At 59.7% G+C, this 57225-nt stretch carries 52 protein-coding genes and 1 other RNA gene (2 of these 53 only partly in view); 36 read left to right on the top strand and 17 right to left on the bottom strand.

The features are described 5' to 3' along the window. The 3 genes in view from RDA78_RS04200 to RDA78_RS04190 are tightly spaced (at most 32 nt apart) and all read right to left on the bottom strand, a layout consistent with a single transcriptional unit that may run on beyond the window. Positions 1–489: the beginning of an adenosine kinase gene (locus RDA78_RS04200; protein WP_434054104.1), read on the bottom strand. The gene continues 513 nt to the left of window position 1, outside the view; the window shows 489 of its 1002 coding nt (coding positions 1–489); it begins with the start codon at positions 487–489; the stop codon falls past the left edge of the window. 32 nt (positions 490–521) lie between these two features. After that, positions 522–1412: a prephenate dehydratase gene (locus RDA78_RS04195; RefSeq protein ID WP_434054103.1), complete on the bottom strand. Its 891-nt coding sequence runs from the start codon at positions 1410–1412 to the stop codon at positions 522–524. Positions 1413–1439: 27 nt separating this feature from the next. After that, positions 1440–2186 (bottom strand): 3-deoxy-manno-octulosonate cytidylyltransferase, encoded by a 747-nt coding sequence (locus tag RDA78_RS04190; RefSeq protein ID WP_434054102.1) that lies wholly within the window; start codon positions 2184–2186, stop codon positions 1440–1442. Between the two features lie 184 nt (positions 2187–2370). Here RDA78_RS04190 and RDA78_RS04185 point away from each other — a divergent pair, with 184 nt between their 5' ends. The 7 genes from RDA78_RS04185 to RDA78_RS04155 all read left to right on the top strand — a co-directional run bounded on the left by RDA78_RS04185 (position 2371) and on the right by RDA78_RS04155 (position 12393). Next, positions 2371–2922, top strand: coding sequence for a c-type cytochrome (locus RDA78_RS04185; protein ID WP_434054101.1), 552 nt, complete (start codon positions 2371–2373; stop codon positions 2920–2922). 137 nt (positions 2923–3059) lie between these two features. Continuing rightward, positions 3060–4496, top strand: a complete 1437-nt coding sequence (locus RDA78_RS04180; RefSeq protein ID WP_434054100.1) for a diguanylate cyclase domain-containing protein — start codon at positions 3060–3062, stop codon at positions 4494–4496. Positions 4497–4610: 114 nt separating this feature from the next. Then, positions 4611–6491, top strand: coding sequence for an extracellular solute-binding protein (locus RDA78_RS04175; protein ID WP_434056098.1), 1881 nt, complete (start codon positions 4611–4613; stop codon positions 6489–6491). After that, positions 6488–8368 carry an extracellular solute-binding protein gene (locus tag RDA78_RS04170; protein ID WP_434054099.1) on the top strand — a complete coding sequence of 627 codons (1881 nt, stop codon included), beginning with the start codon at positions 6488–6490 and terminating at the stop codon, positions 8366–8368. The genes RDA78_RS04175 and RDA78_RS04170 overlap by 4 nt, the downstream gene beginning before the upstream one ends. Before the next feature lie 64 nt (positions 8369–8432). Further along, positions 8433–9554 carry a microcin C ABC transporter permease YejB gene (locus tag RDA78_RS04165; protein WP_434054098.1) on the top strand — a complete coding sequence of 374 codons (1122 nt, stop codon included), beginning with the start codon at positions 8433–8435 and terminating at the stop codon, positions 9552–9554. 3 nt (positions 9555–9557) lie between these two features. Further along, positions 9558–10769: an ABC transporter permease gene (locus tag RDA78_RS04160; protein ID WP_434054097.1), complete on the top strand. Its 1212-nt coding sequence runs from the start codon at positions 9558–9560 to the stop codon at positions 10767–10769. Beyond that, complete coding sequence (locus tag RDA78_RS04155) at positions 10762–12393, top strand: ABC transporter ATP-binding protein (protein ID WP_434054096.1); 1632 nt, start codon at positions 10762–10764, stop codon at positions 12391–12393. Before RDA78_RS04160 ends, RDA78_RS04155 begins: the two co-directional genes overlap by 8 nt. A gap of 39 nt (positions 12394–12432) precedes the next feature. Here RDA78_RS04155 and RDA78_RS04150 read toward each other — a convergent pair whose 3' ends face one another. From RDA78_RS04150 to RDA78_RS04130, 5 genes are all read right to left on the bottom strand, one after another. Next, positions 12433–14460, bottom strand: a complete 2028-nt coding sequence (locus RDA78_RS04150; RefSeq protein ID WP_434054095.1) for a putative bifunctional diguanylate cyclase/phosphodiesterase — start codon at positions 14458–14460, stop codon at positions 12433–12435. Positions 14461–14580: 120 nt separating this feature from the next. Beyond that, positions 14581–15792: a lytic murein transglycosylase gene (locus RDA78_RS04145; protein WP_434056097.1), complete on the bottom strand. Its 1212-nt coding sequence runs from the start codon at positions 15790–15792 to the stop codon at positions 14581–14583. 69 nt (positions 15793–15861) lie between these two features. Continuing rightward, entirely contained in the window at positions 15862–16440 is a 579-nt protein-coding gene (locus tag RDA78_RS04140) for a histidine phosphatase family protein (RefSeq protein ID WP_434054094.1), read from the bottom strand. Next, on the bottom strand, positions 16440–17384 hold the full coding sequence (gene nudC / locus RDA78_RS04135; RefSeq protein ID WP_434054093.1) for an NAD(+) diphosphatase: 945 nt from the start codon (positions 17382–17384) through the stop codon (positions 16440–16442). Before nudC ends, RDA78_RS04140 begins: the two co-directional genes overlap by 1 nt. A 79-nt stretch (positions 17385–17463) precedes the next feature. Then, positions 17464–17880: an HIT domain-containing protein gene (locus RDA78_RS04130; RefSeq protein WP_434054092.1), complete on the bottom strand. Its 417-nt coding sequence runs from the start codon at positions 17878–17880 to the stop codon at positions 17464–17466. Between the two features lie 147 nt (positions 17881–18027). Here RDA78_RS04130 and RDA78_RS04125 point away from each other — a divergent pair, with 147 nt between their 5' ends. The 7 genes from RDA78_RS04125 to RDA78_RS04095 all read left to right on the top strand — a co-directional run bounded on the left by RDA78_RS04125 (position 18028) and on the right by RDA78_RS04095 (position 23981). After that, positions 18028–18663, top strand: coding sequence for a LysE family translocator (locus RDA78_RS04125; protein ID WP_434054091.1), 636 nt, complete (start codon positions 18028–18030; stop codon positions 18661–18663). An 80-nt stretch (positions 18664–18743) separates the two neighbouring features. Then, positions 18744–18841, top strand: an RNA gene (gene ffs / locus RDA78_RS04120) — signal recognition particle sRNA small type. Between the two features lie 166 nt (positions 18842–19007). After that, complete coding sequence (locus RDA78_RS04115) at positions 19008–20945, top strand: DNA polymerase III subunit gamma/tau (protein ID WP_434056096.1); 1938 nt, start codon at positions 19008–19010, stop codon at positions 20943–20945. A gap of 86 nt (positions 20946–21031) precedes the next feature. After that, positions 21032–21352 (top strand): YbaB/EbfC family nucleoid-associated protein, encoded by a 321-nt coding sequence (locus RDA78_RS04110; protein WP_434054090.1) that lies wholly within the window; start codon positions 21032–21034, stop codon positions 21350–21352. A gap of 246 nt (positions 21353–21598) precedes the next feature. Continuing rightward, positions 21599–22207, top strand: coding sequence for a recombination mediator RecR (recR, locus tag RDA78_RS04105; protein ID WP_434054089.1), 609 nt, complete (start codon positions 21599–21601; stop codon positions 22205–22207). Between the two features lie 114 nt (positions 22208–22321). Continuing rightward, positions 22322–23020 carry a sulfate transporter family protein gene (locus RDA78_RS04100; protein ID WP_434054088.1) on the top strand — a complete coding sequence of 233 codons (699 nt, stop codon included), beginning with the start codon at positions 22322–22324 and terminating at the stop codon, positions 23018–23020. A 55-nt stretch (positions 23021–23075) separates the two neighbouring features. Further along, positions 23076–23981: a glutaminase gene (locus RDA78_RS04095; RefSeq protein WP_434054087.1), complete on the top strand. Its 906-nt coding sequence runs from the start codon at positions 23076–23078 to the stop codon at positions 23979–23981. 65 nt (positions 23982–24046) lie between these two features. Here the strand turns inward: RDA78_RS04095 and RDA78_RS04090 are convergent, their stop codons facing one another. After that, positions 24047–24754, bottom strand: a complete 708-nt coding sequence (locus RDA78_RS04090) for an MIP family channel protein (RefSeq protein WP_434054086.1) — start codon at positions 24752–24754, stop codon at positions 24047–24049. A 294-nt stretch (positions 24755–25048) separates the two neighbouring features. Here RDA78_RS04090 and sdhC point away from each other — a divergent pair, with 294 nt between their 5' ends. From sdhC to msrA, 8 genes are all read left to right on the top strand, one after another. Continuing rightward, positions 25049–25447, top strand: coding sequence for a succinate dehydrogenase, cytochrome b556 subunit (gene sdhC / locus RDA78_RS04085; protein WP_434054085.1), 399 nt, complete (start codon positions 25049–25051; stop codon positions 25445–25447). Positions 25448–25457: 10 nt separating this feature from the next. Continuing rightward, positions 25458–25841, top strand: coding sequence for a succinate dehydrogenase, hydrophobic membrane anchor protein (sdhD, locus tag RDA78_RS04080; RefSeq protein WP_434054084.1), 384 nt, complete (start codon positions 25458–25460; stop codon positions 25839–25841). A gap of 5 nt (positions 25842–25846) precedes the next feature. Continuing rightward, positions 25847–27673, top strand: a complete 1827-nt coding sequence (gene sdhA, locus RDA78_RS04075) for a succinate dehydrogenase flavoprotein subunit (RefSeq protein ID WP_434054083.1) — start codon at positions 25847–25849, stop codon at positions 27671–27673. A gap of 12 nt (positions 27674–27685) precedes the next feature. Further along, positions 27686–28531 (top strand): FkbM family methyltransferase, encoded by an 846-nt coding sequence (locus RDA78_RS04070; RefSeq protein WP_434054082.1) that lies wholly within the window; start codon positions 27686–27688, stop codon positions 28529–28531. A gap of 68 nt (positions 28532–28599) precedes the next feature. Further along, positions 28600–29382 carry a succinate dehydrogenase iron-sulfur subunit gene (locus RDA78_RS04065; RefSeq protein ID WP_306142528.1) on the top strand — a complete coding sequence of 261 codons (783 nt, stop codon included), beginning with the start codon at positions 28600–28602 and terminating at the stop codon, positions 29380–29382. A gap of 248 nt (positions 29383–29630) precedes the next feature. After that, positions 29631–31073, top strand: coding sequence for a cell envelope integrity protein CreD (creD, locus tag RDA78_RS04060; RefSeq protein WP_434054081.1), 1443 nt, complete (start codon positions 29631–29633; stop codon positions 31071–31073). A gap of 466 nt (positions 31074–31539) precedes the next feature. Then, positions 31540–31917: a VOC family protein gene (locus RDA78_RS04055; RefSeq protein WP_434054080.1), complete on the top strand. Its 378-nt coding sequence runs from the start codon at positions 31540–31542 to the stop codon at positions 31915–31917. 114 nt (positions 31918–32031) lie between these two features. After that, positions 32032–32676: a peptide-methionine (S)-S-oxide reductase MsrA gene (gene msrA, locus RDA78_RS04050; protein ID WP_434054079.1), complete on the top strand. Its 645-nt coding sequence runs from the start codon at positions 32032–32034 to the stop codon at positions 32674–32676. Positions 32677–32719: 43 nt separating this feature from the next. Here msrA and recQ read toward each other — a convergent pair whose 3' ends face one another. The 3 genes from recQ to RDA78_RS04035 form a co-directional block, all read right to left on the bottom strand. After that, positions 32720–34606 (bottom strand): DNA helicase RecQ, encoded by a 1887-nt coding sequence (recQ, locus tag RDA78_RS04045; protein ID WP_434054078.1) that lies wholly within the window; start codon positions 34604–34606, stop codon positions 32720–32722. A gap of 97 nt (positions 34607–34703) precedes the next feature. After that, positions 34704–35597, bottom strand: a complete 894-nt coding sequence (locus RDA78_RS04040; protein WP_434054077.1) for a GNAT family N-acetyltransferase — start codon at positions 35595–35597, stop codon at positions 34704–34706. Positions 35598–35704: 107 nt separating this feature from the next. After that, a complete protein-coding gene (locus RDA78_RS04035) occupies positions 35705–36082 on the bottom strand; it encodes an MAPEG family protein (protein WP_434054076.1) in 378 nt (125 codons plus the stop codon). Between the two features lie 437 nt (positions 36083–36519). Between RDA78_RS04035 and RDA78_RS04030 the strand changes: the two genes are divergently transcribed. From RDA78_RS04030 to RDA78_RS03970, 13 genes are all read left to right on the top strand, one after another. After that, the gene (locus RDA78_RS04030; RefSeq protein WP_434054075.1) at positions 36520–37047 is read left to right on the top strand and encodes a protease inhibitor Inh/omp19 family protein; all 528 of its coding nucleotides are present in this window, start codon (positions 36520–36522) and stop codon (positions 37045–37047) included. Positions 37048–37120: 73 nt separating this feature from the next. Further along, on the top strand, positions 37121–37906 hold the full coding sequence (locus RDA78_RS04025) for a DUF7662 domain-containing protein (RefSeq protein WP_434054074.1): 786 nt from the start codon (positions 37121–37123) through the stop codon (positions 37904–37906). Between the two features lie 380 nt (positions 37907–38286). Continuing rightward, positions 38287–39468 carry a cell division protein ZapE gene (gene zapE, locus RDA78_RS04020; RefSeq protein ID WP_434054073.1) on the top strand — a complete coding sequence of 394 codons (1182 nt, stop codon included), beginning with the start codon at positions 38287–38289 and terminating at the stop codon, positions 39466–39468. 173 nt (positions 39469–39641) lie between these two features. Continuing rightward, positions 39642–40604, top strand: a complete 963-nt coding sequence (gene mdh / locus RDA78_RS04015; RefSeq protein ID WP_434054072.1) for a malate dehydrogenase — start codon at positions 39642–39644, stop codon at positions 40602–40604. A 77-nt stretch (positions 40605–40681) separates the two neighbouring features. Further along, positions 40682–41875 (top strand): ADP-forming succinate--CoA ligase subunit beta, encoded by a 1194-nt coding sequence (gene sucC, locus RDA78_RS04010; RefSeq protein ID WP_434054071.1) that lies wholly within the window; start codon positions 40682–40684, stop codon positions 41873–41875. Continuing rightward, positions 41875–42399 (top strand): hypothetical protein, encoded by a 525-nt coding sequence (locus RDA78_RS04005; protein ID WP_434054070.1) that lies wholly within the window; start codon positions 41875–41877, stop codon positions 42397–42399. The genes sucC and RDA78_RS04005 overlap by 1 nt, the downstream gene beginning before the upstream one ends. After that, positions 42400–43305: a succinate--CoA ligase subunit alpha gene (sucD, locus tag RDA78_RS04000; RefSeq protein WP_434054069.1), complete on the top strand. Its 906-nt coding sequence runs from the start codon at positions 42400–42402 to the stop codon at positions 43303–43305. 199 nt (positions 43306–43504) lie between these two features. Continuing rightward, a complete protein-coding gene (locus RDA78_RS03995; protein WP_434054068.1) occupies positions 43505–46492 on the top strand; it encodes a 2-oxoglutarate dehydrogenase E1 component in 2988 nt (995 codons plus the stop codon). 64 nt (positions 46493–46556) lie between these two features. Continuing rightward, positions 46557–48071: a 2-oxoglutarate dehydrogenase complex dihydrolipoyllysine-residue succinyltransferase gene (gene odhB / locus RDA78_RS03990; RefSeq protein ID WP_434054067.1), complete on the top strand. Its 1515-nt coding sequence runs from the start codon at positions 46557–46559 to the stop codon at positions 48069–48071. 40 nt (positions 48072–48111) lie between these two features. Beyond that, positions 48112–48726, top strand: coding sequence for a LysE family translocator (locus RDA78_RS03985; protein WP_434054066.1), 615 nt, complete (start codon positions 48112–48114; stop codon positions 48724–48726). A 48-nt stretch (positions 48727–48774) separates the two neighbouring features. After that, positions 48775–49533, top strand: a complete 759-nt coding sequence (locus RDA78_RS03980) for an SDR family oxidoreductase (RefSeq protein WP_434054065.1) — start codon at positions 48775–48777, stop codon at positions 49531–49533. Between the two features lie 42 nt (positions 49534–49575). Then, positions 49576–50979, top strand: a complete 1404-nt coding sequence (gene lpdA, locus RDA78_RS03975; protein WP_434054064.1) for a dihydrolipoyl dehydrogenase — start codon at positions 49576–49578, stop codon at positions 50977–50979. A 138-nt stretch (positions 50980–51117) separates the two neighbouring features. Continuing rightward, positions 51118–52620, top strand: a complete 1503-nt coding sequence (locus RDA78_RS03970; protein ID WP_434054063.1) for a hypothetical protein — start codon at positions 51118–51120, stop codon at positions 52618–52620. 6 nt (positions 52621–52626) lie between these two features. Here RDA78_RS03970 and RDA78_RS03965 read toward each other — a convergent pair whose 3' ends face one another. The 5 genes from RDA78_RS03965 to RDA78_RS03945 all read right to left on the bottom strand — a co-directional run bounded on the left by RDA78_RS03965 (position 52627) and on the right by RDA78_RS03945 (position 56502). Continuing rightward, positions 52627–53406: a methyltransferase domain-containing protein gene (locus tag RDA78_RS03965; RefSeq protein ID WP_434054062.1), complete on the bottom strand. Its 780-nt coding sequence runs from the start codon at positions 53404–53406 to the stop codon at positions 52627–52629. 193 nt (positions 53407–53599) lie between these two features. Next, positions 53600–54565, bottom strand: coding sequence for a metallophosphoesterase (locus tag RDA78_RS03960; RefSeq protein WP_434054061.1), 966 nt, complete (start codon positions 54563–54565; stop codon positions 53600–53602). A gap of 169 nt (positions 54566–54734) precedes the next feature. Beyond that, complete coding sequence (locus RDA78_RS03955) at positions 54735–54971, bottom strand: hypothetical protein (protein ID WP_434054060.1); 237 nt, start codon at positions 54969–54971, stop codon at positions 54735–54737. A gap of 119 nt (positions 54972–55090) precedes the next feature. Then, the gene (locus RDA78_RS03950) at positions 55091–55498 is read right to left on the bottom strand and encodes a serine/threonine protein kinase (protein ID WP_434054059.1); all 408 of its coding nucleotides are present in this window, start codon (positions 55496–55498) and stop codon (positions 55091–55093) included. A gap of 35 nt (positions 55499–55533) precedes the next feature. After that, entirely contained in the window at positions 55534–56502 is a 969-nt protein-coding gene (locus tag RDA78_RS03945; protein ID WP_434054058.1) for a tyrosine recombinase XerC, read from the bottom strand. A gap of 123 nt (positions 56503–56625) precedes the next feature. Between RDA78_RS03945 and RDA78_RS03940 the strand changes: the two genes are divergently transcribed. Next, positions 56626–57225: the 5' portion of a sterol desaturase family protein gene (locus RDA78_RS03940; protein WP_434054057.1), read on the top strand. 306 nt of this gene lie beyond the right edge of the window; only the first 600 of its 906 coding nucleotides appear in the window; the start codon lies at positions 56626–56628; the stop codon falls past the right edge of the window.

The following is a 57225-nucleotide window of genomic DNA, read 5'->3' as shown; positions in this document are numbered from 1 at the left end:
ATCCCAGAGATACCCCTCCATGTAGGTGACCGCAGAGGCCGCCACGACGTCCTCGTCAACGTCGCCCGTACCAAACTCGACGCAGGCGCCGAGATAGGTGTTCATCGTCCTCTCGCCGTCGGGCGTGATCAGGATCATGGAGCGCGCCGTCGGGTTGCCGTCCACGAGGCGCGGGGTGTTGAAATAGACGCCCGTGCCATTCATGTCGTGGTAGTAGCTGTCGCCGAGTTCGTCTTCGGCCACTTTGCCGAAATAGGCAGGATTGCCGCCGAGTGAGGCGATGCCTGCCGCCGTGTTGCCTGCGCTGCCGCCCGAAATGCGAACGGTCTGCCCCATCTTGTCGAAAAGCCGGACGGCCTCGTCCGTATCAATCAGCCGCATGGAACCTTTGACAAGGTTCTCACGGACCAGGAAATCTTCCTCGACATGCGCAAAGACGTCGCAAATCGCGTTGCCGATGCAAAGCGCATCAAATCTTGTTTCGGTCATGAATTCCTCTGAATATGAAAGCTGCTGGAGTGTCAGGAATGCGGATTCGGGCGCAACGCGCGGTTGGCTTCCGGTTCCTTGATCTTGTCGCGGAACGGGCTCGCCCTGTAAACGCCCAGGATGTTCAGTTCCGCGCAGAAGAAAGCAAGCTCTTCCAGCGCGAGTCCAACGGCAGGGTCGTCCGGGTGGCCTTCGACGTCGGCATAGAACATAGAGGCAAAGAACTGGCCTTCCAGCTGATAGGATTCCAGCTTGGTCATGTTGACGCCGTTGGTGGCAAATCCGCCGAGCGCCTTGTAGAGAGCTGCCGGTACGTTCCGGACGCGGAAGATGAAAGTCGAGATCACGGGTTGGCCGTTATGGGCCGCCTCCATCTTCTCCCGGGACAGGATCACGAAACGGGTTGTGTTGTGCGCGGCGTCTTCCACGTCTCTGCGCAGGATGTCGAGACCATAGATTTCCGCCGCCATCTCCGGGGCGAATGCGGCGACGGTCGGGTCATTGAGATCGGCGACCTGGCGAGCCGATCCGGCGGTATCTCCGCCAACCACTGCCGTCAGGCCGAGTTCGCGGATGATGTTGCGGCATTGCCCAAGCGCGTGGATATGGCTTTGCACTTTCTTGAGATTATCGATGGACGCGCCTTTGGGCGCCATGAGCTGAAACCGGATCGGCATGAAATACTCGCCGATGATATGCAGGTCCGATTTGGGCAGCAGATGGTGAATGTCGGCCACGCGTCCGGCCACGGAATTTTCGATCGGGATCATGGCAAGATCCGCCGATCCGTCCGCCATCGCAGAAAAACAGTCCTCGAATGTCGCGCAGGGAATGGCCTCGTAGTCCGGGTAGACACTTCTGCAGGCCATATGGGAATTCGCCCCATTTTCACCCTGGAATACAATTCTCTTTCTATCGGTCATGGATCTTTCGCGTTCTGGCGGTTGGGGTCACTGGGTCCGGAGCGCGGCGCGCGCTCTTTCAAGGTCTTCAGGTGTGTTCACGTCCATCGGGGCGCTGTCAATGATCGAAACGTCGATTCGCATGCCTGCTTCGAGCGCGCGCAGCTGTTCCAGCTTCTCGCGCTGCTCCAGCGGCGACGGCGGCATCCCGACAAAACGTTCAAGCGCTTCCCTGCGATAGGCATAGATGCCGATATGCTGGTAAATCGGCCCGTCACCGGTCGGTGCGGTCGCTCGCGTGAAGTAGAGCGCCCGGTGATGCCCATGGCCATTCGGCGTCGTGACAGCCTTCACGAAGCTCGGATCATCGCGAAACTCCGGACGGGTGATCTCCGTCATGATCGTGCCGATCGAGACATCCGGGATCTCAAGCGGTGAGAAGGCAGCACGGATGGCGTCAGGCTCAATCTGGGGCACATCACCCTGGACATTCAGGACGACGTCGCAGCGGCCGTCCGGGTCGAGACTTCTGGCGGCTTCATGGATGCGGTCGGACCCGGAAACATGGTCCTTGCTCGTCAGAACCGCCTGACCGCCGTGATCTTTGACCGCTTCGGCAATGGAGACATCGTCACAGGCAACGGCAACGGGCCCGATATCGGCTTGTTGCGCCTGTTCCATGACCCGGACGATCATCGGCTTTCCACATATGTCCGCAAGCACCTTGTTCGGCAGGCGCGTTGCTGCAAGGCGGGCGGGAATTATGACCAGTGCTGCTGTCAATCGGGTCTCCATTTGGATGGTCTGCGCATTTTTCTTGAAAAAAATGCCTGCCGCGTCCGTTTGTCATATCAATTGCCCTTTTAAAGCTATGGACAGCAAGGTCAAAAAATTTGTAGGTTCCGGCGAAATTACATAAAGCTGATAAGGGTCCCGTTTTTCGGGAGCCTGGGCGCATATGAGCTTGGAGCCGGAGAGAATGGATTCCTTCACACTGAACAAGGCCGCCGGTGCGGTTCTGATGGTTCTGATTCTGACCATGGGTGTTGGAATTGTTTCCGACGTCATTTTCCATCCGACGATCCCCGGCAAGCCGGGTTACGAAATCGTGGTGGAATCTGCCGAGGACGCAACGTCGACCGTACAGGCAGAGCCGGATGTCGTGCCGATCTCCGAGCGCTTGCTCGCAGCCTCCGCCTCCGATGGTGCCAACGTTGCGAAGAAATGCGCGGCCTGCCACTCCTTCGACGAAGGCGGTGCAAACAAGTCCGGCCCGGCGCTCTGGGACGTCGTCGGCCGCAAGCCAGGCGGCCATGACGGCTTCCGCTATTCGTCGGCGATGGCGTCTTACGGCGAAGAAAATCCGGAGTGGACCTATGAGTCGCTCGACAACTTCCTGGCCGCTCCGAAAAACTATATCAGCGGAACGTCCATGGGCTTTGCCGGCCTGCGCCGTCCCGAGGAGCGCGCGAACATGATCGCCTACATGCGCGAACAGTCCGGAGCGCCGAAACCGCTTCCGGCCGAGTGATCGCATTGGTCTGAGAGAGCAAATCATTGGTAAAAGAGCCGGGTTGTCCAGCCCGGCTTTTTTGTTGCTATATGAAAAATTAACGAAGGTTGGGTTCCGTTGTAGGAAGACGTGGGTTGACGTCTGACAGGATCCGCATGGGAAGACGACCGAATCTAAAACTGTTTTTCAAGCCAAGTGGGACCTGGGCGGCTTCCATTGCGGCCATCTTTTGCTTTCTGATCGGTATCGTCCTGACGGGTTACGTCGGATTTCTGGTGCGCAGCGAGCTTGTCTATCATCACAAGAGCGACGTTCTGGCGGAAGTGAGCGAAGTCCGTATGCGGCTCGAGCTCGAGATCGGCCGCACGATCGCGCACGGGCTCGGTTTTCGTGACTATCTTGCGGAGTTCGACGACCGCGTGTTCGAGCCGGACGTTTTCCGCAACATCGCGACGGAGCTGCTCAACGCCAACGCCAGCATCCGCTCCATAGGAATTGCGCCAGACAACATCCTGCGGGCCGTGTATCCGCTTGAACCGAACGAAGGCGCCATCGGATTGGACTACCGCTCCAACGCGGCCCAGTGGCCTGCGGTCGAGCAGGCAATGCTGTCGCGGGAAATCGTTGTCTCGGGTCCGGTAGATCTTGTTCAGGGCGGGCGCGCCCTTCTGATCCGCATTCCCGTATTTCCGGCGCGAAACACCAGTCAGCCGCTTTCCGAGCGCAGCTATTGGGGCGTTGCCACACTGGTCCTTGACGAAACGAACCTGCTGGCGTCTTCCGGTGTCCTGCCTGCGCCCGAGGGCATGCAGATCTCGGTAGTGTCGAAAGCGGACGAAGAGGCTGGGCGGAAGCTGCTCTTCGGAGACGCGATCCCTGGCGACGTGGAACCGGTCGGGGTCACGATGCTTTTGCCCGGCGGCATCGAATGGGAACTGTTGGGTTACCCGGAAGAGGGGTGGCGGAGCGCCGGCAAGGAAGTGTGGATCACGCAGTTTGTCGGCAGTGTTCTCGCTCTGGTCTTCAGCGTCATGACGTTCCTGCTCATAAGTGAAATCTACCGGGCGAGGTCGATTGCGCTGCACGATCCTTTGACCGGTCTTGCCAACAGACGGCTTCTGGAAGAACGCATGAACCAGTTGGCGGCCATGTGCGAACGGTCCGGCGTTGGTTTCGAAATCTTCTACCTGGATATTGATGCCTTCAAACCGGTCAACGACAATTACGGACACTCGGTCGGCGACCAGCTTCTCATCGAGATCGGGCAGCGGCTCCAGAGCCAGACACGCGATTACGATACGGTCGCGCGAGTCGGGGGTGACGAGTTCATTGTGCTGACGCCGGGAAACATGCGGCAGGCCGAAAAGGAAACCTTTGTCACCCGTTTGATGGAACGCGTAAATGCCGCGTTCGAGTTCTCCGGCACGCAAATCGGCATCAGGTCGAGCATCGGCAGCGCCAGCTACCCGATGGACGCTGCAACCATGAGCGACCTCCTGCGTGTCGCGGACGCGCGCATGTATGCGCAAAAGGCCAGATCGAAGCCTCAAGCGTCAAATCTGCCGGAGGGCGGCGTTCCTCAAGCCGGTTAAATTTCTGTCATAATGGCATCCAGCAGGTGACGTTTGGTCGGCTGATCCCTACACTGTTTCACAAGTAACCCTATAAATCTGGGTCTGAGGAACAGAAACGGGACGGAGAAACCGATAGTGTTTTCACGGCGTCAATTTAATAACGCAGCCGCGGCGGTCGGGTTTGCAAGCGTGGTGTCCATTGCAGCGGTGCCTGCCAGTCTTGCCGAAGCAGCGGAGCCTGAATGGCAGCACGCGTCGGCATTGAACGGAACACCCGGCTACGGCGCCGCCGCCGTCCATTTCGATTATGTGAACCCCGATGCTCCCAAGGGAGGGACGGTACGTCTCGCAACGAGCGGCGGTTTCGATACGTTCAACTTCATCTTGACCAAGGGCAACCCGGCCCCGGGTATCTTCAACATCTATGAAAGCCTGATGGAGCCTTCGCTGGACGAGTACGACATCAGTGCCCAGTATGGCGCACTTGCAGACGCTGTCCGGTTTCCAGATGATTATTCCTGGGTCGAGTACCGTCTCAACCCGAACGCCAAGTGGCACGATGGCGAGCCGGTTACGGTTGACGATGTTGTCTGGTCCTTCGAAAAGTCGATAGAACACAATCCGCAACGCAAATTCTACTATCAGAACGTCACGGACGTTGAAGCGGTCGGGGAGAACGCCGTCCGGTTCACATTTGATTCCGTCGGCAACCGTGAATTGCCCAAGATCATGGGCCAGCTGTACATCATGCCCAAACACTGGTGGGAAGGAACAAACGAGAAGGGTGAAAAACGTGACATTTCACGAGGCACCCTGGAACCGCCGCTCGGTTCCGGCCAGTACCGGATCAAGGACTTCTCCCCGAACAGAAATGTGACCTATGAAAGGGTCGACGATTATTGGGGCAAGGATCTGCCGATCCGGGTCGGCACCGGTAACTTTGACGAAATCCGGTACATCTCGTTCCTGGACGACGCCGTTCAGTTTGAAGCCTTCAAGGGTGATCAATACGATTATCACGTGGAGCGCAGTTCCAGCCAGTGGGCGAAACGCTACAATTTCCCCGCCATTGAGGATGGCCGCGTGGTCAAGGAAATTTTCCCCGACAAGTCATCGGGCGTCATGCAGGGGTTCTTTTTGAACCTGCGCCGGGACAAGTTTCAGAACCCGGACCTTCGCAGGGCCTTGAACTATGCCTTCGATTTCGAGACAACGAACGAAATCGTCTCCGCCAATCTGTTGAAGCGGGTCAATTCCTATTTCGCCGGAACCGAACTCGCGTCGTCGGGCCTGCCGGAAGGCAAGGAACTTGAAATCCTCGAGGAGGTCAGGGACATGGTCCCGCCGCAGGTCTTTACCGAAGAATTCAGGAACCCGGTTGGCGGCGATACGCGCAAGGTTCGCGAAAATTTGCGCGAAGCGGTGAAGCTGCTGCGCGATGCCGGCTACGAACTCAAGGATCGCAAGATGATAAACGCTGCGACCGGCGAGCAACTTGAGATCGAGTTCATCTATCGGGACAAGGCAAGTGAACGCACGCTTTTGCCTTACGCCAAGAATCTGGAAACCATCGGCATAAAGCCCGTCCTTCGCCTGATTGATGCGTCGCAATTCATCAATCGCATTCGAAGCCGCGACTTCGACGCGGTGACATTGGCGATAGGACAGTCCCTCTCGCCCGGTAACGAGCAGCGCGAATACTGGGGATCCGAGGCTGCGGACAATGCGAGTTCCGCCAACTACATGGGCATCAAAAATCCGGCTGTCGACAAACTGATCGACAAGATCATTTTTGCGGAGGACCGCGAAACGCTCGTGGCGGCCACCCATGCGCTCGACAGGGTCCTGCTGTGGAACCATTACGTTGTCCCGCAGTTCTATACCGATGAAACAAGAACGGCGCGCTGGAACCGTTTTGGCCATCCGGAGGAGATGCCGGAGTTCAGCACCGGGTTTCCGGACATCTGGTGGTACGACGAAAAACTTGCGCAAGAAACAAAGGCAATTCAATGAGCGTGTTCACGACCCCTTCGCGCAGGCAATTGCTCAAGCTGACCGGAGCAGCGGCCGTGACGGCCTCGCTGCCCCTGGTCCGGAGTGCCGCGCATGCGTCTGCCGGAGGGCCACGTCACGGACTTTCGGTCTTCGGCGACCTCAAATACGGGCCGGACTTCACGCATTTCGAATACGCCAACCCTGACGCTCCCAAGGGTGGAACCTTCATCTTTCAGGCGCCCTACTGGTACTACAACCAGAACACCCTGACCTACAACACGTTCAATTCCTTCATATTGAAGGGCGATGCGCCTCCGCGCATGGAGCTGTGCTTCGACACGCTGATGGTGCGCGCCTATGACGAACCTGATGCCATGTACGGCCTGATCGCGGAGACGGTGGAGATCTCCGAAGACGGCAACACCTACACGTTCAACCTGCGGCCGGAAGCCCGTTTCCACGACGGTTCCAAGCTGACCGCGGAAGATGTCGCCTTTTCGCTGATGCTGCTCAAGGGGGAGGGGCATCCGCAAATCAGCCAGAACATCCAGGAGCTTGAGGACGCGGAAATTCTGGACGAGTATCGCGTTGCGCTGCACTTTTCCGGAAATCAGTCGCGGCAGTTGCCGCTGCTTGTTGCCGACCTGCCGATTTTTTCCAAGCGCTACTACACCGCCTATGATTTCAAGCAGAGCACCCTGACCTCACCGCTTTCTTCCGGCCCCTTCAAGGTTGGCAGGCACGCCGTCGGGCGTTTTGTGGAATATCACAAGGTGGAGGATTACTGGGGCAAAGACCTGCCGGTCCTTAAGGGACAGAAGAACTTCGACGTTGTGCGCGTGGAGTTCTTTCGAGAACGTCAGATCGGTTTTGAGGCCTTCAAGAAAGGCGACATGACCTATCGCGAGGAATTCTCGTCCAAAATCTGGGCGACGGAATACAACTTCCCTGCGGTGCAGGACAAGCGCGTGGTCAAGAAGGAGTTTCCGGACGGGCGTCCCTCCGGCGCACAAGGCTGGTTCATCAACACGCGGCGCGAAAAATTCAAGGACCCCCGCGTCCGCCGTGCGCTCAGCTACGCTTTCGACTTCGAGTGGTCGAACAAGAACCTCTTCTACAATCTCTACCAGAGGACCGAGTCCTTTTTTGAGAACTCCGACATGAAGGCGGAAGGAATGCCGAGCGGTGAAGAGCTGGCATTGCTTGAGCCCTATCGCGGTCAGCTTCCCGAAGAGGTTTTTGAAACGGCCTACCTGCAACCGGTCAGCGACGGCTCGGGAGCGGACCGGTCGCTTTTGCGTCAGGCGAGCGCGCTGCTGCAGGACGCAGGCTTTACGCGAAATGGCGGAAAGTTGCTCGGGCCGGACGGCAAGCCCTTTGCGATTGAATTCCTGAACAATACCAAGGCGTTTGAACGCATCATCAATCCCTACCTCAAGAACCTTCAGAGGCTGGGGATCGATGCGAGTTTCAGGCTGGTCGACGCGGCTCAGTACCAGTCGCGGCTGAATGACTATGACTTCGACATTTGCTCGCGGCGCTATTCGCTGAACGCCACCCTCTCCGAGGCGATCCGCACGTCCTGGGGGTCCGAGGCCGCGGCGACACCGGGGACCTACAACATCGCCGGCATTTCCGACCCCGTTGTCGATGCTCTGATCGACAAGGCCCTGGAAGCGGATACACGCAGTGAGATGGTCGTGGCGGCTCGGGCGCTTGATCGGGTTCTCAGATCCGGTCACTACTGGGTGCCGCAATGGTTTAAACCTGTGCATAACGTTGCGGTATGGGACATGTTCGGGCATCCGGACGTTACGCCACGCTATTTCTTTCCGGTGGAAGATCTCTGGTGGATAGACCAGGAAAAAGCGGAAAAGATCGGCAAAGCCGGGTAAAACCTGAAAGTGGCAGTTTCAGTGCGCTTCATAAGTCCAAAGAAAAAGGGAACGAAGTAACCCCATGGGCGCCTATATCCTACGCCGTTTGCTGCTGATGATACCGACCCTTGTCGGGATCATGGCCATCAACTTCGTCATTATTCAGTTTGCGCCCGGTGGTCCGGTTGAAAGGGTTATCGCCCAGCTTCAGGGAACGGATGTTTCGGCGACTTCGCGCATCAGCGGGGGTGGTGGCGATTTCGCCGGGGCCGGCAACGACGCCTCGGGCGGCAGCGGTTCTGCGGCGGATGGTGTTACCTCGAAGTATCGCGGAGCCCAGGGCCTCGACCCTGAGTTCATCAAGGAGCTTGAGGCGCAGTTCGGTTTCGACAAGCCGCCGATCGAGAGGTTCCTGACGATGCTCTGGAACTACGCCCGGTTTGATTTCGGCGAAAGTTATTTCCGGGATATCCGCATTATTGATCTCATCAAGGAAAAGCTACCGGTTTCGATCTCGCTCGGGCTCTGGATGACCCTGATCTCCTACCTGATTTCGATTCCCCTCGGCATCCAAAAGGCGGTCAAGGACGGCAGCAGGTTCGACATCTGGACGTCCGGCATCATCATCGTCGCCTACGCAATTCCCGGTTTCCTGTTCGCGGTATTGCTCATCGTCCTGTTTGCAGGCGGGTCCTTCTGGGATTTGTTCCCGTTGCGCGGGCTGACATCCGACAACTGGGCGGAGCTGTCCTGGCCGGCACGGATCGCCGATTATTTCTGGCACCTGGCTCTTCCTCTGACGGCAATGGTGCTCTCGGCCTTCGCAACGACGACCCTGCTGACAAAGAACTCGTTCCTCGACGAGATCCGAAAGCAATATGTCGTGACCGCCAAGTCCAAGGGACTTACCGAAAGGCAGGTCCTTTACGGTCACGTTTTCCGGAACGCGATGCTGATCGTGGTGGCGGGTTTTCCGGGTGCTTTCATCTCGTCCTTCTTCGCAGGGTCCCTGCTGATCGAGACGATTTTCTCACTGGACGGTCTGGGTCTGCTCGGTTTCGAATCCGTCATCAATCGTGACTACGCCGTTGTTTTTGCCACACTCTACATCTTCTCGCTCATGGGCCTGCTGGTGAACCTGATTTCGGACCTGACCTACACCTGGATCGATCCACGGATCGATTTCGAAAGCCGGGAGGTCTGAGACATGGATTCACGCCTCGACAACGAATTGGAACGGGCCGGCTATGACGTCTACAATCCGCTGCCGGAGGAAACAGCTCCGCCGCCAAGGAAACTGCGCCTCACCCCGATCAACCGGAGGCGTCTGGAAAATTTCAAGGCCAACCGGCGCGGCTACTGGTCCTTCTGGATTTTTCTGGTCCTGTTCATCCTGGCCCTGATGGCCGAATTCCTCACCAATGACCGTCCGATCCTCGTCTCCTTCAAGGGCGACCTGCTTGTTCCCGCATTGGTCGATTATCCTGAAGACAGGTTCAATGACGACCCGCTTGCGTTTCCGGTGACGGATTATCGCGATCCGTACATTCAGGACCTGATCAACGAGCACGGCTGGATGCTTTGGCCGCCGTTGCGCTATTCCTACAGGACCGTGAACCGGGAACTGCCGGTGACGGCGCCGTCGCCGCCCTCCTGGACGTTGGACAAGGAAACCCGTTGTGCCCGCTACCCGCTCGGGGCGGACGACCCGAATTGTGTGATCGGCAACTGGAACTGGCTTGGAACTGATGACCAGGGCCGCGACGTCCTGGCCAGAACCGTCTATGGGTTCCGCATATCGGTGCTGTTCGGCCTGGCGCTGACACTGGCCTCTTCCGTAATCGGCATTGCGGCGGGTGCGGTGCAGGGATATTACGGCGGCTGGGTCGATCTGTTGTTCCAGCGGTTCATCGAAATCTGGACGGCGGTGCCGACGCTTTACCTCATCCTGATCGTATCCTCGTTCCTGGTGCCCGGCTTCTGGACCTTATTCGGGATCCTGCTGGCGTTTTCCTGGGTTGCCCTTGTCGGGGTGGTGCGAGCCGAGTTTCTGCGGGGCCGGAACTTTGAATACATCTCCGCGGCGCGCGCGCTTGGCGTCTCGAACCCGGTGATCATGTGGCGGCATCTTTTGCCCAATGCGATGGTGGCGACACTGACCTTCATGCCTTTCATCCTGAATGGTTCGATTTCAACGCTCACGGCGCTCGATTTCCTTGGCTTCGGACTTCCACCGGGGTCCGCCTCGCTCGGCGAGCTTCTCGCCCAGGGCAAGAACAATCTTCAGGCGCCCTGGCTCGGCCTTACCGGCTTCTTCGTTCTGTCGATCATGCTGAGCCTGTTGATCTTTGTCGGCGAAGCTGTGCGTGACGCCTTTGATCCGCGCAAGAGCCTGGTGCAGGGAGGCGCCAATGGCTAGCCGCACGCTCATCTCCGTCAAGGACCTTTCGGTCGCCTTCGCCCAGGGCAAAGGCCAGTCGCTTGCCGTCGACAGGATATCCTTCGACATCGACAAGGGCGAGACGATCGCCCTCGTCGGCGAAAGCGGCTCCGGAAAATCCGTATCCGCGCTCTCGATCCTGAAGCTTCTGCCCTATCCAGCGGCGTCTCATCCGTCCGGCGAAATCCTGATGAACGGAGAGGATCTTCTGAAGGCGAGCGACAAGGAGTTGCGCAAGATCCGCGGCAACGCGGTGTCGATGATCTTTCAGGAACCCATGACGTCGCTCAACCCGTTGCATACGGTTGAAAAGCAGATTTCGGAGGTCCTGCGTATCCACCGGGGCATGGGCGAAACCCAGGCGCGCCAGCGGGTGCTGGAATTGCTCAATCAGGTCGGCATCCGCGAGGCGGAAACAAGGCTGAAATCCTATCCGCACCAGCTCTCCGGCGGCCAGCGCCAGCGCGTCATGATCGCAATGGCGCTGGCCAACGAGCCCGATCTCCTCGTCGCCGACGAACCGACGACCGCTCTTGACGTGACCGTGCAGGCGCAGATCCTGGAGCTCTTGAAGAAATTGCAGCGCCAGCAGGGAATGGCGATGCTTTTCATCACCCACGATCTCGGCATCGTGCGAAAATTCGCAGACCGGGTGTGCGTGATGACAGACGGCAAGATCGTCGAGCAGGGGCCGGTTGCGGAGATCTTCGACAATCCGCAGCATAACTACACCAAGCATCTGCTGGCAGCCGAACCCAAGGGCGAACCGCCTCAAACGGACAAGTCCAAGCCAATCGTGGTGCAGGCGGAGGATCTGAAAGTGTGGTTCCCGGTGAAGCGTGGCCTGCTGCGCAAGACCGTCGATCACATCAAGGCCGTCGACGGCATCGACATCGAGGTGAGGCAGGGTCAGACACTGGGCATTGTCGGTGAAAGCGGCTCCGGCAAGACAACGCTCGGTCTTGCGATCCTGCGCATGATCTCGTCGACGGGACGGATTTCGTTCGACGGAACCGAGATACAGCAGAACTCGTGGAAGCAGATGAAGCCTCTGCGCCGGGATATGCAGATCGTTTTCCAGGACCCGTTCGGCGCCTTGTCGCCGCGCATGTCGGTCGCCGATATCGTCGGCGAGGGGCTGCAGGTCCATTTCCCGGAAATGTCGTACGAGGACAGGGATCGGAAAGTTGCCCAGGCCCTCGTCGAGGTCGGACTGGAGGCGGGCATGCGGCACCGGTATCCGCACGAATTTTCGGGTGGCCAGCGGCAACGGATCTCGATCGCCCGTGCGATGGTTCTGGAGCCCAAGTTCGTCATGCTCGACGAGCCGACCTCCGCGCTCGACATGAGCGTCCAGGCGCAGGTTGTCGATCTCCTGCGCGATCTGCAAAAGGCGCATGGCCTCGCGTACCTGTTCATTTCGCACGATCTGAAAGTTGTGCGGGCGCTCGCGAACGAAGTCATTGTGATGCGGCAGGGCAAGGTGGTTGAGGCCGGGCCCTCGGAGCAGATATTCGACGCACCGAAAACGGACTACACCCGTGCGCTCATGGCCGCCGCATTCCGCATGGAAACGGCTCCGGAAGGTGTCGTGAGCATCTGATGCGGCTTTGACGCGCGACGTCTTGACCGCATCGCGAGATCAGCCCGCTGCCGAACCGGCCCGATTGCCGATGAGACGCCGGGCGTAGTCAAGAGCAGCCGTTTCGTCCAGGGGTTCGGAGAAGAAATAGCCCTGGCCGAGGTTCGCGCCGGTTGAAATGGCGAGGTCCAGTTGGGTCTGATCTTCGATGCCTTCGACGACCACTTCCTTGTTCAGCCCCTTTGCCATTTCGACGATTTTCACGAACAGGAAGTGTTTTTCGTCGTCTCGGGCGATGTCCTGAAGAAAAGAGCGGTCGATCTTGATTTCATCGAAGACCAATTGCTGCAGGTAGCGAAGAGACGAATAGCCAGTGCCGAAATCGTCCAGGGCAACGCGGATACCGTTGGCACGCAACCTGCTCAAACTCTCGTTCGCCGTTTCGATGTTCTCAACAAGCACGCTTTCGGTGACTTCGATCGTGACACTGTCGGGCGCAAGGCTGGCTTGCCTCAGACAGGTGACGATCTTTTCGGCGATGTTGGGCGTTCTGAAGCCGAGCGCGGAAATGTTTGAACTGATTCTCACGGGCACACCCGTCCGGGACGATGCCGTGACAGCGAAGCGTGCACCGTTCATGAGCGTCGCAAGATCCAGGTCGAGAATGGTGCCGGTTTCTTCCGCGATCCTGACAAATTCGCTCGGGCAGACGGATTTCGAGTTGAGGTCCCAACGCGCCAGCGTCTCGAACTCGACGGGCCTTCCGCTCGAAAGACAGACTTTGGGCTGAAACACGACGTTCAGTTCGTCACGCTTGATGGCCTGGGGAAGTGCCGAGGTGATGAGCGATCGGCGTTTCAGGTCCTGAAGAATGTTTTCGTTGAATTGGCAGAACTGGTTCTTGCCGCCATTCTTTGCTGCATAAAGCGCCGCGTCGGTGTGTTTCAACAGTCCTGAAATGTCATGGTGGCGTCCCGGCACGCAGACACATAAACCGATGGATGAGCTTGGCTGAATCGCGCAGCCATTGTGAGTCACCTGGCAGCCGATGAATTCTACCAGCCGCGATCCGAGCGCATGCATCGACGGGTACGTCGCCGACTGCGGAATGATCATGGCAAATTCATCGCCGCCCAGACGGGCTGCCAGCCCGCCGCCTTCGACGGCAATCTGTTTGAGCCTGGTTCCGACTGCGACAAGCAACGCATCACCGGCATCGTGCCCCATGGTGTCGTTGACTGACTTGAATTCATCAAGATCGATCAGGGCGATAAAGAAAGCCGCTTCAAGACCCTCGCCACACAGATCCTTCAGCCTGTCCATGAACACGGAGCGTCTGGCAAGACCGGTCAGGGAATCGTGTGACAGGACGAAATTGGAGTGGGCCTCAGCCTCTCTTTGCTGCCGCTCGAGCTTGACCTGTCCTTCGAGTTCGACAATCGCTCTTGTCCGCCGGTGTTCCCGGTTTGCCAGCAGTTGGTAACCGAACAGCAAAAGCCCAAACGCGACCCCGGCGTAGCCAAGCCCCCTTACGACGTAAGCAGTCAGATCCGATTCCACGACGAAGGCACCCATTACGTCTCCAACAGCGTAACGGTCGGTGCCGAGTTCCCGGTTGTGACAGGAGACGCAGACCTCCGATCTCGCAAATGTCGGAAAGATCGAGCGACCGATCACGCGCCAGTTTTCGACGCGCAGTTCTTCATGAATGCCTGCATCCCTGGTCCCGGCGATGCGATCGATTTCCTCGGCAACATGCACAAGAGGCTCCGTGAAGCCGAGTTCGGCTCCCGGTGGGCCCGGAACCCTGACCGTTACGGGCGCATGGCTGGTATTGCCGAGCCGGGCCTGGAGAAACGTTTCCAGACCCATGCGCCTGAATGCAGCCGGTAGCGGCATGCCTTCAGTGTGCTCTTCCGCGTACTGTCCGACGAAAGCCTCGGCAAGTTGAACAATCCGCGCCCTGTCATCCGCTTCCGTACGGCTGAATTCCCAAAGGGAAACCGAAAAAAAGGACAGTGCGAGTACCAGTGCGCCGGTGAAAACCAGAGACGCAGATCCAAGAGACTGGTGTCGAAAAGGTCCCATGCTAGCCAATATTACCAATATAATCAGTATTTCGGCTAATTTTACATGAGTCTCATTACTGAATCATTTAGCGATGGTCGGATATTATTTGCGTTTGTAAAAGCTTACTTAAGGCTAATTTCACCCAACCCAACAGGTCGCAAAGAAACCGTTCTTCTCCTGGTCCTTGCCGATTGACCGGCGTGTCTTGAAGCCGATCAGACCGTCGGCGCCGCCGACATCATGGCCGAGACCTTCAAGGCGGACCTGGAGGTTGCGCACAGCTCCGCGCGTTGTGTCCTTCATCGGTTTCCAGCCGGCGACAAATGGTTTGTTGCTGCCATAGCGGTCCGCAAGGTGGCCGACGAAAAGCGCGTAGGTGTCGCTTTCGTTGTACTCCTTGAGGACATAGAAATTTTCCGTGGCGATGAATGCCGGGCCGTAGCGGCCGGCAGGCAGCAGAATGTTGCCCGGACGGTTGATCTCGTGGTCCGGGAAGGGTTTTCCGCTGACGCGCTTGACGCCCTCGCCGACAAACCTGGAGATTTCCTGACGATTGTCAGGGCCCTCGCGGGTACACGAAACGGTTTCCGGGAGGACAACTTCGTAGCCCCAGTCGCGTCCCTTCTGCCACCCGTGCGCAGCCAGGTAGTTGGCGATCGACGCCATGGTGTCGACTTGGGACATCCAGATGTTGCGTTTGCCATCGCCGTCGAAGTCGACGGCATATTTCAGGTAGGAAGACGGCAGGAATTGCGGTTGCCCCATGGCCCCGCCCCAGGAACTGCGCATCGCACCGCGCGACACGTCGCCATTCTGCAGAATTTTGAGGGCAGCGATCAGTTCGTCTTTGAAGAAGTCGGCACGCTGGCCCATAAACGCCTGCGTTGCCAGCACCCGCAGGGCGTCATGCGGGATCTTGGCGCCGCCATAGCCCGATTCACGGGCCCAGATCGCCAGGATGATGCGCTTGGGTACACCGTACTTTGCTTCGATCCTTTGAAGCGGCGCGGCGTGCTTCTGCATCAGGCGTCGCCCGCCGGGAACGAGCGAGTTGAACTGGCTGTCCCGGAAATACCGCTGCGGCGAGCGGAATTCGGCCTGGAAATTGACCTTGGGCGGAGCGCCCTTGCCGCCAGGTCCGACAAGGCCGGGCAGCGACGTATCCGGCGTGAGCCCGGCCAGTTCCCTATCGAGGGTCGATTGGGAAATGCCTGCTCGTCTGGCCTCCGGGATGACGGTGTCGTTCAGAAACTGGCGAAACTGGGCATCATATTTTCCGGCATATGCCGTGCCTGTCAGGGCAACATGTGAAATCAACAGCGCGGCAAGGGCAAGTGTCAGACCTCGGATCACGGCAGGCTCCAGCAATTGAATCTCGGCGGCGAGCTTACCACGATGCGCGCCGAAGTCCGACCGGCTTCAAACCTCAATCCAGCCCAAATCATCAGCCGCCTGTGTCATGAGCCAGTCTTTTTCGAACCGGTACCAGCTGCCGCCGCGCTTTTGATCGTGTGATCTCGATATCGCCGAACCCATGAGATGGCACATCAGCAGTGTGCCCGCCGCGCCGTGACCGGCAAAGAGAACCGGCATCTCGGGTGCGATGCCTGAAAGCACGTCCCGGACACCGTCCACAATACGCGCCTGCGCGTCGACCGCGCGTTCCCAGCCGCGGACGGAGATAGTGGGCTCGGCGAAGAACTGATCGGCAACCGCCTCGAATTCGGCAGGAGGCAGAAAGCCGGTTGCCGATCTGTCGTTCTCATGCAGGTCCTCACGCACGAGCGGCGTGATGTTGCGGTGTGCGGCAAAAAACGCAGCGGTCTCGATGGCCTTTTTTTCGCCGCTGGAAACGACCGCTCCGATCCCGGAAGCAAAGGCAAGCTCGGCCGCCTTTTGTGCGCGCACTCGGCCAATCTCCGAAAGCCCCCAGTCAGGAACCGGGACCGCCGGGTCGATGGCGACTTCAGGATGAGTCAGGTAAATGCACCAGGTCATCAGATACGGTCCTCGAGCCAGCCGACGATCAGCTCGTAGGCGATCGAGATCGATGGCGGTATCCGGTGTTCCTCCGGATGCGTGCCGTCGATCATCTGGCGCACTTCGTCCCGGTCGCACCATTTGCAGGCCTCAAGTTCGTCATCGGCAATCTCGATTTCGAAAGAGGTGGCGGTGCCGATGCAGCCAAGCATGAGATTGGCCGGGAAAGGCCAGGGTTGGTTGGAGACAAGAGAAACGTCGCCGACCCGGATCCTGCTTTCCTCGAACACTTCGCGCCTGACAGCCGCCTCGATGGTTTCCCCCGGTTCCATGAAACCGGCCAGAGTGGTGTAAACACCTTCCGGCAAACGTGCGGGCCGCCCGAGCAAAGCCCGGTTTTCGTGTGTGATCAACATGATCACACACGGGTCTGTGCGCGGGAAATGAGGCGCGCCGCAGGACGGGCAGTCGCGCCGGTATCCGCCTTCGGCCATGTGGGTCTTGGCACCGCAGCGCGAGCAGTGCTGGTGGGTCCTGTGCCAGTGTATGAGCGCGCGTGCCTGGGCCAGGACACTGAGGTCCTCTGCCGAAAAGGCATTCTGGAGAGCAAGATTGCGCAGGTCCTGAACGAGCAGGTCTTCCCTTGCCTCCAGATCGTCGTCACCATGGGGCAATGTTGTTGCGAACAGCGGCTGTCCGCTTTCCGGTCGAAGGCCGAGGAACACCATCTCGTCCGCGCTTGCACCGAGCGCCAGCGCCGCATTGAACGCGTGCCCTATGCCTTTGTCCGCTCCACCCTGAAACACCAGCGTCTTGTCCGTTGACAGCACGATCCGCGTTTCGGGTCGTTCGAGCAGGCCCTTCAGGTAGCTGCTTTCTCCGCGCCGTTCCGACTGCCTGTCGAGGGTATTGTCGATAAAGCTCATCTCCATTGCCTGGAGACTGGCGGCGGCTGGTCGCATAGTGGTGTCCCTGAAAATTTTTGGGCAGGAAATAGTTCGCGCGGACTGTAGAGCCGCGCGGATGGTGTGTCCAGCGGGCCTATTGCGTGACGGTGAGAGCGTCCCTGAGCTCCTCGATCAGCCTGTCGGCATGCTCCGGCTCATAGTCCCGTGGCGGAACGACGCCCCAGACAGGACCTGGCCAGGCACTGTCATCGCGAAACCGGGCGATGACATGCACATGAAGCTGCGGCACCTGGTTGCCGAGTGCGCCGACATTCAGCTTTTCGCATTCCGTTACCTTTCGCAGAGCTGTGCTGGCAAGCGAAATTTCCCGCATCAGCTGCATCTGGTCGCTGTTGTCGAGATCGATGATTTCAACCAGGTCGGATTTGCGCGGCACGAGCAGCAGCCACGGGTAGTTGGCATCCTTCATCAGCCGCACCGCCGACAATGGCAGATCGGCGACGAAAAGGCTGTCGCCTTCAAGGCGCGGATTAATGGCAAAGGAAGTCATGGTCGGATATCCGGTCGCTTCGGTCGACGGACGCACGAAGTTCACGGGCCCGCCAAATTGCTTTCGCCCAGCATATGGGTAGATTGCTTGCGAAGCGAACCAGTTTTCGCAAAAAATTCCGCTGCCGCGCCAATTCCGGATTTTGCCATGCCACTTGAAACGCTTCTCAGTTTTGCCCTTGTTGCCGCACTCCTGGTCATGTCGCCCGGGCCAAATGGTGTTCTCATCGCGAAAACCGTGCCGACATCCGGAAAAAGCGCGGCCGCCTTCAACATTGCCGGTTTCGTCGGCGCGTTTTTCCTGCATGGAACGCTGTCGATCCTGGGCATCTCTGTCATCCTGGTGCATTCCGCGGAGGCGTTCTTCGTCGTCAAGATGCTGGGGGCGGTGTATCTGGTGTGGATCGGCTTGAAAGCGCTGCGCGATGCCCTGACGGGGCGCGTGCTTGCAACCGGTCCCGTTGCCCCGGCCCGGCGCCGGCGTACCATGGTCCGGGCCCTTGGCGAGGGGTTTTTGACCAACGCGCTGAACCCGAAGGTTTCCATGTTCTATCTCGCCGCCTTTCCGCAGTTTATTCCCGAAGGCGCGGGCGCTGTTGCGGCTGCGTTCTCACTGGTTGCCGCCCACGCGCTTATCAACGTCCTATGGTTCGGCGCAATGGTGCTGCTGCTCTCCCGTGTCACGAAGGCTGCGGGAAGCCCGGCCTTTCAGCGCTGGCTGAAAGGCATAACCGGTCTGGTGTTCATGGGATTTGGCCTGAAACTGGCGACGCTGCGCCCCTGACGCAGCCATTTCCCCGGCGAACAAAAAACCTCTGGTGGCCTCTTGCCAAACCCCAGGGGGCATCTGATATAAGGCGCTCGGGAGGTTGGTGGTGGACGAGCCACTCGCCAACCGGGTCAGGTCCGGAAGGAAGCAGCCCTAACGAGCCTCGGCACGGGTCGCCGTGCCAGCCTCCCACCCGCTCGCATGATGCATTCATGCGCAGCCGCCGCCTTCGGGCGGCGTGTTTGTTTGTGCCGGCCAAAATGGCACCTGCGACGGTGGTTGCACACGCCGATCCGCATTTCACAGAAAAACGCAATCTTGCCGTCCCCATTCTCGAAAAAGACGGTATGGTGCCGCTCATGGACGAGTCAGGTTTTCCGCAGGAAGGTGCACCCGCACCGGCGACCAACAGCAATTCTGAGTCTGGCACTCACGGCCAGGACGGTGCGTACCGTGTTCTGGCCCGTAAGTATCGCCCGAAGAACTTCGAGGATCTGGTTGGTCAGGAGCCGATGGTGCAGACGCTGGAAAACGCGTTTGAAACCGGACGGATTGCCCAGGCCTGGATGCTGACCGGTGTGCGTGGTGTCGGCAAGACGACCACCGCGCGGATCCTGGCGCGGGGGCTCAATTATGAAGTGCCTGGAGAAGCGGAAAAACCGACCGTTAAACTTGAGCGGGAAGGCACTCATTGCAAGGCGATCATGGAAGGTCGTCATGTCGACGTGATCGAAATGGATGCGGCCTCCCACACGGGCATCAACGACATCCGCGAGATCATCGACGCCGCGCGCTACCGTCCGGCGACTGCGCGTTACAAGGTCTACATCATCGACGAAGTCCACATGCTGTCCAACGCTGCCTTCAACGGGTTGCTGAAGACGCTCGAGGAACCGCCCGAGCATGTGAAGTTCATTTTCGCGACGACCGAGATCCGCAAGGTGCCGATCACGGTCCTGTCGCGGTGTCAGCGGTTTGATCTCAGACGCATCGACCAGTCCAAGATGATCGGCCTGCTGCGCCGGATCTCCGACGCAGAGAACAACCGGATTTCCGATGAGGCGCTGCTGCTGATCGCCCGGGCCGGAGAGGGGTCTGCGCGCGATTCGCTATCCCTGCTCGATCAGGCCATGGCGCATGGAACCGGTGCGATCGAGGCAGATGATCTGCGTCAGATGCTGGGCCTTGCCGACAGGGCGCGTGTCATTGACCTTTTCGGACATCTCATGTCGGGCAGCATCGAGGAGGCACTGGCCGAACTTCAGGCCCAGTATGAGGTCGGTGCCGACCCGGCGATCGTCCTGACGGATCTGGCGGACTTTACCCATCTGGTCACCCGCATGAAAGTGGCACCCAAATCGGCGGACGAGGCCACGGTGACGGAAGCCGAACGGGCGCGCGGCAAGGAGTTTGCCGAAAAGATTTCCGTGCGCCTGCTGTCACGCGCCTGGCAGATCCTGTTGAAAGGCGTTCAGGAAGTCCAGACCGCGTCCAAGCCCCTTCAGGCTGCCGACATGGTGCTGGTGCGGCTTGCCTATGCAATCGACCTGCCGGATCCGGGCGAACTGCTGTCTCAGGTCAAGAACGGGCAAAATCCGCTGGCGCCAGCATCTGGTCCCGCTGGGCAGGCCGGTCATGGGTCAGGACCTTCCGGCGGCGGCGCTCAGGCAATGGCGGTTGGCATGCCGCCGCCAGCCAGCGACCCCGGCCCGGGCAATGGCGGAGGTGCGCCGTCGATGCAGGCGGCAGGAAGGCCGCAGCTTTCAGCGATAAGCGGGGGCCTGCCGAAACAGGCACCGGCTACAGGCAAGGCCGAGACGCAGCCGCAACAAGTGCCGGAATCGGCGCAGTCCGCGCTGAAGAACCTTCACGATTGCGCCGCCCTGGCCTCGGAAAAGCGCGACATCCCGATGAAGGTTGCCATTCAGCGGCAGATGCGCCTGGTGAAATTCCAAGCGGGCAAGATCGAAATCCAGCCAACGGACGACGCGCCTGCCGATATTGCCGGCGAATTCGGGCGCAAGCTCACCGAATGGACAGGGCAGCGATGGTTCGTTGTGGTTTCCCGCGAGCACGGCCGGCCGACGATTCATGAGGAACAGGAAGCCAATCAGCAGCAACTCCTTTCCGACGCCAAGTCGCACCCGACGGTCTCCGCCCTGCTCAGCCAGTTTCCGGGGGCAAAGGTTGTCGACGTGAAGGTGCAGGTCACCGAGGAAGACGAAGCAGCCCTTGCCGATCCCATGGTGAGCGACCCGTTGCTCAACGAGGCCCTCGGCGACGATGAAGACGATTGATCGAACGCGGTTGTTCTTCTAAATGCTGACCCCAGATTAACAGACAAAGGGCGAACCCCGCCTGAGTGATTGCAAGGAGAGATCCCATGGACTTCCTCAAGATGATGAAGCAGGCCAAGGAAATGCAGGAGCAGATGGGCTCTCTGCAGGAGCAGATCATCGATATCGAGGTCGAGGGCGTTGCGGGCGCCGGGCTCGTGAAAGTAACCCTCAACGGCAAGAGCGATCTGAAAGGACTCAAGATCGACCCCTCGCTTTTGAAGGAAGATGAAGGCGAGATTCTGGAAGACCTGATCATGGCCGCCCACACTGATGCCCGGGTGAAGGTCGAAATGGCCATTCAGGAAAAGACCCAGGAACTCATGGGCGGTCTCGGACTTCCGGCCGGGATGAAACTGCCGTTTTGAGGTTCGCCCTCCGGCAGCGAGGCTCGTGAAGGCAACCTGGGCATCTGCCCCTCATCCGGCCGTTCAGCCCGCCTCTTTCCCGAGTGAGAAGGGGCCGCTTCTGGAATTGTCAGAATCAGAAGGATAACCTCTCCCGTCGGGGGAGGTCGGGTCCAAGATCCGGGTGAGGAGGCAAGCGTTTCCGTGTCTCTATGGTAAGGCCTCACTTATGGGTCCGTACCCTATCCCCTCAAAGAAGACGAGCACATGGCACAAAAGAGCGTAGCGGGACCGGAAATCGAGCGGCTGATCCAGCTCTTGGCAAAGCTGCCGGGTCTCGGGCCGCGATCGGCTCGCCGTGCCGCGCTGCATCTCATCAAGAAAAAGGACCAGTTGCTGGTTCCGCTTTCCGAGGCGATGGGTGTCGCGGTCAACGAGATCGGCATCTGTTCGATCTGCGGGACTGTCGACACCACCGATCCCTGCACCATCTGCTCCGATCCCAAACGTGACGAGACTGTTCTCGTTGTCGTTGAGGATGTCGCCGACCTCTGGGCATTGGAGCGGGCGGGTGCCGTCAAGGCACGCTATCATGTTCTTGGCGGTACCTTGTCGCCTCTCGACGGCGTCGGCCCGGAGGACCTGAACCTTGCCTCACTGATCGATCGCTGCGGGTCCGAAAGCTTCAATGAAGTCATTCTGGCCATCAGCGCGACGGTGGAGGGACAGACCACGGCACACTACATCATGGATCAGCTCGCGCCGCTCGGCGTTAACGTCACCAAGCTGGCCCATGGCGTGCCTGTCGGCGGCGAACTCGATTATCTCGACGAGGGAACGCTGGCCCAAGCGTTGAAGGCGCGGACGCAGTTCTAGGTGATGGACTCATAAATGAGACCATCACCTAGGGTCGCGAACCTCCCGGTCTCTTGCACGCTTCCATCCCCGCACCTATGTCGGTGCTGTCGCTCACAAAGACTTGAAGGTTTCATGTTCCAAGCAGCTTCCCGCGCCATGTCGCAGGTATTCGAGCAGCCGTTTCGCAAAATTTTCTGGAAAATGCTGGGGTTCACGCTGGCGATCCTGATCGTGATATGGCTCGCCCTGCAGGGCATCGTCAGCCATCTTCTGGGCGTTGCCGCCACCGAATGGGGCGACGGCAGTGCCTGGATCAACTGGACGGAATGGTCGATTTCGATCCTGACCGGGATCGGTGCGGTCTTCGTGCTCGGATTTCTGATCGCGCCTATATCGGCGCTTCTCGCAGGTCTGTTCCAGGACGACATCGCCGATATCGTCGATGCGCGGGATTACCCCGCAGATCGTCCCGGCAGCGCCCTGCCGCTCTCCAAATCCCTGGTCCAGACCATCAAATTCACCGGTGTCGTGATCATCGGCAACCTCTTTGCGCTGCTGCTTCTGCTGGTGCCTGGCGTCAATCTCGTCGCGTTCTTCGTCGTCAACGGTTATCTGCTGGGGCGTGAATTCTTCGAATTCGCCGCCATGCGCTACCTGCCGCCAGCCGACGCCAGGGCGTTCCGGCGCGCACGCGGCGGTACGGTATTCCTTGCCGGTCTGATCATTGCCTGCCTGCTGGCCGTTCCGATCCTCAATCTGGTGACGCCGATTTTTGCGACCATCTTCATGCTGCATCTCTACAAGAAGCTTGCATCCGGGGCGGCGATCTGACGAACTGCTGCCGCTGGGCAAGCGGATTTACGCGAACGCCCGCCGGAGGAAGACAATGCAGGATTTGTTGCTTGAAATCGCCGAGGCGGCTGCAGGCAGTCCGGACAAGGGCAAGGTTGCCACCTATATTCCCGAGCTTGCCAGCGTCGACCCGGATCATTTCGGCATGGCCGTTGCGCTTGAAGACGGTCGTCTCCTGACTGCCGGTGACGCCGATGTCCCGTTTTCCATCCAGTCCGTTTCCAAGGTGTTCGCGCTTGCATTGGCCCTCGGCCGTGTCGGAGACCAGCTCTGGTACCGTGTCGGGCGCGAGCCGTCCGGGCTGTCCTTCGATTCCATCCTGCTCCTCGAACGGGAAGACGGCATCCCGCGCAATCCGTTCATCAACGCGGGCGCACTGGTGACGACCGATACCTATCTTGCGGGATCGAACCCGCGGGAGGCACTGGGTGAACTGATACGTTTCATTCGGGCTGCCGCCGACGATGACAGCATTCACATCAACGAAAAGGTGGCACAGTCCGAGCTGGTGACCGGCCACCGCAATTTTTCGCTCGCGCACTATCTGGCCTCACACGGCAACATGCGCTCCGATGTCGACAAGGTGCTCGGCACCTACTGCCATCAATGCGCGATCGAGATGAGTTGCCGCCAGCTGGCGCTCGCCGGACGGTTCCTGATCGAGGCGGAAACCGTTCCGGCCCTCGTTGCCGTCCAGCGCCGCCGCCGGATCAACGCCCTGATGATGACATGTGGCCACTATGACGGCTCCGGCGACTTCGCCTTTCGCGTCGGGCTTCCCGGCAAAAGCGGCGTTGGTGGCGGGATCCTGGTGATTTCACCGGGACGCGCTTCGATCGCCGTTTGGTCTCCTGGTTTGAACCGTTACGGCAATTCCAAGCTCGGTACGGAAGCCATGGAGACCTTTGCAAAACGGACGGGCTGGTCTGTTTTCGGGTGAGCCACGCTGCACGATTGGCAGCCGGAACAGCTCCGGCCGCCGATCAGGTTTCTAGGGGCATGTCCCTAGCTTTCTTCATCCGCTGCAAGCACGCCGGACTTGAACAGGAAACCGGCAGCCGCGCCGCCGATCAGCGGTGCGACGATGAAGAGCCAGACCTGTCCAAGCGCAGCAGGGTTGCTGGCAACGCCGATAATCGCCGGACCGAGAGATCGCGCCGGATTGACGGAAACGCCGGTGACGTTGATCCCGACGATGTGGATAACCACAAGCGTCAGACCGATCGCCAGGCCGGCAAGATGCGCGGGCGCACCCTTTTGTGTGACGCCGAGAATGCAGACGAGGAACAGGAAGGTCGCGACGATCTCGAAAATGAGTGCCGAGAGCATGTTGTATTCGCCGAAATTGCCTGCGCCCCAGCCGTTCTGACCAAGGCCGCCGTCCCAGCCTTCGGCCTTGCCGCTCAGGATGATCGCAAGAACCGCAGCGCCTGCCAGGGCACCGAGGACCTGAGCGATCCAGTAGGTGATGAGTTCATTCGCTGGCATCTTGCCGGCCATGAACACACCGAGGCTGACGGCCGGATTGATATGGCACCCTGAAATCATTCCGATCCCGTAGGCCATCGCGACGATGGACAGGCCAAACGCGAAGGCGATTCCCAGAACATCGATAGCGGTCGGTCCGGTTCCCATCCCGGCAATTACGGCTGCGCCGCACCCGAACAGGACAAGGGTGAAAGTTCCAACAAATTCTGCGATTGCTTTCTTCATGAAATTCGGCTCCTTTTACCGCCGGCCAGCGGCCCCACGTCACCAGAATAAAGATGACGTAGGGGAGAGTTACGCAATTTTGATCCGTTGGGAAGTGTAGATTTTTGTGCGCCGCAGAACGCAAAATCCGGGATCTGATCGATTTAAGTCCACAAAGGGCAAAGTAACTTTCCAGATTCTCCTTTTTGATGTTTTGACGCGACGGCTTCTTGGCGCTAGAACCTTTCTAGACAACGCACTGATTTCCTTACGTTTGCGTAAGCGTAAGGTAGCGTCGTACGGGAGAGGAATTCCATGTCGAACGCCGATATGCGGGGCAATCGCCCGCTGTCACCCCATCTTCAGATCTACAAGCCGATTCTGACGATGGTCATGTCCATCCTGCACCGCATCACGGGTGCGGCGTTGTATTTCGGGACAATCCTCCTTGCGTGGTGGCTGATCGCTGCCGCTGCCGGTCCGTCCTACTTCGACTTCGTCAACGAAATCTACGGTTCGTTCATCGGCCGGCTGATCCTGTTTGGCTTCACCTGGGCACTTGTGCACCACATGCTCGGAGGCCTGCGCCACTTCATCTGGGACATGGGTGCCGGCTTCGGCAAGGATGCGCGCGAGTGGCTTGCCAAGGCCACGATCATCGGTTCCGTCTCACTTACGCTGATCCTGTGGATCATCGGCTACATGGTTCGCTAAGGAGAGTGTCATGAGCGATATGCGCACCCCTCTCAACAAGGTTCGCGGACTGGGTTCTGCCAAGGAAGGCACGGACCATTTCTGGAAGCAGCGCATCACGGCCGTCGCCAATGTCGTCCTGATCAGCTTCTTTGTGATCCTTGTGATTTCGATCCAGGGATCGAGCCACGGCGACGTGATCGAAACCCTGAAGAACCCGCTGGTTTCGATCCTGTTCCTTCTGGTCATTCTCTCCGGTGTCTATCACATGAAGCTTGGCATGCAGGTGATCATTGAAGATTACATCCACGGTGAGGGGCTGAAGTTCCTCACGCTGATGGCAAACACCTTTTTCTGCGCCTTTATCGGCTTCGGCTGCATTTTCGCAGTTCTCAAGATTGGCTTTGGAGGCTGACCCGGATGGCCAAATCCTATGAATTCGTCGACCACACCTATGACGTGGTTGTTGTCGGCGCCGGCGGCGCGGGTCTGCGCGCAACGCTCGGCATGGCCGAACAGGGCCTGCGCACGGCCTGCATCTCCAAGGTGTTTCCAACGCGTTCCCACACGGTTGCGGCCCAGGGCGGCATTGCCGCGTCTCTGACCAACATGACGCCGGACTGCTGGGAATGGCACATGTATGACACGGTCAAGGGCTCCGACTGGCTCGGCGACACCGACGCCATGGAATACCTTGCCCGCGAAGCCCCGAAGGCGGTCTATGAGCTTGAGCACTACGGTGTGCCGTTTTCACGCACCGAAGAAGGCAAGATCTATCAGCGCCCCTTCGGCGGGCACATGCAGAATTACGGCGAAGGGCCCCCCGTGCAGCGCACCTGCGCGGCGGCCGACCGGACCGGTCACGCCATCCTGCACACGCTCTACGGCCAGTCCCTGCGCCACAACGCCGAATTCTACATCGAATATTTCGCCCTCGATCTGATCATGTCCGAAGACGGCGTCTGCCAGGGCGTGATCGCATGGAACCTCGATGACGGCACGATGCATCGCTTTGCCGCCAAGATGGTGGTTCTGGCAACCGGCGGATACGGCCGAGCCTATTTCTCCGCGACGTCTGCCCATACCTGCACCGGCGACGGCGGCGGCATGGTTGCCCGCGCGGGACTGCCGCTCCAGGACATGGAATTCGTCCAGTTCCACCCGACCGGCATCTACGGCTCCGGCTGCCTGATCACCGAAGGTGCGCGCGGCGAGGGCGGTTATCTCGTCAACTCCGAAGGCGAGCGTTTCATGGAGCGCTACGCACCTTCGGCGAAGGACCTGGCCTCGCGGGATGTTGTCTCGCGCTGCATGACCATGGAAATCCGCGAAGGCCGCGGTGTCGGCAAGAAGGGCGATCACATCTTCCTTCATCTCGATCACCTCGATCCGGCGCTTCTGGCCGAACGCCTCCCGGGAATTTCGGAAAGCGCGCGGATCTTCGCCGGCGTCGATGTGACCAAGGATCCGATCCCGGTCCTGCCGACGGTTCACTACAACATGGGCGGCATCCCGACCAACTATTGGGGTGAAGTCCTGAACGCGGACGGCAAGAACCCGAACCGCATCCAGGAAGGCCTGATGGCCGTGGGCGAGGCCGGCTGCGCGTCGGTTCACGGAGCCAACCGTCTCGGCTCGAACTCGCTGATCGACCTTGTTGTGTTCGGCCGTGCCGCAGCGATCAAGGCCGGCGAGGTTGTCGACCCGAAAGAAGCAACGCCATCTCCGAGCGAGGCCTCCTGCGACATGATCATGGATCGCTTCGACAAGTTTCGCAACGCCAGCGGCGCGATCCCGACCGCGGACCTGCGTGACAAGATGCAGCACGCCATGCAGGAGGACGCAGCCGTTTTCCGCACGCAGGAAAGCCTGGCAGCCGGCTGCAAGCGCCTGAGCGATATCTGGAGCGACATGAAGGATCTGAAGGTCTCGGACCGCTCGCTGATCTGGAATTCCGATCTGGTGGAAACGCTGGAGCTGGAAAACCTGATGGCGAATGCAATCACCACGGTCTATGGCGCCGAGGCCCGCAAGGAAAGCCGTGGCGCTCATGCGCGCGAAGATTTCAAGGACGGGCCGTTCTCCGGCCGGGACGACGAAAACTGGCGCAAGCACACGCTGGCCTGGGTCAATGAGGCGGGCGATGTGAAGCTCGACTACCGGCCCGTCGTCCTCGATCCGCTGACCACCTTCGAGGAAGGGGGCATCGACCCGAAAAAGATCGCGCCGAAAGCGCGTGTCTACTAGGGAGCGCGCTGCGTGAGCCAGTCGGCGACACTTCTGGACACAAGAAGCCCGTTCGGAACCTATCCGGCCGAACGGCTGGTCCGGGCTGCCTGGCGTCTGGCCGACCGGCATGATCTGTCACGGGGATTGCGAAAGCGCATCCGCGGCTTGGTCGCCCGGGTTTTCAGGGGCCCGTACGACCTTGAGGCGGACGGCCTGAAATTCCGCATCTATCCAGGCGAGAACTATGATGATCGCAAGATCCTCGCCAAGGGACGGCTGCCGGAACGCGCCGAACACGGTCTGCTGGAGCCGCACCTTCAAGAGGGAACCGTCTTCGTCGACGTTGGAGCGAACATTGGATCCTATGCCGTTTTCGCTGCCCGGCATGGCGCGACGGTGGTTGCCATCGAGGCCAATCCGCAAACCGCGCACAAGCTGAGCTTCAATGTCCGCGCCAACGACCTGGAAAACGTGACTGTCGTCAATTCCGCGGTCGGATCCCGGGAAGACACGTTGCCGCTTTGGCATGAGCCCAGCAACTGCGGTTTTGCCACCTTCGTGACCGACTTGACCACGGGCGAATGGGCGGGCGACTGGACCCAGACCTATGTGACCGTTCGTCCGCTGACCGACATTACGGATCAGCAGGGACTTGAGCGGATCGACATTCTCAAGGTGGATGTTGAAGGGTATGAGGACCGCGTTGTCCTGCCGTTCCTTCGCCACGCGGACAAGGCCATGTGGCCCCGCGTGATCCTTCTTGAAACAAATTGCCGGCCATACTGGTCCGAGGATTGCCTGAGCGAACTGGCAAGCCGGGGCTACGAGGTAACAGGCCGGACGAATGACAACATGGTCCTTGAACTCAGCACCTGAGCGAAAGGACGTTTGGCCCTCATGCCCGGACAGGCATGGCGCGGGCCGCAACGCGGAGCAGTAACGAGATGGTTCAGCTGACGCTACCCCGGAACTCCACGGTGACGGAAGGCAAGGTGTGGGACAAGCCGGAAGGCGCCACAAACCTGCGCGAATATCGTATCTACCGCTGGAACCCGGACGACGGCCGCAACCCGCGGGTCGACACCTATTTCATCGATGCCGATGATTGCGGTCCGATGGTGCTCGACGGCCTGATCTACATCAAGAACAAGATCGATCCGACGCTGACTTTCCGCCGGTCCTGCCGCGAAGGCATTTGCGGGTCATGCGCCATGAATATCGACGGCACCAACACTCTCGCCTGCACCAAGGGCATGGAAGAGATTGCCGGCGACGTGGTCAAGATCTACCCGCTGCCGCACATGGCTGTGGTCAAGGATCTCGTGCCCGACCTGACGCGCTTCTATGCCCAGCACCGCTCGATCGAACCCTGGCTGCAGACGGTGTCTCCGGCACCGGAAAAGGAATGGCTGCAGTCCCATGAGGACCGGGTCAAGCTGGACGGGCTCTACGAATGCATCCTGTGCGCCTGCTGCTCCACCTCCTGCCCGAGCTACTGGTGGAACGGTGACCGCTATCTCGGCCCTGCGATCCTGCTGCAGGCCTACCGCTGGCTGATCGACAGCCGCGACGAGGCGACCGGCGAGCGTCTGGACAACCTGGAAGATCCTTTTCGCCTCTATCGCTGCCACACGATCATGAACTGCTCCCAGGCCTGCCCGAAAGGCCTGAACCCGGCAAAGGCGATTGCCGAGATCAAGAAGATGATGGTCGAACGGCGGGTCTGATCCTTCCGGTATCTGGCCAGGTTTCGAAAAGCCGCCCTCCGGGCGGCTTTTTTGTTTGGCTTCGGCACTGACCCTGCCTCGGGGTCGGTTCCAGGATCGGCTGCATCCCATCGGCCTGCACCGAATTTGCACAAATTCCCTGAATTCCCTGCCCGGTTTCACCATGACGTCTCCCAGCCGAGAGGCAAGACTGCCCTTTGCAATGGGGGCGCAGTCCCGTTTGCGCCCATTTGGCAGAGGGATTTTGTATGACCGACACGACAGACACCCACACCCCCTACGGTCCGGCAGCGCCGCAGCAACCTGCAACGACAAGGTTCATGACGTTCCTCGGTTCTCCGGCGGTGAAATTCGTTCTGATAGGGCTGCTCTCCTTCCTCCTGCTCGTTCCCAGCATCTTTGTCTGGGTGCTTGTGGAAGAACGTGCGCATAGGGCAAAGGATGTCGCGCGCGAGATCGCCCGCTCCTGGGGCGGAACACAGGAGATCAACGGCCCCTACCTTGTGATCCCCTTCACCGAAACCTACACCACGGGCTCTGGCGAAGACTTTGAGACCATGACCGTCCGCAGAACGGCGGTGCTGTTTCCCGAAAGGCTGACGGTGGGTGGTTATGTCGCGGTCGAGGAACGGAAAAAATCGATCTTTACGCTTCCCGCTTACAATGCGCGTCTCGACCTCGGCGGTACCTTTGCCGCGCCTCCCGAGGACATGTTCGAACCCAGGCACGGCGGTACGATCGATGTTGCGGCGGACAAGGCTGTCGTTGTCGTCGGGATCCGCGATGTCCGGGCGCTCAAGAGCGAGGTGGCGCTCGCTTTGGCAGGCACAGGAGCCGTGCCTTTCGAACCGGGTCTCGGGCCTCTCGCCGCGAAGCTGGACCACAATCCGCGCCGTTCATCCGGCCCATCCGGGATCAACGCGGGCGTGTCTCCAACGGTCTGGCGAAACGGCTTTACCTTCGACGTCAAACTGCAGCTCAATGGCTCGACGGCGATCTATGTCGCACCGGCCGGACAGACCACCAAGGTCTCCGTTCAGTCAGACTGGCCCCATCCCGGTTTCACCGGTGCATTTCTTCCCGAAACGCGGACCATCAACAGGTCCGGTTTCGATGCCGCCTGGACCATTCCCTACCTTGCCCGCGGCATCCCGAAGGTCATGGAGACAAACCACCTGCCGCTTCAGGACAAGCTGCTTGGCGTAAAGTTCGTCGAGCCGGTGAACTTCTACCAGACGATCTCCAGATCCCTTAAATATGCGATCGGCTTCATCAGCCTGACCTTTCTGGCGGTGTTCGTCCTTGAGATGCGCTCCGGCTGGCGGTTCCACTGGATTCAATACGCGCTGGTTGGCCTTGCCCTGATCATCTTCTACGTAATGCTTCTGGCATTTGCAGAACATGTCGGATATGCGCTGGCCTACCTGATTGCCGCTGGCGCTGCGACTCTGCTGAACGCGATCTATATCGGAACATCGCTCAAAAGCAGGCTCGCCGGCCTGGTTATGCTGGCGGTGCTCGGCAGTATCTTCGGTGTGCTGTTCGCCCTCATGCAGGAACAGGACTACGCGCTCCTGATCGGCTCGGTCATTGCCTTTGTCGCCCTGGCCATCACGATGTTCGTGACCCAGAGGATCGACTGGACGGGGCAGGGAAGGCCTGATCCGGAACCCGCCGGCGCAGCGGTCTGACATGCGGCTTAAGCCGACCCGCCGACCCCGGACGCAGGAACACGCGACCCGGGGTCTGTTTTTCTGTTCTAGCACCTCCTCATCCTGAGGTGCGGAGCGGAGCGAAGCCTCGAAGGATGGGCCGCAGGCCCGGATCTTGTTGCCATCCTTCGAGACGGACCGTTCGGTCCTCCTCAGGATGAGGATCTCTTTCTCGACATACGCCGATGCGACAGGATGCGAAGACTTTGCGAACACCTATCGTTCGCCCGGACGACCGGCGGTTGAGTTTCAGGTTCGTAAAGCCCGATTTCCGGGGAAGGGTGTTGCAAAACGATCTGAAGTCAACATTCGGCTGCTCACCCGCATGTGGCTTGAATGCGTTGACACGTGCCTGTCTTCGGACCCCGAAACCCATCCAACTCTTGCTCTTGAGCTTCATTTGTTCTATCTTTGTTCTTATCTGAGTAAAGAGTTGGAGGCGTACATGCACAAGAGCCGGTTGGGAGATCTGGTCATAGATTGCGAGGGCGGTGACATCGACGAGCACGCCGCGTTCTGGTCGAAGGCGCTCGGGCGCACGCTGGAAGCGGAGCCCAAGAACCCGCGCTACCGCAGGCTTTTCGGCAAGGACGGCGATATCGGTATTCTGCTGCAGGCGGTCGAGCATCCGTCCCGCGTTCACCTGGACATTGAAACGGACAACCCGGAAGCGGAAGTCGCCCGGCTTGAGAAACTCGGTGCGAAGATCGTCAAGCGTTTCAAGAGCTGGGTGGTGATGGAAGCGGTGAGCGGCCACAGGTTCTGCGTGGTCAATCCGCAGTCACCGGGTTTCGAAGAGAACGCAACGCTCTGGGAAAGCTGATCTGAAATGTCCGGTCACGGTCTTCTCACGGCGTTGTGCAGGCGTGCGAACGGAGTTGAGTTGCCTCGGCAAGAGAATGCGTTACCTCTATCTGCAATCGATGGAGGATCCAACATGAAGCGTTTGTTGCGCCAGACTTTCCTTGCTGTACTTGTCGGCGTCACGCCGGTAGCCACCGCACAGGCCGAAACGGCCATCTTCGCCGGCGGCTGTTTCTGGTGCGTGGAATCGGACCTGGAGAAATTGCCCGGCGTCCGGGACGTGAAGTCCGGTTATGCGGGAGGCAAAAGCCAGAATCCCACCTACAAGAATTACGAGCGCGGCGGTCACCGCGAAGTGGTTCAGGTGGACTTCGACGAAAGCCAGATCAGCTATCAGGATCTTGTCCGCATTTTCCTGCGCACGGTCGATGTGACGGATCCGGGCGGCCAGTTCTGCGACCGCGGCTATGGCTATTCAACGGCGATCCATCCGCTGAACGACAGGCAGGCCAAGGCCGCGAAGGCGGAGATCGCCAAGGCCGACAAGGTCCTTGGCGGCCGCGTGGTCACTCCGGTTGAAGGCGCAGCTGTCTTCTGGCCCGCGGAGGATTACCACCAGGCCTACTACAAGAGCAATGCACGCACGCTGACCCGGTTCGGCTATGTGACCCGGGCCGAAGCCTACAAGGGCTACCGCAAGGCCTGTGGCCGTGACGCCAGGGTGAAATCGGTATGGGGTGCGGAAGCCTACAAGGGACTGCCCAAGGCCGGTTCCTGAGGACTGCAATAACGGGCAATCCGATTCAAAACCCGGGTTGCCCTCAAACGCCCGCCTCAAAAGCCTCGACAAGTTCCAGAAACGCCTCGCCGTATTTTTCCAGCTTGGACTGGCCGACCCCGGAAACGCTCAGGAGCGCGTCGGACGTGACGGGCCGGGCGGATGCGATCCCGGCCAGCGTCGCATCGGGAAAGACGACGTAGGGCGGAACATTCTGGTCTCTGGCGATTTGCGTCCTGAGGCGCCGCAGGCGCTGAAACAGTAGCTTGTCTTCCTCATCCAGTTCGTCGGCAACCGAGGCCGTTCGTGAAGAGCGCGTTTGTTTGAGACCGGCGGCGTTCCTGTCTTTTCGCAGCAAAATCGTCTCGTCGCCGCGAAGAACCGGCCGCGCTGCCTCGGTCAGCACCAGAGCACCGAACTGTGCATGGTCCACGTCCACGAAACCGGCGGCGACCAGCTGCCGTGCAATCGATTGCCAGGTCTTCTGGGGCGTATCCTGTCCGATGCCGAAGACCGACAGTTTGTTGTGTGAAAACCGGGTTACCTTCTCGTTTGTCTTGCCGAGAAGCACATCGATCAGGTGGCCGGTTCCGAAACGCTGGCCGGTGCGATAGATCGCGGACATCAGTTTGCGGGCAGGTTCGGTTCCGTCCCAGGTTTCCACGGGCGAAAGGCAGGTGTCGCAATTGCCGCAAGGTTGCGGGTAGGTTTCACCGAAATGCGCCAGCAGCGCCTGCCGTCTGCATCCCGAGGTCTCGCAGATGCCGAGCAGAGCGTTGAGCTTGGTGTTTTCCGCCCGCTTGATGTCGTCCGGCGCATCGCCTTCCGCAATCATCCGCCGCCGTTGCACGAGATCAGCCATGCCGTAGGCCATGAATGCTTCCGCCGGAGCGCCGTCGCGGCCGGCCCGTCCCGTTTCCTGGTAGTAGGCCTCGACCGAAGACGGGAGGTCGAGATGCGCAACATACCGCACGTCCGGCTTGTCGATGCCCATGCCGAAGGCAACGGTCGCAACGAGGCAGAGACCTTCCTCCAGAAGAAAGGCATCCTGGTTCGCCGCGCGCCGGTCTGAAGGCAATCCGGCGTGATACGGCAGGGCCCTGATGCCCTTTGCTGTCAGCCAGTCTGCGATTTCCTCCACCTTTGCACGCGACAGGCAGTAGACGATCCCGCTTTCGCCCTTGTGCTTGCTCAGGAAATCCAGGAGCTGCTGCCGCTGATTCGAGCGTTCGACGATCTCGTAGCGGATATTGGGTCTGTCGAAACTGGTCGCAAAGACATGCGCGTTTTCCAGCTTCAGGCGGGCAAGAATGTCCTTTTGCGTATGCGGATCGGCCGTCGCCGTCAGCGCCACCCGCGGCACGCCGGGATAGCGCTCGGCAAGACAGGAAAGCGACATGTATTCCGGGCGGAAATCATGGCCCCACTGGCTGACGCAGTGTGCCTCGTCAATGGCGAAGAGCGAAATCTCGAGCGTATCCAGAAACCGCCGGAAGCTTTCGTTTCCAAGGCGTTCGGGCGTCACGTAGAGAAGGTCGATGTCACCGCTGCGCAGGGCGTCGCGAAGGCGGTCCTGTTCCTCCGGAAGGAGGGTCGAGTTCAGCGCGGCCGCCCGGACGCCGGCCGCCGTCAGCGCGCCGACCTGGTCTTTCATAAGGGCAATCAGGGGAGAGACCACGATGCCGACACCGCGCCGGCACAGGGCCGGTATTTGGAAGCACAGCGATTTGCCGGCTCCCGTGGGAAACAGCACGACGGCATCCCGCCCATCGATCAGGGTATCGATCACCTCCCGTTGCCGGCCGCGAAAATCGTCGTAGCCGAAAACGGTCTGCAGAACCGCTTGCGGCTTCGGCTCCGGACACACCGAAGGCGGATCGTTAAGGTGAAGTGGTGCGTCATCCGCGAGGAGAGCGGGAGAGACTGGCATGAGGCGGCTGATTCCCTAAAGTCTCCCGCACCATGTCTTATTCGCCATTGAAGGGCAAACCGGCCTGTGGATGAGTCCACATCAATCGCGACTGGCGTCAGAATTCCGCGTCGGGATCCGTCGCAAGGGTTTCCGCGCAGTGTATGCGCATCTGCTCGGTAAGCTCGGTGAGATCACCCTGCAGCTTCTCCGGACGGATGGGTTTGCCGAAATGCACGTTGAAGGCGGCATCTTTCTTGTTGAGCAATTCGTTGAAGACGGTCATGTCGCGCAGTTCGGTCGATACGCGCGCCAGGAAGTAGAACAGACCCGAGTTTCTTCCGCCCATGTGCATCGGAATGATCGGCGCCTTGTTCTTGCGCGCCAAGGCGAGTGCGGACGTCATCCACGGCCGCTCGGTCAATTTGCCGTCGTGCCAGTAGGCAAGCCGGCCCGAGGGAAACAACACGACAACCCGCTCCGTCGCGAAGGCGGAAGAAGCGATCTTGATCGTCTCTTTGGACTTGGCCCGGCTCTTGAAGTCCGCGCGCCACTCGACCGGTATGATCATTTCCGCCAGGCGCGGGTTGATCCGGATCGCGTCCCTGTTGGCAAAGATCGCGAGATCCGTGCGCCGTGACTTGATGGCATCGTAGAGCACAATGCCATCGGCGATCCCGGTCGGATGGTTGGAGACAAGCACAACCGGGCCGCTTGTCGGGACCCGCTCAAGCCCGAGCGTTGTCACGTGGAGCGTCAGCAGTTTGCTCAGATGAGCGAAAACATCGACCGCTTCCATCTGGGCGATTGTATCCGCCATTTTAACCGCTGAGCGGTACCTGAGAATCTTGTAGGCAAAAGGTTTTATGAACGGCCACCAAGGGCTCGCCATGACGAGTTTGCCGCGTTCGGCAATGAGGGCGTCGACGATGTGAGGATCCGCTAACTGACGTTGCAGCGTCTCTTGACGGCGCGCCGGCAAGGTGTCTGTCGTCTGATCTGTCGTGCGCACAATGCACCTCTGCCCGTCGGTAACCTGTACTATTCCACTTGCATCGTTAGCGAAATCGGCCGCGTGGTGCAAATGCTCCCTGCAATTATTTTCGACCAGCGACTAGGTCAGCTCCACAGTGAACTCGTGAAAAGTGCCACAATTGTGATGAAAGACGCTGCCCAGGCCAGAGACCTTGGATTGGACCGGTCGGTCCAGTAGCAAAACACGTAAATCAGGCGCAGCAGGATGAAAAGTACCGCCAGCTGGTCGATCCAGTAGGGAGAAGCACCCTGGCTCATAGCGACGAAAACCGAAACGGCAAAGAACGGGAAGGCTTCGAAACCATTGGCCTGTGCGGCCTGTGCCCGCGCCCGGAACCCCTCGCGCCAGTAGTCCGGATTTCGCGGGTTCGAATTGTCGAAGTCCCGGTTGAGCTTGGCCGGAAAGGCCGACAGGATGGGCAGGATTGCAGCAGCGAGTATGCACCAGATTGCAATTGGCATGGAGTGCTCCTTGTTGTTCCGATTCCCGTTCACATAGGGCATCAGGTCGCAAAGGCGCAAAAAGAACGAGGAGGGAAGGTTGCGGGAAGCGCCGGATCGGGCTCATTGCGCAGCCGCGCAAAGCGGGTGCGCGCGCTGGTCCTGCCGCTCCCGTCGGGATACGTCACGTTGCCGCCATTATGAAAAACTAAATCCAGCACCTGAATGCGGCTTTTACGACAAGGCGGGAGATAAATGCATTGAGAGGGTCTCAATCAGCAACGCTGTGTCGGTCGTTGAATACGCAAGAACAGGCTCGGATGGGCCTGATCACTGGCTCCTGAACGCGTCGTTCTGCACTGAAATTGCGGACAACTGCGCTGTGTTTTGGATTTTCAGTAAATAGTAAGTTAAGAGATGCCACGATGGTGAGGCGGAGATTAAGGGACTGATTCGTCATGAAACGCTCGGGAAAGCTGGTTTTGGTTTTGGGAATGGTGGTTCTAGCCGCTGGGTGCCAGAGGCTCTCTGGGGGGCCGAATTATGCAGCGCCATTGCCCGCGACACCGACGACGCCGGTCGGGTCTGCGTCACTCGCTGATCTTGATGCGAATGCCGCGCCGCCAGTGGGCACCACCACCGACGGAACCGGTGCTCCGGCCGATCTTTCAAGCAACCCGGTTGCAGCGCCGAGCAATGCGCAGCAGGTCGGACGCACGGATCTACTGGGCGGCTGGAAACTCGCCTCTTCGGGCGACAACTGCCAGGCATTCATGACCCTGACAACCTGGTCCGGCGGCTACCGGGCAAATACCAGAGGTTGTGCCACCCCGGCACTGTCCGGAATCTCGGCCTGGGACCTGAACGGCAATCAGGTCGTTTTGAAGGATGGCTCCGGCGTCATCGTCGCACAGCTTTATTCCAGCGAACCCGGGAAGTTCAACGGTCAGACGTCGACTGGTTCACCCATTTCGCTGTTCCGTTAAACAGCCTCAGTAATTCTGCTAGACACTGCGCGTAATAAGTGTATATTGGCATTGCTACCGGAAAGGCTGTGCAATGTCGAAATACGAACCTTTACGCGAACACCTTGCTCGTCTTGAAGATGTCGTCTGGGCGGCGAAGCTCGACGAACTCGAGGATATTCTGGGAACCAACCTTCCCAGGAGTGCCCGCGAGCACCGCACCTGGTGGGCCAATTCGGGCGGCAGCCTCGTCCATCAGAACTCCTGGCTCGACGCTGGCTGGCGGGTCGAGCGGACAGACCTGATGCGTGACGTTATCGTCTTCAGGCGCCTTCGGATCGGCGGTACGATCGCGGTCGGCAAATCACAGTCTGCCGAACGTGCCGCGAAGAGTCCCAAACGCGCGGCAGAAAAACGCCTTGCCAAGGAAATGCCGGCGCTACGCCAGCCGGCGACAGTGACGCTACGCTCCGAGTGGACGACGCTCGGTGATGTGCATCACACGCCATGTTCCAGCAATTCGATCCCGCAGCAGGGCGGTGTGCTGCGTTTCGCGGCGATGGAAGGTGACACGATCGTCACCGCCATCGTGGCAACGCTCGGCGTTCAGCAGGTCTACCGTGGTTTGCGGGTCCGGATGAAAGGGCTCGATGCGGAAGACGAATCCCGCGTCGGCTCGGAGTTGATTGAAAAGGCGGGCCTTGACGCTGCCGAGCCCGTTGAGTGCGACGTGGTCAAGTCCGGCAATGCCTGGCTCCTGACCGACGGACGTGGCCGCAAGGCCGATCTCGACGACCGCTCCGAATGCTACCTCGTCGCGCAGCTTCTTTATCTTCAGGAACTGCAAAGCGGCCGCAAGTCAACGCTGCTCCTGCGTTAGAGCCCTGATTGTTCAAAGGGGTTCTGGTCTCCTCCCGCACAGTGTTCCCCCCTCCCTGTGCGTTGCGCCCGCATCCGGCTCTGTCGGCTGCGGGCGATTTTGTTTCCGCATCCCGACCTGGCGACGGGCGGGAGTATGCCCCTTTTGCAGTGACAACGAGTCGATTGCACTCTCCAAACCGGACAGCAGCAAGACTGTGCAAACAGCGGCATCGTCGCGCCTCGACGGCATTCGAATTCCACGTCGCACGCTTTCAATCGTTTGAAAGTTGTTGACGTGAAGAAGTGTAACAGATTCAAACCATAACTTGACTTGCATCCACGGCGCATTGACCTTATTCCGCCGAGCCAACAGTCACGTCCAGGGCCCCATGAATTCTCATGGAGGGAGCAGCACCTTTGAAGATGGAACTGCCGGTCAACCGCGCACTGAGCGCCCGCTACGATGCGCTGATCGCATCGGGCGAGATCACCGAGGATCCCGTCCAACGGGAGGCCGTCAGGCATCTCGATCTGCTCAACGCCCGTCTCGCCGAGACCCGGCTTGCGTCCAAGAAAAGCTCACTTGGCTGGCTCTTTGCCAAGAAGAAGAACCAGCTCTGGGCCTCCGTGAAGGGGCTCTACATGTGGGGCGGTGTCGGGCGCGGCAAGACGATGCTGATGGACCTTTTCTACGAAGTAACGGTCATCCAGCGCAAACGCCGCGTGCATTTTCATGAATTCATGAATGATGTGCACGAGCGCATCCATGAGCACCGTCAGGCGCACAAGCGCGGCGAGGTGAAGGGCGATGATCCGATCCCGCCGGTCGCAAAACAGATCGCGGTGGAAACGCGCCTGCTGCTCTTTGACGAGTTTTCGGTGACGGACATTGCCGACGCGATGATCCTCGGGCGGCTGTTCACGCAGCTGTTCGAAAGAGGCGTCATCGTGGTCGCCACCTCGAACGTCAATCCGTCCAATCTCTACAAGGACGGCCTTAACCGGCAGCTCTTCATTCCGTTTATCACAATGCTGAAGTCACAGGTTGAAGTCCTGCATCTGGATTCGCCGACGGATTACAGACTTGAAAAGCTCGCCGGCGCGCCGGTCTACGTCACCCCGCTCGGCGAGGACGCGGATACGGAGATGGATCGTATATGGACCAAGCTGACTCACGGCATGAAGGCGCATTCGGCGGAACTGGAAAACAAGGGCCGGACGATAGAGATCCCGAAAGTCGCCTCCGGTGTCGCCCGGTTCACCTTTGATGATCTGTGCATGCAGCCGCTGGGCGCGAGCGACTACCTGAGGATCGCCAACGCCTTCAGCACCGTCTTTGTCGACCATGTCCCGGTCCTCAGCAAGGCACGCCGCAACGAGGCCAAGCGCTTCATCAATCTGATCGACACGCTTTACGACAACGGCATCAAGCTGGTGGTGTCGGCCGAGGCCGAGCCGCCGGATCTTTACGTCTCCGAAGGGGGCACCGAGGCATTCGAATTCGACCGGACAAGTTCCCGTCTGATAGAAATGCGCTCGGAAGCTTATCTCGCGGGTGACAGACGGGAAATGCACGTTTAAGTCTGCATTCCGTATAGGTGAATTATGCAGACGGGAAGAAATGCAAAAATTTGCCGCCTTGAGTGCAATATTCTTTTAGCGAACTTGCGCGGGGACGGCAAAGGGGGTAGTGCCATCAGCAGTCATCAGCGGATGGCACATAGTTCCATCTTACGTAAAGGGAAACTTTCGATATGGCGCGGAACAAAATTGCCTTGATCGGCTCTGGTCAGATCGGTGGCACGCTCGCTCATCTGGCAGGTTTGAAGGAACTGGGAGATATCGTTCTCTTCGACATCGCGGAAGGTGTTCCGCAAGGCAAGGCGCTGGACCTCGCTGAATCTTCTCCGGTCGACGGGTTCGATGCCAAGCTGGCCGGTGCCAACAGCTACGAGGCGATTGCAGGGTCGGACGTGGTCATCGTGACCGCCGGTGTCCCACGCAAGCCCGGCATGAGCCGCGACGATCTCCTGGAAATCAACCTGAAGGTCATGGAACAGGTCGGCGCTGGCATTGCCAAACATGCACCCGATGCCTTTGTCATCTGCATCACTAACCCGCTCGACGCGATGGTCTGGGCGCTCCAGAAGTTTTCCGGCCTGCCGAAGAACAAGGTTGTCGGCATGGCCGGCGTCCTCGACAGCTCCCGCTTCCGCTACTTCCTTGCCGACGAATTCAATGTCTCGGTTGAAGACGTCACCGCATTCGTCCTCGGCGGCCATGGCGACACGATGGTGCCGCTGACCCGCTATTCCACGATCGCCGGCATTCCGCTTCCCGACCTCGTCAAGATGGGCTGGTGCACGGCTGAGCGCCTGGAAGAGATCGTGCAGCGCACCCGTGATGGTGGCGCGGAGATCGTCGGCCTCCTGAAAACCGGTTCTGCTTTCTATGCCCCTGCATCCTCCGCGATTGCGATGGCAGAAAGCTACCTGAAGGACAAGAAGCGCGTGCTGCCATGCGCGGCTGCTCTCGATGGCCAGTACGGTCTCAAGGACACCTATGTCGGCGTCCCGGTCGTCATCGGCGCTGATGGTGTCGAGCGCATCATCGAGATCGACCTTCAGGGTGAGGAAAAGGCCAACTTCGAAAAGTCCGTCGGCGCAGTCGACGGTCTGGTGGAAGCCTGCAAGAAAATCCAGCCGGCGCTTGCCTAAGCGTCGACTGTCTCGGGTAAGCAGCGGCCGTTCCTTCCGCGATTGAGGGAACGGTCCTCCGACAACGGGGGAAACACATGAACATTCATGAATACCAGGCCAAGCAGGTACTGAAGGGGTTCGGCGCTCCGGTTGCGGACGGCGTGGCCATCTTCTCCGCCGACGAGGCGGAAGCGGCGGCCAAACAGCTTCCCGGCCCGCTTTGGGTCGTCAAGACGCAGATTCACGCGGGCGGCCGCGGCAAGGGCAAGTTCAAGGAACTTCCCGAGGACGCCAAGGGCGGTGTCCGTCTCGCCTTCTCTCTGGACGAAGTCACGGCGCACGCAAAGGAAATGCTCGGCAACACGCTGGTCACCAAGCAGACCGGCGCCGCGGGTAAGGTCGTCAACCGCCTCTATATCGAGGACGGTGCCGACATCGAGCGCGAACTCTATCTTTCCATTCTGGTTGACCGGACCGTCGGACGTCCTGCCTTCGTCGTTTCCACCGAAGGCGGCATGGACATCGAGGCCGTTGCCGAGGAAACCCCGGAAAAGATCATCACACTGCCGATCGATCCGGACACGGGCGTCACCGAAGCCGATGCCGCCAAGCTCTGCGACGCGTTGGCGCTGGACGGCGCGGCACGCGAGGACGGCATGACGCTGTTCCCGATCCTGCACAAGGCGTTTGTCGAAAAAGACATGAGCCTTCTGGAAGTGAACCCGCTGATCGTCATGAAGGACGGCCGCCTGCGTGTCCTTGACGCCAAGGTTTCCTTCGACGGCAACGCCATGTTCCGTCACCCGGACATCATGGAACTGCGTGACATCACCGAAGAGGACGAGAAGGAGATCGAGGCCTCCAAGCACGATCTTGCCTACGTCGCGCTCGACGGTGACATCGGCTGCATGGTCAACGGTGCCGGCCTTGCCATGGCGACCATGGACATCATCAAGCTCTACGGTGCTGAGCCGGCGAACTTCCTCGATGTCGGCGGTGGCGCCTCCAAGGAAAAGGTGACTGCGGCGTTCAAGATCATCACCTCCGATCCGAACGTGAAGGGCATCCTGGTCAACATCTTCGGCGGCATCATGCGCTGCGACGTGATCGCGGAAGGCGTCGTGGCCGCCGTAAAGGAAGTCGGCCTGCAGGTTCCGCTGGTTGTCCGCCTTGAAGGCACCAACGTGGAACTCGGCAAGAAGATCATCAACGAAAGCGGTCTCAACGTGATCGCCGCCGATGATCTCGACGACGCAGCCCAGAAAATCGTGAAAGCGGTCAAAGGCTGATGCAGGTTGTGCGGGCGATATCCTTATTGTTGATGACGTTATTGATGTCGCCCCAAGCGTTGGCTGAGCCGGTTTTCACGGCGGAAACCGTGGTTGAAACGTTTTTTTCCCTGCACCATCGTGCTGGTAATCTTCCTGCACTCGAGAGCCATTTTTCGACGGATGCCTATCGGGTTGTTGCTGAGGAGCGCAGCGGAAAACGTGCTTATCTGGAGTATTCGGACCCTGATGAGTTTTTGTTTGTGATTGTCGAACAAACAAAAATTTCGGACTTGGCGAGCAACGAGGAATATTCGGTTTCACTTTACGAGGTGGATCAATCCTTCGCGGATGAACTGATCGATCTTGTCGGTGCAAAACTCAATAGGACTGATGTTCGCGAGATCGACTATTCAGAAGGGTGGAACTCTGCAGGCTGGGTATTTGAGGAAGGCAACCCGACCATTTCGATCGCAGTTGCCTACAATCCGGAATACCAGGTCGCTCAAATCTGGGGTCACACACTCCTCATGGGAGACGAGTAAATGTCCATCCTTGTCAATAAAGACACGAAAATCATCGTTCAGGGCCTGACCGGCAAGACCGGCACGTTCCATACGGAACAGGCGCTTGAATATTACGGCACCAAGATGGTGGCCGGCGTCCACCCGAAAAAGGGCGGCGAGACCTGGGGAAGCGTCGAAAGCGCAGCTCAACTGCCGATCTTTGCCACTGCGGGCGAGGCGAAGGAAGCAACCGGCGCGGATGCATCCGTGATCTACGTCCCGCCGGCAGGCGCGGGGGCTGCCATCATCGAGGCGATCGATGCGGAAATACCGTTCATCGTCTGCATCACCGAGGGCATTCCGGTTGCCGACATGGTCAAGGTCAAGGCGAAGCTGGACAAGTCCAGTTCCCGCCTGCTCGGTCCCAACTGCCCCGGCATCCTGACCCCCGAAGAGTGCAAGATCGGCATCATGCCGGGCTCCATCTTCAAGAAGGGCTCCGTCGGTGTCGTTTCGCGCTCCGGCACGCTCACCTACGAAGCCGTCTTCCAAACCACCAATGCTGGCCTCGGCCAGACGACGGCGGTCGGTATCGGCGGCGACCCGGTCAAGGGAACCGAGTTCATCGACGTCCTGGAAATGTTCCTCGCTGATGACGAAACTGAATCCATCATCATGATCGGCGAGATCGGCGGCTCGGCGGAAGAGGAAGCCGCGCAGTTCCTGATCGACGAGGCCAAGAAGGGTCGCAAGAAGCCGACCGCCGGGTTCATCGCGGGCCGGACAGCGCCTCCGGGGCGCACGATGGGTCACGCGGGCGCCGTGATTTCCGGCGGCAAGGGCGGCGCGGAAGACAAGATCGCGGCAATGGAAGCAGCCGGTATCAAAGTTTCGCCGTCACCGGCCAAGCTCGGCGAGACGCTTCTCGAAGTCTTGAAGGGCTAAAAACGCAAGAAATTGTGCTGACAGCAACGGAAACTGTTTACCTTTCCGTCTGCATGATGAAAGGATGGGTTGCGGCGCCAAGTGTGCCGCGATCAATTTTCGAGGGGCCGGTGTTTCATCGGTCTTTGTAGGGAACCGGCCGCGGGTCTTTTTCGGCCCGCCATAACAAAAAGGGCGGAGCAGCCCTCCGCTAAAGGACATGGCACGGCAGGAAGCGAACAACGTATTCGCACTGACGTCGTTGCTTTACGGCGCCAACGCAGCCTATATCGAAGACCTCTACGCCCAGTACAAGACAGATCCGAATTCGGTCGACGCCGAATGGCAGGACTTCTTCGCGGCCTTCCAGGACGAAAAGGAAGCCGTGCTGAAGGAAGCGCGCGGAGCTCCCTGGAAGCGCAAGGACTGGCCGATCGAAGCCAATGGCGACCTCGTCAACGCATTTGACGGCAACTGGGGTCCGATCGAGCAGAAGCTTGGCGAGAAGATCAAGAAGAAGGCCGAAGCCACGGGCGCGCCGGTGTCCGATGCAGAGGTCCATCAGTCGACGCGTGACTCCGTCCGCGCCCTGATGATGATCCGCGCCTACCGGATGCGCGGCCACCTGCACGCGGACCTGGATCCGCTCGGTCTTGCCGGCAAGGGCGATCACGAGGAACTGCACCCCTCGTCCTACGGTTTCACCGAAGCCGACTGGGACCGCAAGATCTTCATCGACCACGTTCTGGGTCTGGAATACGCCACCATCCGCGAGATGATGGACATTCTGAAGCGCACCTATTGCTCGACGCTCGGTGTCGAGTTCATGCATATATCCGATCCGGCTGCCAAAGCCTGGATCCAGGAGCGCATCGAAGGGCCGGACAAGCAGGTCGCGTTCACGTCGGAAGGCAAGAAGGCGATCCTCAACAAGCTTGTCGAAGCGGAAGGCTTCGAAAAGTTTCTCGACGTGAAATACACCGGTACCAAGCGGTTCGGTCTTGATGGCGGCGAAGCGCTGATCCCGGCGCTGGAGCAGATCATCAAGCGCGGCGGGCAGATGGGTCTCAAGGACATTGTCCTGGGCATGGCCCACCGCGGCCGCCTGAACGTGCTCTCCCAGGTGATGAACAAACCTCACCGCGCGATCTTCCACGAATTCAAGGGCGGGTCCTACGCGCCGGATGAAGTCGAAGGCTCGGGTGACGTCAAGTATCACCTCGGCGCGTCCTCCGACCGGACCTTCGACGGCAACAACGTTCACCTGTCGCTGACCGCCAACCCGTCGCACCTGGAAATCGTCAATCCGGTCGTGCTCGGCAAGGCGCGGGCGAAGCAGGACCAGCTTGCCGCCGACAAGAACGGCAAATTCATCGAAACCACGGAAGTGGAACGCAACACCGTTCTTCCGCTTCTGCTGCACGGCGATGCCGCCTTTGCGGGTCAGGGCGTCGTAGCCGAGTGTTTCGGCCTGTCCGCGCTGCGCGGCCACCGCACCGGCGGCTCGGTGCACGTCATCATCAACAACCAGATCGGCTTCACGACGAACCCGCGCTTCTCGCGGTCCTCGCCGTATCCGTCCGACATGGCGAAGGTGATCGAAGCTCCGATCCTCCACGTCAACGCTGACGATCCGGAAGCGGCCGTGTTTGCCGCCAAGATCGCGATCGAGTTCCGCCAGACGTTCCAGCGGCCGGTGGTGATCGACCTGATCTGCTATCGCCGATTCGGTCACAACGAGGGCGACGAGCCGGCCTTCACGCAGCCGATCATGTACCGCAAGATCCGCAAGCACGCGACGACGCTGCAGCGCTATTCGGAACGCCTCATCAAGGAAGGCGTGCTCAGCCAGGAAGATGTCGACCGGATGAAGGCCGACTGGCGCAGGCACCTTGATGGCGAGTTCGACGCCGGCCAGGCTTTCAAGCCGAACAAGGCCGATTGGCTTGACGGCAAGTGGGCCGGCATGCGCCGCGCCGACGACGAAGAAGACCCGCGCCGCGGTGAAACCGGCATTCCGATGGGTGAATTGAAGGAAATCGGCCGGGCGCTGACGCACGTGCCGGAAGGCTTCAATATTCACCGCACCATTGCGCGCTTCATGAACCACCGCGAGCGCATGATCGAGACTGGTGAGGGGATCGACTGGGCAACGGCCGAAGCCCTCGCATTCGGATCGCTCCTGGCGGAAGGCCACCCCGTGCGCTTGTCCGGTCAGGACTGTGAGCGCGGCACGTTCTCGCAGCGCCACTCGGTGCTTTACGACCAGGAGAATGAAGGCCGCTATATTCCGCTCAATCACGTGTCGCCCGACCAGCAGCGCTACGAGGTCATCAACTCGATGCTCTCCGAAGAAGCCGTTCTCGGGTTCGAATACGGCTACTCGCTGGCGGAACCCCGCGCACTCACCTTGTGGGAAGCCCAGTTCGGCGACTTCGCCAACGGTGCGCAGGTCCTGTTCGACCAGTTCATTTCGTCGGGCGAACGCAAGTGGCTGCGCATGTCCGGCCTCGTTTGCCTTCTGCCGCACGGTTACGAGGGTCAGGGACCGGAACACTCCTCCGCGCGGCTTGAACGTTTTCTTCAGCTCTGCGCCGAGGACAACATGCAGGTCGCGAACTGTTCGACGCCGTCGAACTACTTCCACATCCTGCGCCGCCAGTTGCGCCGAGATATCCGCAAGCCGCTGGTCCTGATGACGCCGAAGTCGCTTCTGCGCCACAAGAAAGCGGTCTCCCGGATCGACGAGCTCGGCCCCGACACGACGTTCCACCGGGTGCTTTGGGACGACTGGGGTGCGAACCTCAGTTCAGAAGGCAAGCTGGTCTCCGACGACAAGATCCGCAGGGTCGTGATGTGCTCGGGCAAGGTCTATTTCGACCTGTTCGAGGAACGCGAGAAACGCGGCGTCGACGATGTCTACTTGATGCGTGTCGAGCAGCTCTATCCCTTCCCGAAGAAGGCGCTGATGCTTGAGCTGGCCCGCTTCCCGCATGCGGAAATGGTCTGGTGCCAGGAAGAGCCGAAGAACATGGGCAGCTGGTTCTTCGTCGAGCCGTATATCGAATGGGTTCTGGAGCAGATCGACGCCAAGCACCGGCGACCGCGCTATGCCGGACGTTCGGCAATGGCTTCCACCGCGACCGGTCTCATGTCGGTCCATCTTGCGCAAATGCAGGCATTCCTCGAAGAGGCGCTTGGAAACTGATCTTGAGAGGGCGGCATCGCCCTCTTTCAACAAATTGGCCGGGTAATTTTAAGAGAAGGCGACCATGGCAACCGAAATTCGCGTGCCCACTCTGGGTGAATCCGTTTCCGAAGCAACTATCGCACAATGGTTCAAGAAGCCGGGTGACGCCGTCAACCAGGACGAACCGCTCGTCGAGCTCGAAACCGACAAGGTGACCGTTGAAGTGCCCGCCCCGGCCGCAGGCACGCTGGAAAGCATCGTCGTCAAGGAAGGCGACACTGTCGAGGTTGGCGCACTGCTTGGCCAGATTGCCGAAGGCGCTGGTGCCGCTGCAGCTCCTGCTGCCGCTGCGCCCGCTCCGGCGGCCGAAGAAGCCGCGCCGTCTGCCGGTGCGGCTCTGGTCGATGTGGTCACGCCGAGCGCCGGCGAATCCGTGACCGAAGCCGAAGTCGGCGAGTGGAGCGTCAAGGTCGGCGATGTCGTCAAGGCAGATGACACGCTTGTCGAGCTGGAAACGGACAAGGCGGCACAGGAGGTTCCGGCCCCGGTCGGCGGAACGATCGTCAAGATAACTGCAGAAACCGGCGCGACCGTTGAACCCGGTGTGCTGCTCTGCCAGATTGATCCATCGGGCTCTGCCGCTGCCGCGTCTCCTGCAGCGGCTGCCCCGGCTCCCGCTCCGGCCGCCGTGTCCGGCACATCGATGCCGCCGGCACCGTCCGCACAGAAGATGATGGCGGAAAACAATCTCTCCGCAGACCAGGTCGCGGGCTCCGGCAAGCGCGGCCAGGTGTTGAAGGAAGACGTGATTGGGGCGGTTGCCTCCGGAGCGGCCGCGGCATCGTCCGCCCCGGCAGCGGCACCCGTTGCCCGTGGCCCCGTCGCGGCACAGGACGAAGCGCGCGAAGAGCGCGTTCGCATGACCAAACTGCGCCAGACGATCGCGCGCCGCCTGAAGGACGCGCAGAACACGGCGGCCATGCTGACCACCTATAACGAGGTGGACATGGGCCCGGTCATGGAGCTGCGCAAGCAGTACAAGGACCTGTTTGAGAAGAAACACGGCGTCAAGCTCGGCTTCATGGGCTTTTTCACCAAGGCGGTGACCCATGCGCTGAAGGAGATCCCGGCGGTCAATGCCGAGATTGACGGCACCGACATCATCTACAAGAACTTCTGCCACATCGGTGTTGCCGTTGGTACGGACAAGGGTCTCGTGGTGCCGGTCGTGCGGGATGCCGACCAGATGTCGATTGCCGATGTCGAGAAGGAAATCGGCAACCTCGGCCGCAAGGCGCGCGACGGCAAGCTCGGCATGGCCGACATGACCGGCGGCACCTTCACCATTTCCAACGGCGGTGTCTACGGCTCGCTGATGTCGTCCCCGATCCTGAATGCACCGCAGTCGGGCATTCTCGGCATGCACAAGATCCAGGAACGGCCCATGGCTGTGAACGGTCAGGTGGTGATCCGCCCGATGATGTATCTTGCGCTCTCCTACGACCACCGGATTGTCGACGGCAAGGAAGCCGTGACATTCCTCGTCCGGGTCAAGGAAAGCCTGGAAGATCCGCAGCGTCTGGTCTTGGACCTCTGATCCGGTTCCCGATCGTTCCGAGGGCTATGGAGGCAACCTCATGAGCCTGGAATTTCTGATTACCGCGCTGATTGTCGTTCTGGTTCCCGGAACCGGCGTGGTCTACACGGTGGCGGTCGGTCTTGGCAAAGGGCGGCGTGCTGCCCTCGCGGCCACGATCGGCTGCACGCTCGGGATCGTTCCGGCGATCCTGGCATCCGTTGTCGGTCTGGCGGCGCTCATGCACACAAGTGCGATTGTGTTTCAGGCCGTGAAATATGCCGGTGTCGCCTATCTGCTTTATCTGGCGTGGCAGACCCTGAAAGACAGCGGTCCGGTTGAGCTCAAAGCCGACAAGGGCGCGCGCAAGAGTTTAGTCGCGACGGCGCGTACCGGCTTCCTGATCAATATTCTCAATCCCAAGCTGACGGTGTTCTTCCTGGCCTTCCTGCCGCAGTTCGTCAGCGCGTCTTCTGCACATCCGACGCTTGAAATGCTAGGGCTCGGCGGTGTCTTCATGGCGATGACATTCGGCGTCTTTCTCGTCTACGGACTGTTTGCCTCCCTCGTCGGTGAGAAGGTCCTCAGAAGTGACCGGGTCATGGTCTGGATGAGACGGTCCATCGCGGCGGCCTTTGCAGGCTTCGGGCTGCGGCTGGCCGTGGCGGAGCAATAAAAACAAATCTGGCGGACCGGGTTCGCTCAAACGGGTTCTGGAGTTTAAATGTCTGACAGTGTTGTCATCGTAACGGGTGGAAGCCGTGGCATTGGCGCGAGCGTCAGCCGAAAATTGGGGCGTCTCGGGCACACGATCGTCGTCAACTACGCGGCGAACAGCGCCGCTGCCGACAAGGTCGTTGCCGAGATTGCAGCCGAAGGCGGCAAGGCCGTTGCCGTTCAGGGCGACGTTGGCAGCGAAAGCGATATCCTCAAACTGTTTGAAGAGGCGGACAAGCTCGGCCGCCTTGCCGGGCTGGTCAACAACGCCGGTGTGGTCGACATGTCCCAGCGTGTCGACGAAATGAGTGTCGAGCGCCTCAACAGGATCTTCAATATCAATGTTGTAGGCTCGTTCCTGTGCGCGCGCGAAGCCGTCAAGCGCATGTCGACCAAACATGGCGGCGCAGGTGGTGGCATCGTCAATCTGGCGTCGGCCGGGTCCAAGCTCGGATCGCCGGCACAGTATGTCGACTATGCCGCGTCCAAGGGGGCGATCGACACGATGACCGTGGGGCTTGCGCTCGAAGTGGCTGACGAAGGCATCCGCGTCAATGCCGTCCGCCCGGGCATCATCGATACGGAACTGCATGCCTCCGGCGGACTTCCCGACCGGGTGGCGCAACTTGAATCCAAGCTGCCGATGAAGCGTGCAGGCACCGCGGACGAAGTCGCGGACGCAATCGTCTGGCTCATGTCCGACCAGTCCAGCTACACGACCGGTGCCATCCTGGATGTGTCCGGCGGCCGGGCGATCCTACCTTAATCCGTCAATGGACTTGAAACTGAAAAGGCAAAGGCGACCAAAATGTCCCAATATGATCTTGTCGTCATCGGAACCGGCCCGGGGGGGTACGTTTGCGCGATCAAGGCGGCGCAGCTCGGTCTGAAAACCGCGGTTGTCGAAAAACGGGCGACGCTTGGCGGGACCTGCCTGAACATCGGCTGCATTCCGTCCAAGGCACTCCTTTATGCGTCGGAAATGTTCGAGGAGGCCGGTCACGGATTTGAGAAGCTCGGCATCAAGGTCTCCAAACCGAAGGTCGACCTGCCGGAGATGATGAAGCACAAGACCGACGTGGTGGATGCCAACGTCAACGGCGTCGCTTTCCTGATGAAGAAGAACAAGATCGATGTGCACACCGGCACCGGCAAGGTTCTTGGCACGGGCAAGGTGGAAGTCACCGCGGATGATGGAAGCGTATCCGTCGTCGAGACGAAGAACATCGTCATCGCCACCGGGTCCGACGTCATGCCGCTGCCCGGCGTCGAGATTGACGAAAAACAGATCGTCTCCTCGACTGGCGCGCTCGAACTCGACAAGATCCCGGGCAAGATGATCGTTGTCGGCGGTGGGGTCATCGGTCTTGAACTCGGGTCGGTCTGGAATCGTCTCGGATCCGAGGTGACCGTTGTTGAATTCATGGACAAGATCCTTGGGCCCATGGACGGCGATGTCTCCAAGAATTTCCAGCGCATGCTGAAGAAGCAGGGCATGACCTTCAAGCTGTCCTCGAAAGTCACCGGCGTTGCCAAGAAGGGCAAGGGGCTGGCCGTCACGGTTGAGCCCGCCAAGGGCGGAGATGCGCAGGAAATCGAGGCGGATATTGTTCTTGTCGCCATTGGCCGCCGTCCCTACACGGATGGGCTTGGCCTGGAAGCTGCCGGTGTGGCGCTGGACCCGCGCGGACGGGTTCAGACCGATGCGCATTACAAGACCAATGTCGACGGCATCTACGCCATCGGCGATGTTGTCGCCGGGCCCATGCTGGCGCACAAGGCCGAGGATGAGGGCGTTGCGATTGCCGAGATCCTGGCAGGTCAGGCCGGCCACGTGAACTACGACGTCATCCCGGGCGTGGTCTATACCCAGCCCGAAGTCGCTTCCGTCGGCAAGACGGAAGAGGAACTGAAAGCGGACGGGATCGAGTACAAGTCCGGCAAGTTCAATTTCTCCGCCAATGGCCGTGCGCGCGCCATGAACCACACCGACGGCTTTGTGAAGGTTCTGGCCGATGCGAAGACCGACCGGGTGCTCGGCGTGCACATCATCGGCTTCGGGGCCGGCGAAATGATCCACGAAGCGGCGGTGCTGATGGAATTCGGCGGGTCTTCGGAAGATCTCGGCCGCACGTGTCACGCGCATCCGACCATGTCGGAAGCCGTGAAGGAAGCCGCGATGGGGGCGTTCGCCAAACCGATTCATTCGTGACCCGGTGTCCGTTGAAATCTGAGAGCGCTGCAGGAACTCTTGCCTGCAGTGCTCGTTGCGTGTTAGCGGCCTCGTGTGATCCTGGCCGCACCGGGTCCGGACAGTTTGCTTTCGACCGCTAGACACGGGAGATCATTCGTGCAGGGAACGGACACCAGCCGTTTCGCAATGCTGCAGCCGGGGCTCTGGTTGTTGCTGACAGTTGCCTCTGCACTCGTTTTCTTCTGGCCCGAACACACGATCGCGCATGTTGACGACCTGTTCTTCGTTCCATGGGCGGCTGAAGTTGCCGCGACCGGGAACCATGTCAATCCGCTGTTGTCGGTTCAGTTTCCCGGTCTCGAAAATTACCATCTCTACACGCGCTTTCACCTGATCCTTTCAGCCATCTACCTGGATGTGGTCGGCGTCAGCCGTCTTGGCGTCGTCGGGTACGAATATCTGTGTTACCTGCTGACAGCGCTGGCCTTTTCCGCGGTATGCCTGGCGATCCGCTTGCCGAAAGCAGCGCTGGTGACGCCGCTTTTGTTTGCACCGATGTATGTCGTGAGCGGGTTTCGGCTCGAGGTCACCGCCTGTGTCTTCTGGGCCTTGGGCTTCTTCCTCCTGTTCCGGGCTGCGGCCGGACCGGATGGCGAGGAAACGGGCGGGCGGATCTCGGTTTTGAGGACCTTCGGAAAGCTGGCACTCGCTTTTCCGCCGCTCGCCTCGCCGGCGGTGTTCGCCTGGAGCCTGGGGGCGATCGTCGTTCATGACCTCTGGCGGATCGCCTTTCGCGACCTGAAAATCATGACGCTTGCGATTGAAAACGCCCTGGCGCTCAGCGTGGCGCTGCTGATCTTTTCATTGAGTATCGACCTTCAGTTTCGCGAGTTCATTGATCAGATCGCTTTTCACGCGCAAAGGTCGACCGGCCACGGGATCAATGGTGAGGCGCTTGGCCGGGCCGCGCTCTTTGCGGTTGCCGGGCTTGTCCTGACAAGGTTTTCGCGTCCAGCGGCGCTTTTGTGTCTGATGCTGTCACTCGGTCAGGGTTTCGCAGCTTTCCTGCATGACAAGGGACTGGTCCGGAACCTGGCTGCGGCCATGGTATTTCTTGTCGCGCTTGATGCTCTCACGCAGAAGCGCTTCCAAAGAGTGGCATATGTTCTTTACACGCTGGTGTTCCTTGCCGTCTCGGCCAACTTCCTGATCTTCTATGTTCTGTCGGATCGTGCACCTGGCCGGGATACCGCCACGCGGGACTATCTGAACGATGTCGGTGCGCAAAAGCGGGTCTTTATCGACGAGACGATGGCGCACCACTATCTCGATCATCAGACCCGTGACGCAATTTCCTGGACGTGGGGAAGGCGGTTTCCGCTCGCGCGCGCCGAAGAACTGAAAGCGTTGCGCGACGGAGAAGTCTGGTATTTGAGCCCGTACACGTTGTTTGCGTATCTCAAGGGTCAAACGGCCATTGCCAGGGCGCTGTCGAACGACGTTATCTACAGGCGCGCACCGCAACTGCCTTGTGTCATGGGCCGACATTCCTGCCGTCTGCCGGCGGAAGGCTGGACAATGCTGCGCCTTGAGCGGGACGGAAACCGTGTGAGGGTACGCGATTACGCATCCGAGCGCGAATTTCTGGTATCCGATTGACCGTCCTTATCCAGGGAGCGTGGCCGTTATCACGAAATGGGTGATCGAAAAGAAGAAACGTCCCGATTTCGCGAGCTGCACCTGTTCCTCGGCCCAGTCGTCGGCATCTGCCTGGGAGAACGGACCTTTTTTGACGACATAGGGTTTCATGAGATGGATCATCATGTTCGCCAGCCCGTCCGGATGAAGGTTTGTGCTGGTTATCGGGACGGGAGTCACGGTGTCCACCCGGTAACCCGCTTCACGCAGGATCGGCGGCAGCAAGGCGGGAATGCAGCGCTCCACGAGATGTTCGTCCCAGGTTTCCAGCATGGCCTTCATGCGCCCGGGATGATCGCTGAACCAGGTGATGGTGTCCCAGTGCATGTCTGAGACGACGAGCCGTCCTCCGGGTTTGAGGATGCGTTTGATCTCCGCAACAGCGCCGGGAAGATCATCCAGATATTCGAACACCTGAATCGAGACCGCCTTGTTGACGGACGCTGTTTCAAGCGGCAGGTCCGTGACGGTTCCATCGAGGATTTCGGCATTCGCCCAATCTGAGCAGCGTCTGGTCGCCGCGCTTCGCATGTCTTTGCTCGGGTCGACCCCGATGACTTTGCCATGATCGCCCAGGGTCCGCGACAGTTCGAGGGTCAGCAATCCGTTGCCGCAGCCTATGTCGGCGATGACGTCGCCCGGTGATGGATTGAGCGCATCGAAAGAGGCGCGCCGTCGCCGGGCAAAGTCTGCGCCGACATAGGCCTCTTCCAGGAGTTTCGTCGTGCGCTCGTCGAACTGGAGCATCGCATCCGTCCCCGCTTTAATGCGTGCCGAGGCGTTGGCTGTGATCGCCCGTCGGCTCTTGTCCTAGCGGAAAGTAGAGTGGCCGCGTCTCGGGAAATCAAGAGTTTTCGCGGTTTGGGACGCAGGGATCAATGCGCCGAATGCGAAACGTTGTGCGACACTCCGCTTGCTGCCAATCACTTTGGCGAACCAATCAGGTCGAAGCGGCCGGCGCATTTCTGCCCAGATGCACGACGGTTATCTCAGGCGGAACGCCAAAGCGCACGGGTAACAGGGAGCATCCGAGTCCGCCTGAAACAACAAGGTGCCGCTCTTCGGGCGCAAGTTTGAGATGCCGCGCGACCTGTGTTCCCGCGGTGTCGACGATATGCCCGTAGGAAAGGTTCTCATCCGGTTTGAGCAGATTGAAGGGCTTCAGTCCGAAGCAGTTGATCTGGCCGCCATGAGTGTGACCACTCAAGGTCACGCTGACGCGCGGCGGGACGGCGTGAAAGATGTCGGGCTCGTGCGCCATCAGGACGACCGGTGCGTCGTCGGTGATCTGCCGCAACGTACCGTTCAGATCATCGACGCCTTGAACACGGCGACGATTGAGCTTTCTGTTCGGCGCAAGAGCCAGTTGATCATCAAGTCCCGCGAGCCAGAATGGCTTGCCGTCCTTTTCAATTCGAACCGCCCTGTTCTGGTAGAGTTCAATGCCGGCTTCCACCAGGGCTGCGCCGTATTTCGTAGGGCCATTGCCGGAAAGTTGCGCCTCGCGGTCGTCCCACCAGTCGTGATTGCCCAGGATGGCGTGGGTCCCGAGCGGAGCATCAAACGCGGCAAAGAGGTCGGCCCAGGCCTGCGCCTCTATCGGTGCAGATTGCCAGCGGTGACTCGCGACATAGTCGCCGAGCATGAGAACGATGTCCGGCTTGAGCGCGTTGGTGCGCTCCACGATGAACCGGACCCGGTCGAGCCCCATCCATGGCTCGCAGATGTGCGGGTCGGCAATCAGGGCGGCCTTGAGTGTGAGATCCCGGGGCCAGTTTGGCGGTGACACGTGGTGGGACTGGATGCGCAGGCGGAACGGTTCGATGCCGATCGCGTATGCGGCGGTGGACATCGAGCTCAAGGCGGCAACACCGACACCCTGCAGGAACAAACGTCTGGAAATCATCTGAGCAAACAGCCTTTGCAACGGGACACATCTCTATGAAGCAGCAGTGTTTGATGATTGATTGACGCGGTAAGGGAGAATTTCAGCATTTTTTCTGCAGATCGGACTTGGCAAAAAAAAACCGCTGCCGAAGCAGCGGTAAGATAGATTGGAGCAAAAGAAACTTGGATTACTCGGTCGGTGCCTCTTCAGGTACCGGCAGGATGACGTCTTCCTGCGTGATCTCAACGCTGAGATCATTCGTCGCGATGGCAACGTCCGTATCGACTTCCGGTACGATGGATGTATCCGCGACCGTCATTTTTTCGTCGGCTTTGGCAGTTTTTCCCCAGGAACAGGCCTGTGCCGGTGCAATCGCGAATGCCGCGATGGCAAGCCCTGCTATGGCTGTGCTGATCAGACGCATGATGGGCCTCCGTCTGTTGCTGCGCGGGACTGGCGCAGTAACGTCTAAGGTAAAGCAAAAATGAAATCCGACAAGGAAAAACCGGTTAGAGATTGATACCAAGGTTAAGATTGGCGCATTTACTTTCTGTTAAGGTTGTAAGTCCGTTGAGTCTTCGGCTCTGACAAATCATTGACAACGTTGACCACATTGGCATCCAGAAGATCTCCGAAGGCCTTGAGAGTGATCTTCTTGCTGCTCAAAAAACCGATCAGGAGCACCACGATTGCCCCATCGGAACGCAGCTCCGCTTGTGTCCAGCCCCACTTGCAATCTCGTGGAATGCAGGACGTAAAGGCCCTCACGCGAACGAAAACCTGCTCGTTTTCACATTTGCTTTCCACCTCGATCCGGCTGATTTCCTTCGGTTCGGCGTCGGGATAGACCCAGACACCGTCCTCTGGCAGCGGGCAGTAGATCCGTTGCGCCTGTGACGGCACGGTCGACAGGACAAGAAGTCCGGCAATCAAAAGCAGAAGACGAAACATGTTCAGTCCACCTCGTGTTTCGCCGGCATGATACCTCACTTCGTGCTGTTCCGTGGATGCGCCCGATCATAGGCAGCCAGCAGATGTGCACTGTCGACTTCGGTGTAGATCTGCGTGGAGACAAGACTTGCGTGCCCGAGAAGCTCCTGGATTGTCCTCAGGTCGCCGCCGCCGGCGAGCAGATGCGTGGCAAACGAATGCCGGAGAGCGTGGGGTGTGGCCGTATCGGGCAACCCGAGTGCGCCGCGAAGCTTTTCCATGGCCAACTGGATCATGCGCGGGTTGAGCGGACCGCCGCGGGCGCCCAGAAACAAGGGGCCGTCCGCTTCGATCGCAAACGGACACAGCCTCACGTAATGCGCGATCGCTTCGCAGACGGCAGGAAGGATCGGAACGATGCGTTCCTTGCGGCCTTTGCCCACGATGCGCATGGTCTTTGTGCCCGGCATCGGCGCCATCTTGCCGGTCAGGGAGAGCGCCTCGGAAATCCTGAGGCCGCAGCCGTAAAGAAGCGTCAGCACGGCAGCGTTGCGCGCTTCGATCCAGGGAGCCGTTTCAAGGGCGAGGTCACCGCTGGTGACGTCGATGGCATCGCGCGAGGAAACAGGTTTCGGCAGGGATCGCGCCTGCCTCGGCGGCCTGACGGCGTCGGACGCCGCCGCATTCACGTCGCCGCGGCGTTCCAGGTATTTCAGGAAGGAGCGGATTCCGGCAAGGCCCCTGGCCAGTGACCGGCTCTGCACTCCCTGTCTGCGCCGCGACGCCAGGAACCCCCTGAAATCGGCGGGCCTCAGGGCAGCGACATCCTTCAGCGACGGCGCACCGCCGAGGTGACCGGTCAGGAATCTCAGGAACTGCCGCAGATCGCGTTCATAGGCGACCAGCGTCTTGTCTGACAGCCGGCGTTCATCGGACAGGTGATCGAGCCATAGCCCGACCCGGTTGTTGAGATCCGGCTTCGCGGTGACCAACAGGTCGGGCGTGTCTGGGGCGGTCGTGCTCATGGGCCGATTTTAGCCCCGTTAGCGTTCTGATTGGTTAATGCGCGGCATTGAATTTACCGGGGGTTAAGTCCGCGCCGGTTAGATGTGCCGAGTTGTTTTTTGCAATGCGCAGGTGAACGAAACTTGGATTTTGCCGGACGGATTTACGAGTTGCTTCAGCTTCTGGTCACCAATCGAGTCTACAGCGTCTCGTTTCTGGCCACGGCCGGCTTTGCGCTTGCCGTGCTTTTGTTCGATCTGCATCGCCGCGGCTACCGGTTCGACTGGCCAGTGAGGCTTGTCCGCAGCGTTGGTGCGAATATCGGGTTCTGGTGGGTCAATCTCCTGTTCGCGCCAATCGTCTTCCTCACTTCCGAACACATCAAGCAGGGCTACGGCACGCTCGGCATCCCGAGCATTGACGAGAGCGTCTGGTCAGGCATCCCCTGGTGGGTGCTGGTTCCGTTCGCTGCGCTCTGCTACGACTTCGCGGACTACTGGAACCACCGCATTCTGCATCACCGCTGGCTCTGGCCGATCCATGCGATCCATCATTCCGACCCGGACCTGAACGTGCTCACCAGCTACCGGATCCACTTCCTGGAATCGCTGGTCATGACCACGTCCTACATCCTGCTCCTGAGCTGGCTCGGATTTCCGACCGACGTCATGGGCTACGGCGCGATCCTGCTGACGCTGCACAACATGTATGTCCACATCAACGTGGACTGGGGCCACGGCCCG

The sequence above is a fragment of the Roseibium sp. genome (genome assembly GCF_051016195.1).
Taxonomy (GTDB): Bacteria; Pseudomonadota; Alphaproteobacteria; order Rhizobiales; family Stappiaceae; genus Roseibium.
The sequence above is the reverse complement of the archived record's forward strand: the minus strand, read 5'-3'. Positions and strand labels throughout refer to the sequence as shown.

What these genes read in the sequence shown, in the direction of transcription:
- RDA78_RS04195 (WP_434054103.1), bottom strand. Translation starts at nt 1,412, where the DNA reads ATGACCGATAGAAAGAGAATTGTATTCCAGGGTGAAAATGGGGCGAAT.
- RDA78_RS04190 (WP_434054102.1), bottom strand. Translation starts at nt 2,186, where the DNA reads ATGGAGACCCGATTGACAGCAGCACTGGTCATAATTCCCGCCCGCCTT.
- RDA78_RS04185 (WP_434054101.1), top strand. Translation starts at nt 2,371, where the DNA reads ATGGATTCCTTCACACTGAACAAGGCCGCCGGTGCGGTTCTGATGGTT.
- RDA78_RS04180 (WP_434054100.1), top strand. Translation starts at nt 3,060, where the DNA reads ATGGGAAGACGACCGAATCTAAAACTGTTTTTCAAGCCAAGTGGGACC.
- RDA78_RS04170 (WP_434054099.1), top strand. Translation starts at nt 6,488, where the DNA reads ATGAGCGTGTTCACGACCCCTTCGCGCAGGCAATTGCTCAAGCTGACC.
- RDA78_RS04165 (WP_434054098.1), top strand. Translation starts at nt 8,433, where the DNA reads ATGGGCGCCTATATCCTACGCCGTTTGCTGCTGATGATACCGACCCTT.
- RDA78_RS04160 (WP_434054097.1), top strand. Translation starts at nt 9,558, where the DNA reads ATGGATTCACGCCTCGACAACGAATTGGAACGGGCCGGCTATGACGTC.
- RDA78_RS04155 (WP_434054096.1), top strand. Translation starts at nt 10,762, where the DNA reads ATGGCTAGCCGCACGCTCATCTCCGTCAAGGACCTTTCGGTCGCCTTC.
- RDA78_RS04150 (WP_434054095.1), bottom strand. Translation starts at nt 14,460, where the DNA reads ATGGGACCTTTTCGACACCAGTCTCTTGGATCTGCGTCTCTGGTTTTC.
- RDA78_RS04140 (WP_434054094.1), bottom strand. Translation starts at nt 16,440, where the DNA reads ATGACCTGGTGCATTTACCTGACTCATCCTGAAGTCGCCATCGACCCG.
- nudC (WP_434054093.1), bottom strand. Translation starts at nt 17,384, where the DNA reads ATGCGACCAGCCGCCGCCAGTCTCCAGGCAATGGAGATGAGCTTTATC.
- RDA78_RS04130 (WP_434054092.1), bottom strand. Translation starts at nt 17,880, where the DNA reads ATGACTTCCTTTGCCATTAATCCGCGCCTTGAAGGCGACAGCCTTTTC.
- RDA78_RS04125 (WP_434054091.1), top strand. Translation starts at nt 18,028, where the DNA reads ATGCCACTTGAAACGCTTCTCAGTTTTGCCCTTGTTGCCGCACTCCTG.
- RDA78_RS04115 (WP_434056096.1), top strand. Translation starts at nt 19,008, where the DNA reads ATGGACGAGTCAGGTTTTCCGCAGGAAGGTGCACCCGCACCGGCGACC.
- RDA78_RS04110 (WP_434054090.1), top strand. Translation starts at nt 21,032, where the DNA reads ATGGACTTCCTCAAGATGATGAAGCAGGCCAAGGAAATGCAGGAGCAG.
- recR (WP_434054089.1), top strand. Translation starts at nt 21,599, where the DNA reads ATGGCACAAAAGAGCGTAGCGGGACCGGAAATCGAGCGGCTGATCCAG.
- RDA78_RS04100 (WP_434054088.1), top strand. Translation starts at nt 22,322, where the DNA reads ATGTTCCAAGCAGCTTCCCGCGCCATGTCGCAGGTATTCGAGCAGCCG.
- RDA78_RS04095 (WP_434054087.1), top strand. Translation starts at nt 23,076, where the DNA reads ATGCAGGATTTGTTGCTTGAAATCGCCGAGGCGGCTGCAGGCAGTCCG.
- RDA78_RS04090 (WP_434054086.1), bottom strand. Translation starts at nt 24,754, where the DNA reads ATGAAGAAAGCAATCGCAGAATTTGTTGGAACTTTCACCCTTGTCCTG.
- sdhC (WP_434054085.1), top strand. Translation starts at nt 25,049, where the DNA reads ATGTCGAACGCCGATATGCGGGGCAATCGCCCGCTGTCACCCCATCTT.
- sdhD (WP_434054084.1), top strand. Translation starts at nt 25,458, where the DNA reads ATGAGCGATATGCGCACCCCTCTCAACAAGGTTCGCGGACTGGGTTCT.
- sdhA (WP_434054083.1), top strand. Translation starts at nt 25,847, where the DNA reads ATGGCCAAATCCTATGAATTCGTCGACCACACCTATGACGTGGTTGTT.
- RDA78_RS04065 (WP_306142528.1), top strand. Translation starts at nt 28,600, where the DNA reads ATGGTTCAGCTGACGCTACCCCGGAACTCCACGGTGACGGAAGGCAAG.
- creD (WP_434054081.1), top strand. Translation starts at nt 29,631, where the DNA reads ATGACCGACACGACAGACACCCACACCCCCTACGGTCCGGCAGCGCCG.
- RDA78_RS04055 (WP_434054080.1), top strand. Translation starts at nt 31,540, where the DNA reads ATGCACAAGAGCCGGTTGGGAGATCTGGTCATAGATTGCGAGGGCGGT.
- msrA (WP_434054079.1), top strand. Translation starts at nt 32,032, where the DNA reads ATGAAGCGTTTGTTGCGCCAGACTTTCCTTGCTGTACTTGTCGGCGTC.
- recQ (WP_434054078.1), bottom strand. Translation starts at nt 34,606, where the DNA reads ATGCCAGTCTCTCCCGCTCTCCTCGCGGATGACGCACCACTTCACCTT.
- RDA78_RS04035 (WP_434054076.1), bottom strand. Translation starts at nt 36,082, where the DNA reads ATGCCAATTGCAATCTGGTGCATACTCGCTGCTGCAATCCTGCCCATC.
- RDA78_RS04030 (WP_434054075.1), top strand. Translation starts at nt 36,520, where the DNA reads ATGAAACGCTCGGGAAAGCTGGTTTTGGTTTTGGGAATGGTGGTTCTA.
- RDA78_RS04025 (WP_434054074.1), top strand. Translation starts at nt 37,121, where the DNA reads ATGTCGAAATACGAACCTTTACGCGAACACCTTGCTCGTCTTGAAGAT.
- zapE (WP_434054073.1), top strand. Translation starts at nt 38,287, where the DNA reads ATGGAGGGAGCAGCACCTTTGAAGATGGAACTGCCGGTCAACCGCGCA.
- mdh (WP_434054072.1), top strand. Translation starts at nt 39,642, where the DNA reads ATGGCGCGGAACAAAATTGCCTTGATCGGCTCTGGTCAGATCGGTGGC.
- sucC (WP_434054071.1), top strand. Translation starts at nt 40,682, where the DNA reads ATGAACATTCATGAATACCAGGCCAAGCAGGTACTGAAGGGGTTCGGC.
- RDA78_RS04005 (WP_434054070.1), top strand. Translation starts at nt 41,875, where the DNA reads ATGCAGGTTGTGCGGGCGATATCCTTATTGTTGATGACGTTATTGATG.
- sucD (WP_434054069.1), top strand. Translation starts at nt 42,400, where the DNA reads ATGTCCATCCTTGTCAATAAAGACACGAAAATCATCGTTCAGGGCCTG.
- RDA78_RS03995 (WP_434054068.1), top strand. Translation starts at nt 43,505, where the DNA reads ATGGCACGGCAGGAAGCGAACAACGTATTCGCACTGACGTCGTTGCTT.
- odhB (WP_434054067.1), top strand. Translation starts at nt 46,557, where the DNA reads ATGGCAACCGAAATTCGCGTGCCCACTCTGGGTGAATCCGTTTCCGAA.
- RDA78_RS03985 (WP_434054066.1), top strand. Translation starts at nt 48,112, where the DNA reads ATGAGCCTGGAATTTCTGATTACCGCGCTGATTGTCGTTCTGGTTCCC.
- RDA78_RS03980 (WP_434054065.1), top strand. Translation starts at nt 48,775, where the DNA reads ATGTCTGACAGTGTTGTCATCGTAACGGGTGGAAGCCGTGGCATTGGC.
- lpdA (WP_434054064.1), top strand. Translation starts at nt 49,576, where the DNA reads ATGTCCCAATATGATCTTGTCGTCATCGGAACCGGCCCGGGGGGGTAC.
- RDA78_RS03965 (WP_434054062.1), bottom strand. Translation starts at nt 53,406, where the DNA reads ATGCTCCAGTTCGACGAGCGCACGACGAAACTCCTGGAAGAGGCCTAT.
- RDA78_RS03960 (WP_434054061.1), bottom strand. Translation starts at nt 54,565, where the DNA reads ATGATTTCCAGACGTTTGTTCCTGCAGGGTGTCGGTGTTGCCGCCTTG.
- RDA78_RS03955 (WP_434054060.1), bottom strand. Translation starts at nt 54,971, where the DNA reads ATGCGTCTGATCAGCACAGCCATAGCAGGGCTTGCCATCGCGGCATTC.
- RDA78_RS03950 (WP_434054059.1), bottom strand. Translation starts at nt 55,498, where the DNA reads ATGTTTCGTCTTCTGCTTTTGATTGCCGGACTTCTTGTCCTGTCGACC.
- RDA78_RS03945 (WP_434054058.1), bottom strand. Translation starts at nt 56,502, where the DNA reads ATGAGCACGACCGCCCCAGACACGCCCGACCTGTTGGTCACCGCGAAG.